This is a genomic window from Serratia sp. CY47280 (assembly GCF_052168655.1).
GTDB classification, from domain to species: Bacteria; Pseudomonadota; Gammaproteobacteria; order Enterobacterales; family Enterobacteriaceae; genus Serratia; species Serratia bockelmannii.
On the sequence record NZ_JBJNMG010000002.1, the window covers coordinates 501,122 to 554,343 of the forward strand.

Sequence of the window (53,222 nt, forward strand, 5' to 3'; positions counted from 1 at the left end):
TGGAAGGGGCGCGCTATGCCCACAAAGTCCGTATCGATGCGCCGACCCTGGCGCTGACTGCGCTGCCGATCGGCGTGTATACCTTGCGGTTGCCGACCGGTAAAGATCGCAAATACCGGCCGACGGCGGGTTACCTGACGGTGAAACAGGGGAAAAGCGCGGTGACGCTTCGCTTCGAGCGCAAAGCCGCTTCGCCGATCGTGTCGCAGGAGATCAACTTGTTGGGCCTGAGCGATGCGGTCTTCGCCACCGTGGTCGTCGATCGTGCCAAAGGGGCGGTGGTGGTTGACGTGACCAGCACCACGCCGCACGCCTACTTCCCGGGTGAAACCTATGCCCGGGTGACGCTGCGCGATCGGCAGGGTGCGGTGCGCTTCAGCAAAGAGGTTCAGGGCACTCAGGCTACGTTAAGTCATGACGAGCTGCCGTTTGCCGAGGGTGATGACATCGAGATTTATCATGTGGAGCCGAGCCGGGTGCGTTTGAATCCGGCGGCGGCCGGCGTCATCGATAACAAAAACAAAACCAACGTGCTGCGTATCGAAACCAGCGGGCTGAAAAACCCGGCGCTGTCCGGCGATCCCGAGCAAGCGCTGCTGACGCGCCTGGAGCAGGCGGCGCAGCGTTTACGCCGTCTGCTGCCGGCTTACTATGCGCCGTCGTCGTCGTTCAAGGATGATATCTATCTGGCGATCGGCGCCTTTGCCGAGCCGCAACGTGAGCCACTGTTGGCGACCTATCGGGATTGCCTGCCGGCCGACAATACGCCGCCGGGCGCTAACGTCGGCAATGCGTTTACCGTGGCGTGCAAAGGGATCGGCGATCGCCAGTTTCTGACCTGCGCCGTCGATCTGGTGAAGAAAACCGTGACCGTGACGCTGGCGGCGGGGATTGCTCACCACTACTTTACCGACAGCTACGCCTTCCTCAGCGTGACGGATGCGGACGGCAACACCTTGCTCAGCTACGACGTCATCGGCAGCCAGAATCAATCGGCTAAAACCTGGGTGCTGCCGCTGTCAGGCTACGGCGGTGAAGTGATTCATCTGCGGCATGAAGAGCCGGACAACCGCTTGGCGATCGTCAACGAAATGCAGCACCTGCGGCTGGCGGAGAAGGGCAAGCAACAGACCTACTGCATTACGCCGGTCGGTTTGAAACGCATCAAGGATTGATCCCCATCGGCCTCCGGGGCGGCGAGTGTCGTCGCCCCGTTTTTTCCTCTGCATCATCCCCTTATTGCACTCTTTTTGTTCTCCCGCTGCGCGCCGCTGGTGCAGGCCGTTCACCTTCGTCGTCATAAGTTTTAATTATAATTTATTGAAATCATGAGATTAAAAATTGGCACGCCGGTTGCTCTGTTGAATCCCATCTTGTGTACCAGATGGAATTCAGTCGATGAGCGAATCTGTTGTAGCGTGCGGTTTTACCCTCAGTGAATGGCAACACCATTACCAAACCCGCCCGGCGGGCGAGCGCCTTGCCTGCGTCAGTGCGACGATCGAAACGCTGGTCGCCGGGCTGAACCCAGACGATAACGCCTGGCTGTATCTCGCTACGCCGGCGCAGCGCGAGCAGCAGTATCGGCAGCTGGCACAGAGGCTCGAGGCGGTCGCTGGCGATCTCAGCCGCCTGCCGCTGTTCGGCGTGCCCTTCGCCATCAAAGACAATATCGACGTCGGCGGCTGGCCGACCAGCGCCGCCTGCCCGGCGTTCACCTATCAGGCCGCGGCGGACGCCACCGTGGTCGCCCGCCTGCGCGCCGCCGGGGCGATCGCCCTCGGTAAAACCAACCTCGACCAGTTCGCTACCGGGTTGGTAGGCACTCGCTCACCGTATGGCGCGGTGGTCAACAGCTTCGACAGCCGCTACGTCAGCGGCGGTTCCAGCTCCGGCTCCGCCTCGGTGGTGGCACGCGGCCTGGTACCGTTCGCGCTCGGCACCGACACCGCCGGTTCGGGGCGCGTGCCCGCCGGGTTCAACAACATCGTCGGGCTGAAGCCGACCAAGGGGCGGTTGTCCAACCGCGGCGTGGTGCCGGCCTGTCGGTTGAACGATACGGTGTCGGTCTTCGCGCTGACCGTGGCCGACGCCGCGCAGGTGGCGGAGTTGGCGAGCGGCTTTGACGCGGCAGACCCGTATTCCCGCCCCGATCCGCATACCGCGCCGGCGGATATCCCCGCCGCACCGCGTTTCGCCGTTCCCGCCCAGCTGGAGTTTTTCGGCGACGTTCAGGCCGAGCGGGCGTTTCACCGTGCGCTGGCGCAGCTGCAGGCGGGCGGCGCGACGCTGGAACCCCTCGATTTCGCGCCGTTTCGCACTCTGGCGGAACAGCTGTATTACGGCCCCTGGGTGGCGGAGCGCACGGTAGCCATTGAGCAGGTGCTGGAAGCGAGCCCGCAGGCCATCGATCCGGTGGTGCGCGGCATCGTCGGCAACGGCCTCGGCTACAGCGCCTGCGACGCCTACAAGGCGGAATACCTGCGCGCCGAGCTGGCGCGGCAAATCGCCCAGCGGCTGGCGCCGTTCGACGCGCTGGTGGTGCCGACCGCGCCCACTATCCGCACCCTGGCGGAGATGGCGCAGGAGCCGGTGCTGTTCAATTCGCAATTCGGCACTTACACCAATTTCACCAACCTGGCCGATCTGAGCGCGCTGGCGCTGCCGGGGCCGCAGCGCGAAGACGGTCTACCGGCGGGCATCACCCTGATTGCGCCCGCCTGGCATGACCGGGCGTTGGCGGCGTTTGGCCTGCGCTGGCAACGGCAAAGCGCCTTGCCGCTCGGCGCTATCGGCCGGGCATTGCCGCCGCAGCCTGTGCCTGCGCCGTCCACAGGGCACGTGCGTCTGGCGGTAGTGGGCGCTCACCTTAGCGGCATGCCGCTCAACGTCCAGCTGACACAGCGCGACGCGGTGCAGGTGGAGCAAACCGTTACCGCCCCCTGCTATCGCCTGTATGCGCTGGCCGATACCGAGCCGCCGAAGCCGGGGCTGGCGCGCGCGGCGCAGGGGGCGGCGATCCGCGTTGAGCTGTGGGACATCCCGCTGGCCCGTTTCGGCGAGTTTGTGGCGGAAATTCCGGCGCCATTGGGCATCGGCACGCTGCTGCTGGCGGACGGCCGGCGGGTGAAGGGGTTTATCTGCGAAGCCTGGGCGCTGGAAGACGCGACGGATATCACTGAGTTTGGCGGCTGGCGCGACTATCTCGCCAGCGTTAAGGGGGCATGAACATGTTTACTACCGTACTGATCGCTAACCGCGGCGAAATCGCCTGCCGCGCCATTCGCACCCTGAAACGCCTGGGCGTAACCAGCGTGGCGGTCTATTCCGACGCCGACCGCAATGCGCCGCACGTCGCCGAGGCCGACAGGGCGGTGGCGCTTGGCGGCGACAAGGCCGCCGACAGTTACCTGCGCATCGACAAGATCCTCGCGGCGGCCGCGGCCACCGGAGCGCAGGCGATCTACCCCGGCTACGGCTTTTTGTCCGAGAGCGCCGAGTTTGCCGACGCCTGCGAGGCGGCGGGCATCGCCTTTATCGGCCCGACGGCGGCGCAGATGCGCGAGTTCGGCCTCAAGCACCGGGCGCGCGAGCTGGCGGCGTTGGCCGGGGTGCCGATGACGCCGGGAACCGGCTTGCTGGAGAGCGTTGAGCAGGCGGTCGCCGCCGCTGCGCGCATCGGCTACCCGGTGATGCTGAAAAGCACCGCCGGCGGTGGCGGCATCGGTCTGACGCGCTGTGACGACGAGGCGGCGCTGCGCGACGCGTACGACAGCGTCAAACGGCTGGGAGAGCAGTTCTTCCGCGACGCCGGCGCCTTTATCGAACGCTTCGTCGATCGGGCGCGCCACGTCGAGGTGCAGATTTTCGGCGACGGCCAGGGGCGGGTGGCGGCGCTCGGCGAGCGCGACTGTTCGCTGCAGCGGCGCAACCAAAAGGTGGTGGAGGAAACCCCGGCGCCGCATCTGCCGGCGGCGACCCGCCAGGCGCTGCACCGGGCGGCGGTGGCGCTGGGCGAGTCGGTGAATTACCGCAGCGCCGGCACCGTAGAATTTATCTATGACGCCGCGCGCGACGAGTTTTATTTCCTGGAAGTGAACACCCGCTTACAGGTCGAGCACCCGGTCACCGAAATGGTCACCGGCCTGGATCTGATCGCATGCATGCTGCAGGTGGCGGCGGGCGACGCGCTGGATTGGGCGGCGCTGCAGCGCGCGCCGCAGGGCGCGGCGATCGAGGTGCGCCTCTACGCCGAAGATCCGCTGAAAAACTTCCAGCCCAGCCCCGGCGTGCTGACCGAGGTGCATTTCCCTGACGACGTGCGCCTCGACGGGTGGGTGGCGACCGGCAGCGAAGTGTCGGCGTTTTACGACCCGATGATCGCCAAGCTGATCGTGCACGGCGCCGATCGGGCGCAGGCGCTGGAAAAATTGCGCGTGGCGTTGGCGGCGACCCGTTTGCACGGCATCGCCACCAACCTCGACTATCTGCGGCAGGTGATCGCCACGCCGCAATTTCAGCGCGGCGACGTCTGGACGCGCCTGCTGGACGATGTGCGTTTCCAGCCGCACTGCCTCGAAGTGCTGCAACCCGGTACCTACAGCAGCGTGCAGGATTATCCCGGCCGCCTCGGCTATTGGGACATCGGCGTGCCGCCGTCCGGCCCGATGGACGACTTCGCGTTTCGGCTGGCCAACCGCATCGTCGGCAACCACCCGGCGGCCGCCGGGTTGGAGTTTACCCTGCAGGGGCCGACGCTGCGCTTTCACTGCGACGCCACCCTCGCACTGACGGGCGCGAGCTGCCCGGCCGATCTGGATGGCGAGGCGGTCGCCTACTGGCGGCCGATCGCGGTGCGGGCCGGGCAGGTATTGACGCTGGGGCGTGCTACGCAAGGCTGCCGCACCTATCTGGCGGTACGCAACGGCTTTGACGTGCCGGTGTATCTCGGCAGCCGCTCCACCTTCGCGCTGGGCCAGTTCGGCGGCCACGCCGGGCGCACCTTGCGGGTGGCGGACATGCTGGCGATCGCCCAACCGGCGCTGGCGGCCAGCACTACGCCGGCGCCGATCGCCGCGCCGCAGGCGATGGACGACAGCCTGATCCCGCACTACGGCGACCAGTGGCACATCGGCGTGCTGTACGGGCCGCACGGCGCGCCGGACTTTTTCACCGCTGAATCGATAGAGGCCTTTTTTGCCACCGACTGGCAGGTGCATTACAACTCCAACCGCCTCGGGGTGCGCCTGGCGGGGCCGAAGCCCGAGTGGGCGCGGGAGGACGGCGGCGAGGCCGGTTTGCATCCTTCCAACGTGCACGATTGCGAGTACGCCATCGGCGCCATCAACTTCACCGGCGACTTCCCGGTGATCCTAACCCGCGACGGGCCCAGCCTTGGCGGCTTCGTCTGCCCGGTGACCATCGCCAAGGCCGAGCTATGGAAAGTGGGGCAGGTGAAGCCGGGCGACCGCATCCGTTTCCATCCGATCGGCTTCCGGCAGGCGCAGTCGCTGGAGCAGGCGCAGCTCGGCAGCATCGAAGCGCTGGCGGCGGTGAAGGCCATCACCCTGCCGCCGCCGGATCTGGCCCCGGCGGAGACCGTTTCCGCCGCGGTGCTGGCGGCGCTGCCGGCGGCGGAAGGGCGCCCGGCGGTGGCGTATCGCCAGGCGGGGGACGGCTACATCCTGATGGAGTACGGCGACAACGTGCTCGATCTGGCGCTGCGGCTGCGCATTCATCTGCTGATGCAGTCGCTGCGGGAGGAGGTGATACCGGGCGTGGCGGAGCTGGCGCCGGGCGTGCGTTCACTGCAGATCCGCTACGACAGCCGGCAGATTAGCCAGGCCGACTTGCTGCAGCGCCTGCTGGCGCGTGAACGGGCGCTGGGGGACGTCAGCCGCCTGAAGGTGCCGACGCGCACCGTGTGGCTGCCGATGGCGTTCGAAGATTCGGCCACGCTGGGGGCGGTGGATCGCTATCAACAGACGGTGCGCGCCTCGGCGCCCTGGCTGCCGAACAACGTCGATTTCATTCAGCGCATCAATGGCCTGAGCCGACGCGAGCAGGTGCGCGACATTCTGTTCGACGCCAGCTACCTGATCCTCGGGCTGGGCGACGTCTACCTCGGCGCGCCCTGCGCGGTGCCGCTCGATCCGCGCCATCGCCTACTGAGCTCCAAATATAACCCGGCGCGCACCCACACCGCCGAAGGGACGGTCGGCATCGGCGGCATGTACATGTGCATCTACGGCATGGACTCGCCGGGCGGTTACCAGCTGGTGGGGCGCACGCTGCCGATCTGGAACAAATTCCTCAAAAACCCGCAGTTCACCGCCGGTGAGCCCTGGCTGCTGCGCTTCTTCGATCAGGTGCGCTTCTACCCGGTCAGCGAGCAAGAACTGGACGAGCAGCGCGAAGCGTTCCGTGAAGGGCGCATGCAGGTGCGCATCGAAGAGAGCGAGTTTGACTTCGCCGCCTACACCCGTTTCCTGGCCGACAACGCCGGGGCGATCGCCGACTTCCAGCATCGCCAGCAGCAGGCGTTCAGCGCCGAAGTGGCGCGCTGGCGCAGCGATGACGACGAGGCCGAGGCGCAGCTGTTGCCGCCGGAGGAAGAAGACGCCATCGACGGCGATCTGGTCAGCGCCGATCTGAACGGCAGCGTGTGGAAGATCCTGGTGGAACCGGGGCAGGCGGTGGCGGCCGGGCAGCCGCTGATCGTGGTCGAGGCGATGAAAATGGAGCTGGCGGTCACCGCACCGCGCGCCGGGATCGTTAAACGCATCAGCTGCCGGCAGGGGCGGCCGGTCGGGCCGGGCGACGCCCTGCTGTGGCTGGAAAAGGCGGTCTGAACGGAGGAGCGATGATGCAAATCACCAACGGAGAGCACAAGGCGCGCCCGGAGGGGCTGGCGGAGCGCATTTATCTGCAGCTCAAGGCCGACATCTTCGAGTTTCGCCTGCTGCCGGGCGATCGCTTCAGCGAAAGCGACGTGGCGCAGCGCATGGCGGCCAGCCGCACGCCGGTGCGTCAGGCGCTGTTTCGGCTGGAGCGCGAAGGCTATGTCGAGGTGCTGTTTCGCAGCGGCTGGCAGGTGCGGCCGTTCGACTTCGCCTACTTCGAAGAGCTGTACGACCTGCGCATCGTGCTGGAGCAAGAGGCGGTGAAACGGCTGTGCGAACGCCCGGCCGGGGAAACGCCGGACGCGCTGGCGGCACTGAGCCGTTTTTGGACCGAAGCGCCGCGCCTGGCGGACGGCAAGGCGGTGTCGCAGCACGATGAGCAGTTTCATCAGGCGTTGGTGGCCGCGGCGGGCAACGGCGAAATGGCGCGCATCCACCGCGAGCTGACCGAAAAGATCCGCATCATTCGCCGGCTGGATTTCACCCAGCAGGCGCGGGTGGACGCCACCTACCGCGAGCACGCCGCCATTTTGCAGGCGATCCTGCAGCGGCAAAGCGAGGAGGCGCAAACGCTGCTCGGCGAGCACATCGCCGTCAGCAAGGCAGAAGTGCGAAAAATAACGCTGCACATGTTGCACCAGGCGCGGGCTCAGCCGCCCGCGCGCTCGGCGTAACGATTTTGATTTCACACACATCAGGAGTTTGAACTATGCAACGTCGTCGTTTTATCAAAGCTTTTGCGCTGTCCGCCGCCGCTGTCGGCCTGGGCCTGGCCTGGAGCGCGCAGGCCGCCGACACCATCAAGGTCGGTATTCTGAGTTCGCTCTCTGGCACCATGGCGATTTCCGAGACGCCGCTCAAGGATGTGGCGCTGATGACCATCGACGAGATCAACGCCAAAGGTGGGGTGCTCGGCAAAAAGCTGGAGCCGGTGGTGGTGGATCCGGCCTCCAACTGGCCGCTGTTCGCCGAAAAGGCGCGCCAGCTGCTGAGCCAGGACAAGGTGGCGGCGGTGTTCGGCTGCTGGACTTCGGTGTCGCGCAAGTCGGTGCTGCCGGTGTTTGAGGAGCTGAACGGGCTGCTGTTCTATCCGGTGCAATACGAAGGCGAAGAGATGTCGCCGAACGTGTTCTACACCGGCGCGGCGCCGAACCAGCAGGCGATCCCGGCAGTGGAATACCTGCTGAGCGAGGACGGCGGCGGCGCCAAGCGCTTCTTCCTGTTGGGCACCGATTACGTCTATCCGCGCACCACCAACAAGATCCTGCGTGCCTTCCTGCACAGTAAAGGAGTGCAGGACAAGGATATCGAAGAGGTCTATACGCCGTTCGGCTACAGCGATTACCAGACCATCGTCGCCAACATCAAGAAGTTCGCCGCCGGCGGCAATACCGCGGTGATCTCCACCATCAACGGCGATTCCAACGTGCCGTTCTACAAAGAACTCGCCAACCAGGGCGTCAAGGCCACGGACGTGCCGGTGATCGCCTTCTCGGTCGGCGAGGAGGAGCTGCGCGGCATCGACACCAAACCGCTGGTGGGCAACCTGGCGGCCTGGAACTACTTCGAATCGCTGGATAACCCGACCAACAAACAGTTTGTCAGCCAGTGGAAAGCCTACGCCAAGGCGCACAATCTGCCGAATTACGCCACCGCGGTGACCAACGATCCGATGGAAGCCACCTACGTCGGCCTCCACATGTGGGCGCAGGCGGTGGAAAAAGCCGGCACTACCGACGTCGATAAGGTGCGCGCGGCGATGGCCGGGCAAACCTTCGCCGCGCCGTCGGGCTTCACGCTGACCATGGACAAGACCAATCACCACCTGCACAAACCGGTGATGATCGGCGAAATCGAGGGCAACGGGCAGTTCAACGTGGTGTGGCAGACCGAAGCGCCGGTGCGCGCGCAGCCGTGGAGTCCGTATATCGCCGGCAACGACAAAAAACCGGATTATCCGGTGAAAGGCGGCAAGTAACGTCACTCAGCGCCGGCGCGGCTCGACGCGCGCCGGCCCAACAGAAGAGGCAGCTGATGCAATCTCCGTTTTTATCCTCTCTGCGCGCCGGGCTGTGGCTGCTGTGCGCCTGGCCCCTGCTGGCGCAGGCCGGGCCGGCCGATGAGTTCGCGGCGGCCAATCGCGCGCAGCAGGCCAAACTGCTGCAGGCGTGGGCGGCCGAGCCGGACGCCGCGCGCCTGCCGCTGCTGCAGGGGCTGCAGCAGGAAACCGTGGCGATCGACGAGGCGAAGCGCGCCTTTATCCGCCAGGGCGACCGCTATCTGCCGCTTGAAGGTGAGGCGGCCCCGGTTGGCGAGCCGAAGAAAGTGTGGCTGAACAACCGGCTGCGCATTCTGATTGCCAACGCGTTGTCGGCGCAGCGGTTGGTCAGCGCGGACGCGGCGGTGCGGCTGCAGGCGGCGACCGCGCTGCAGCGCGAGGCGCAGGGCGAGCAGTTGCCGCTGTTGACCCGGCGGCTGGCGCAGGAGAAAGACCCGCAGGTACGCGACGCGCTGAGCATTGCGCTGGCGAACCTGCAATTGGCCGACGCCAGCCCGCAGGTGCGCTTCAATGCGGTGCGGCTGCTGGGGGAATCGGGCGAGCCGGAAACCCGCGCGCGGCTGCAGGCGTTGACCGACGCGGCCAATGAGCCGGACGCCGCGGTGCGCGCCGAGGCGCAGCGCAGCCTGCAGCGCGTGCAGCACCGCCTGATGATCGGCGATCTGCTCGGCCAGGCGTTCAGCGGCCTGTCGCTCGGCTCGATCCTGCTGTTGGCGGCGCTCGGCCTGGCGATCACCTACGGCCTGCTCGGCGTCATCAATATGGCGCACGGCGAAATGCTGATGCTCGGCGCCTATTCCGCCTATCTGGTGCAGGGGTTGTTTCAGCAATTTGCGCCGCAGTGGCTGGCGCTCTACCCGCTGGCGGCGCTGCCGGTGGCGTTCGCCATCACCGCCGGGATCGGCATGCTGCTGGAGCGTACGGTGATCCGCCACCTGTACGGCCGGCCGCTGGAAACCCTGCTGGCCACCTGGGGCATCAGCCTGGTGCTGATCCAGCTGGTGCGGGTGCTGTTCGGCGCGCAGAACGTCGAGGTTGCCAACCCGGCGTGGCTGTCGGGCGGCGTGCAGCTGTTGCCGAACCTGGTGTTGCCGTGGAACCGCATCGCGGTGATCGCGTTCGTGCTGCTGGTGCTGGCGTTGACCTGGCTGCTGCTGAACAAGACTCGGCTCGGCATGAACGTGCGCGCGGTGACGCAAAACCGCGCGATGGCGGCCTGCTGCGGCGTGCCCACCGGGCGGGTGGACATGCTGGCCTTCGGGTTGGGATCCGGCATCGCCGGGCTTGGCGGGGTGGCGCTGTCGCAGTTGGGCAACGTCGGGCCGGAGCTGGGGCAAGGTTACATTATCGACTCGTTCCTGGTGGTGGTGCTCGGCGGCGTCGGCCAGCTGGCGGGGACGGTGGCGGCGGCCTTCGGCCTCGGCATCGTCAACAAGATCCTCGAGCCGCAGATCGGCGCCGTGTTGGGCAAGATCCTGATCCTGGTGCTGATCGTTCTGTTTATTCAAAAGCGTCCGCAGGGGCTGTTCGCCCTCAAGGGCAGGGTGATTGACTGATGAGCCAACCATTGACCGTAACCGGCGTGCAGAAAGCGCCCCGGCTGGCGTTGAGCATCGGCGGGCTGGCGTTGCTGGCGCTGCTGGTCATGCCGTTCATGACGTTGTTGCCGGCGGATCATCCGCTGGCGGTGTCCACCTATACCCTGACGCTGGCGGGCAAGATCCTGTGCTACGCGGTGGTGGCGGTGGCGCTCGATCTGGTGTGGGGCTATGCCGGGCTGCTGTCGCTCGGCCACGGGCTGTTCTTCGCGCTCGGCGGCTACGCCATGGGCATGTACCTGATGCGGCAGGCGGCGGGCGACGGGCTGCCGGCGTTTATGGCGTTCCTCTCCTGGAACGAGCTGCCGTGGTTCTGGAGCGGCACCCAGCATTTCGCCTGGGCGCTGTGCCTGATCGTGCTGGTGCCGGGCCTGTTGGCTTTCCTGTTCGGCTACTTCGCCTTTCGCTCGAAAATCAAAGGGGTGTACTTCTCGATCATGACCCAGGCGCTGACCTATGCCGGCATGCTGCTGTTCTTTCGCAACGAGACCGGTTTCGGCGGCAATAACGGCTTTACCGGTTTCACCACGCTGCTCGGCTTTCCCATCACCGCCGCCGGCACGCGGGTGGCGCTGTTCCTGGCGACGGTGCTGCTGCTGGCCGCCAGCCTGGCCATCGGCTTTGCGCTGGCGCGCAGCAAGTTCGGCCGGGTGCTGACCGCGGTGCGCGATGCGGAAAACCGCCTGACCTTCTGCGGCTACGATCCGAAGGGCTTCAAGCTGTTCGTCTGGACGCTGTCGGCGGTGCTGTGCGGGCTGGCCGGCGCGCTCTATGTGCCGCAGGTCGGCATCATCAACCCCGGCGAAATGTCGCCGACCAACTCGATCGAGGCCGCCATTTGGGTCGCCCTCGGCGGGCGCGGCACCCTGGTGGGGCCGCTGCTCGGCGCCGGCATCGTCAACGGCGCCAAGAGCTGGTTCACCATGGCCATTCCCGAATACTGGCAGTTTTTTCTCGGCCTGATGTTTATCGTCGTCACGCTGTTTCTCCCGAAAGGAGTGATTGGCCTGCTGCGGCGGAGGAAATCCTCATGAAGGCGATGCAAGTGACCGACGAACTGTTTACTCATCCGCTGCCGGCGGACAAATACCGGCAGCAAACCGATCCGGTGCTGCAGCTCGACAACGTCAACGTCAGCTTCGACGGTTTTCGCGCGCTGACCGATCTGTCGTTGCGCATTGGCGTCGGCGAACTGCGCTGCGTGATCGGCCCCAACGGCGCCGGCAAGACCACGCTGATGGATGTGATCACCGGCAAAACCCGGCCGGACAGCGGCAGGGTGTTTTACGATCAGACCGTCGATCTGACCCGGCTGGCGCCGATGCAGATCGCCCACGCCGGCATCGGCCGCAAGTTTCAAAAACCGACGGTGTTCGAGGCGCTGACGGTGTTCGAAAATCTGGAGATCGCGCAGAAAACCCGTAAGTCGGTGTGGGCCTGCCTGCGCGCCCGCCTAAGCAGCGAACAGCGCGACCGCATCGACGAGATGCTGAAGACCCTGCGGCTGGGGCATGAGCGCCACCGGCCCGCCGGGCTGCTGTCCCACGGGCAGAAACAGTTTCTCGAGATCGGCATGCTGCTGGTGCAGGAGCCGCACCTGCTGCTGCTCGACGAGCCGGCGGCCGGCATGACCGACGCTGAAACCGACTACACCGCCGAACTGTTCCGCGAGCTGGCGGGCAAGCATTCGCTGATGGTGGTGGAGCACGACATGGGGTTTGTGGAAACCATTGCCGATCGCGTGACGGTGCTGCATCAGGGACAGGTGCTGGCGGAAGGATCGCTGGCGCAGGTGCAGGCCGATGAACGGGTGATTGAGGTATATCTGGGGCGCTGAGGAGGCGTAATCATGCTGCAGGTAGAGGAATTGAATCAGTATTACGGCGGCAGCCACATTCTGCGCGGCCTGTCGTTCGAGGCGCGCATCGGCGAGGTGACCTGCCTGCTGGGGCGCAATGGCGTGGGCAAGACCACGCTGCTGAAATGCCTGATGGGGCTGATCCCGGCGCGCAGCGGCAGCGTCCGTTGGCGGGGCGAAACCATCACCGGTAAAAAGCCGCATCAGCGGGTGCAGGCGGGTATCGCCTATGTGCCGCAGGGGCGGGAGATTTTTCCGCGCCTGACGGTGGAGGAAAATCTGCTGATGGGGCTGGCGCGTTTTTCCGGCGCCGACGCGCGCGCGGTGCCGGATCCGATCTATGAACTGTTTCCGGTGCTGCGGCAGATGAAGGATCGGCGCGGCGGCGATCTCTCCGGCGGGCAGCAACAGCAGCTGGCGATTGGCCGGGCGCTGGCCTGCCGGCCGCAGCTGTTGATCCTCGACGAACCGACGGAAGGGATCCAACCTTCGGTGATCAAGGAGATCGGCGCGGTGATCAAACAGCTGGCGGCGCGGGGCGATATGGCGATCCTGCTGGTGGAGCAGTTCTATGACTTCGCCGCCGACCTGGCGGATAGCTATCTGGTGATGTCGCGCGGCAGCATCGTGCAGCGCGGCGCCGGCAGCGCTATGGAACAGGACGGCGTCCGCGCGCTGGTGGCGATTTAACGTTGGGTCAGCTGAAAAAGGATTGGCTGAGCGGATCGCGGGAATGATGCAGCACTCTGATGATATTCACCTCCCGCCTGTGCTGTCGAAAATAAATCAGGTGGTTGGCGACGGGCAATACCCATAGGCCGGGGCCGATTGCATCGATGTTTCTGCCGAGTTGGTGGTGGCTAAGGTTATCGAAAGCCTGATGCAGGCGGCGCAGATAATCTTCGGCCACCTGCAAGCCAAAGTGCGCCAACCCGTAAAAATAGATCTCTTCCATATCGTCCAACGCTTTTGGACGAACGGTTACTCTCCTGCGCATCCTTTTGCTGTGCTCCGTATTCTTTCCATGAACACATCACGATCCCATTCGACGGCTTCGCCGCTGTTCTCTCCTTCGGCGATCAAGCGCCTAAGCTCTTCCAGTTTTGAGGCGGCGGTACGTTCGCGCAAAGTGCGCACGGATTCGCGGATGACTTCGCTGGGCGTTCGGTAATCGCCGCTGGCCACCAGGTCTTCGACGAAGCTACGCAGTTCGTCACCCAGATCTACCGTTAGTGTTCTGCCCATTGTTCCTCCTCACTTTCGGCTATGCTGCGTCATTGTAAGATTAGTTCTTACATTGTGCACGTCAAACTATCAGGATCTCAATAGCGGTCCCGTCATGAGGACGGGAGCCACCCGTTTATTCATTAAGGATAACCATGAACGAAATCACTGTGTCACGCCTCGGTTGCATCGTCCTGTCTCTGTTTCCGGCTCTGTGGGGGCTGTTCAGCCTGTTGAACAATACGGCGGATTTCGCCGGCACCGCGCGCAATGCGGTGGGGCCGCTGCTTGCCATGCAGGATACTTATCAAACGCCGGGGCTGATGTGGCGCGCGATCCGCGCCGACTGGGCCTGCATGTTGGGGTTGGCGGTCATCACCACGCTGGAAACGCTGGCCGGCCTATTCGCGGCCGCGGGCGTGGTGCTGATGATCGGGCGATTGAAAGGCCCTTACGCCGCCTTCGCCAAGGGCAAAGCCTGGGCGATGCTGGGGGCGCTTTGCGCAATTGCGGTGTGGGGCGTCGGTTTTATGGTGGTCGCCGGCGACTGGTTTATGGCCTGGCAGGCCAAGAAGGATCCGCTGGCGGTGCAGCTGGGGGCGCTGATCTACCTGGCGCCCAATGCGTTTGCCTTGCTGTTCCTGATGCTGCAGCGGGAGCCGCGCTAACGACGGCGGAGCGGGGCGCGGTTACAGCGCCTTGCTCATATACCAGATGCCTATCGAGCCCTGGGCGCTGGTGTAGCAGGTCTCGCCACAAATGCTCAATCCCTGGCGCTGATAAAAGCGTTGGGCGCCGGTGTTGCGTTGCAGCACCTCCAGCCACAGCGTCTTTTGCCGGCGCTCGATGGCCCGCTGTTGCACCTGTTCGAACAGGCGCTGGCCATAGCCATTGCCGGCATGGCCCGGCAGGAAATAGATTTTCTGCAGCTCTGCGCCACGGGTTTGCGTTGGCGCCAGCAGGCTGTCGACGTTGAGCCGCGCATAGCCGACGAGGGCGTCATTCTCATAGGCCAACAGCCAGCACACGTCGGGATCGCGCAGCGTCTGTTCCAGCGCGGAGACGGAAAAATCCTCGGCCAAAAAGGCCTCCAGCTCGTGCGGGTAGTGCCACAGCTCACCGAAGTGGGCGCGGTAGGTGCGGATGCCGATATCGCGCACTTGCGTTAAATCTTCCAGCAATGCCTGACGAACGGTGAACATCAGTGCCCCTTTGAGTAAGAAAAATTACAGCCGTTGTTCCAGATGCCGGTGAGGCACCATCGCCTGATGCAGAATGGCGAGAACGGTGATGCCGGCAGGGCGGTTGCGGTAGTAGATCCTATGGCTGGCGTAAGGAAAACTGCGTATCTCTTCGCCCAGATCGTGGAAGTGAGCTTTACCCGCTTCCGGCATATCTGCCAAATGATGCATGACCTCTCTCAACTGCTCAAGATAGCGGCGAGATTGCGCTTGGCCCCAGTGCTCGATGGTGAAATGACGAATAGCCAGCAGATCTTGTTGGGCCTGCGGGGTGAGGCGAAACGCGGGCATCTCAGTCTGTTTCATCGGTGAGCAGACGGTTGAAGAAGGCATCGCCGTCTACCGCTTTACCGGCGTCTTCCTCGGCGGTAGCCTGCGCGATTTTTTGCTGCAGTGCGCTTAATTTGAGATCTTCCAGCGCCTGGTAATCTTCTACAGACATGACGACGGCGACCGGTTTGCCGTTGCGATTGATTTGCACCGGTTCACGCTGCGCCTTGAGCAGCAAATCGCCGAATTGGGTTTTGGCCTCGTTCGCGGTGAGTGCGTACATTTAATCGCTCCAGTTAATTAAATCGTTCGATTTAACCATTATACGGCGCGATGAAAAAATCACCAATGCTATTCCGGCGGGCAGGTTTCGTTGGACAGATGCCGCGGTGTTTCACGGCGAAAACCCAGGCCGATGATGCGGCCGAACAGGCGCGGCAGCCAGCGGCTGTTGCCGACGCGGGCGATCAAGCGCGAGCCGCCCGCCGCGCGGCGTTCGCCCGGCTTGCGCTGGCTCATTTTGATCTGCAAAAACTGGATGGCGCGAGTGGGGAATTCGCGCCGGCGCTGCACGCTCAGCAGATGCTTCAGCTGCAGCCGATGCTGGCGCAGCGGCGGGATCAGGGCGTTGGCGGCGGCCACCGCGTCCTGAATCGCCAGGTTGACGCCCACACCGCCGATCGGCGACATGGCGTGCGCGGCGTCGCCGATGCACAGCACCCCCGGTTTGGCCCAGCGATCCAGACGATCGATGCGAATGCTCAGCAGTTTGACCTGATCCCACTCGACGATCTCCTGCAGGCGATCGTCCTGGAATGGCGCCACCTCGGCGAGGTGCAGTAAAAATTTCTCCAGCCCGCTGTGGCGGATCGCATCGAAGCTGCCTTTGTCGATCGAATAACCGCACTGCCAGTAGTCGCCGCGATCGATCATGATGAAGTTCTGTTTCGGCCCGGTGTGGCCCATCGACCAGGCCGGATCGCCCGGCTGCTTGCTGAGCTTCATCCACACTACGTCGCGCGGCGCGCCGAAGGATCGGCTGCTGAGCGCCGCCTGTTCGCGCACCACCGAGTTGCGGCCGTCGGTGCCGATCACCAACTGGCTGCGCACGCGGATCGGGCCTTCCGGCGTGTCGGCCAGCACGCCGCACACCTGGCCGCGGTCGTACAGCAGCTGGTGAACCTGCGTTGAGGTCAGCAGCCTGAAGTTGGGGAAGGCGGCGGCCTGCTGGGCCAAAAAGTTGAGGAACTCCCACTGCGGCATAAAGGCGATAAATTTGCAGCGCGTCGGCAGGCGGGTGAAATCCGCCAGCTTGATGTCGCGCCCGGCGACTTCGGCGTGCAGAGACTCCGCACGCTGGTGCGGCAACGTCAGCAGTTCGTCGAGCAGGCCCAGTTGGTGCATGACTTCCAGCGTCGATGGGTGAATGGTGTCACCGCGAAAATCGCGCAGGAAGTCGGCGTGCTTCTCCAGCACCGTCACGTCGATCCCCGCCCGCGCCAGCAGATAGCCGAGCATCAGCCCGGCGGGGCCGCCCCCCACGATGCAGCAGGTGGTGGCGTAAGGTGTGATCGGTGATGACGACATGGCGGTTGACCCCGGAGAGCGGCCCGCATCCCGCGAGCCGCAAGTGAATGTTTAATGTTGATAATGATTATCAATATCAAGTTTGACTGTCAACCCGCGGCGCAGTGTGGTCAAAGGGGGCGGACAGATGGCCGACGCGGAACAGTTGGCCGTTTTGCGGCCCTGCCTGCGGGGGTTCACGCCAGACATCCAGCCGCACTAACCGCCACTCGGCGGGATCGAACGCCACGATGGAGGCTAGCGCACCGGGCGCCACCTGCTGTTGGCGCCGCAGCGCAGGCAGATCGCTGTAGGGGGCGATAACCTGCTCCTGACAGGTCGCCCAGGCGGCCTCGGCCAAATGAGGGCGATCGAAATGCGTCAGCCAGTGATTGACGCGCGGCCAAACGTCGCCAGTACCTGAATCAACATGCACAGGGTAGACGGCAGCTCGCTTTTTAATCATTAAAGGCAGGGGGTGGCCAGCACCAGCAGATAATTCTTTATAGAATTTTGATAATTTCTGGCTCAGTGCGGAGGGGGGAATGTAAGAACATTTATAAAATATGTCAGATGACCGTATGTTGATTTATGTAGGTTATAAGGAGAACATTGAGATGCATCGAACTTATTAACGTACTACAATAAGATTGTAGCTTATTCTAACGCTAAGCCCCCACAAAAGGAGTTGATATGAAAAGATTTAAGACGAAGTCCTTATTGTTAAGCGTACCTGCATTGTTATTATTAGGCTGCTCAAGTTACAAAGAAAAAGATCAGCTAAAGTATGTAGTTGGGCAGGATAGTTTTACCCTAAGTCATAAATGTGTCGCCACAGCAAAGTTACAAGATAATAAAAAGACTAATCAAACCGGTGTGATTATAAATTTGAGTGACAATGACCAGTGTAAGAAAAAGTTAAACAATTTGATAAACAGCAACGAGGGTAAGGATGTTTCCGTTTATTTTAACGAAACACCAGTAACATCTCCTGTAAGAATTCATTCTAAAATAGATGTTGGCAACGGATATTATCAGTCTGTCACCAACAAAGAACTCGCTATCGACATACTCAGTGCTTACGACCAATAAGGTATAGAATAGCAACCTTATTTATAATAAGGTTGCTTTATGATATCAAGCTAAATTAGTATAAACGTGAACACCTTGTCCCGTCCCGCTAATGCTCTTAAATTTGATTTTATCTTGCCCAGCGCCTCGACAGGCAATTTGAAACGATGCAGGGCCAATAACCGTCACTGTTTTAGGGCCGTTTGGCGCATACCAAATAAATGCCACAAAGGGACCTTCAAGTTGAGAGATAGACTCAAAGTAAACAGTGTATGCTATATCACCAATATGACTTTCAAGATTAACCCAGGGTCCAAAGGCACCTGGCGGTGCCCAGACGTTTTGAGAAATCATAATACCTCCAATTAATTAATGTTCATGTGAGTGCTGTTGCCATTGTTTGTCATTAGATACATCTATAATTGAAACATCGGCACCTTCAAAAGCCTTGAAGAAATAGTCTAGTGCTTGTTCTTTTGTTGCAACAATATCTGACTGGCAACTAATTTCGGTGCCATTCTCATTTTTATAAGAAAAGAGAATGCGTTGTGTTAAAACTGAATTTTCGTTTTCCATAGTACCTCCTGCCTTTAATAGAGGAACTGAATTTAAGATAAATAACTATTGTTATCACCTTATATAGACCTTGTCAGAGATGGCACAACCTGAGCATTACAGGTCGACTCAGAAAGTGTAGTAAAACTTATAAATTAGGTCAGCATAGCATTCTTGATGATTAAGAAGGTCAATCGACTTTTTGGGGTTTCTAACCATGAAACGTAGCGTGACCTATCCGCGGCTGGCGTGAACTAACGATACATAATGTATGAAAATGCCAGTTTCGATGTGTTTTTTAACCTAAAAACCATTTTTCAGGCACATTTATCCAATGCTGACAGCTGCAGTCATCTTTTTTCTCCATCAGATGGCGCTTGTCTGACAACCGGTTGGTGGCATGCACGCCTCGCAGTGGCGCTGCCTTCGCTGCGCTGTGCGTACAGATACGCTTTGACGATCAGCTGCGGGCAGGCGTCGAGCCGATGGCCGACATCGGCGATGCGGCGGCGGACGATCGCCATGTCGTAATCGGCGGGCAGGGTGAAACGGTATTGCATCGCGAGCATAAGGATTCTCCGGAAAGACATTGACCCGGAGAGCGTGACACGCCATCTTTATCAGTAAAATCGGTATTATTTTGATTGATGGTTCAGAAAATCAGGATGGTCAGCATGGGGCGAATAACGTTCGATCTCGAGGATTTGCGCAGCTTCGTCACCGGCGTCGAGCTGGGCAGCTTCGCCAAGGCGGCTGAACGGCTGGGGCGTTCGACGTCGGCGGTCAGTGCCCACCTGAAAAAGCTGGAACAGCAGGTCGGCGCGCCGATCCTGCGCAAGGCTGGGCGCGGCATGGTGATGACCGAGGCGGGGGAAACCCTGCTCGGCTACGCGCGCCGTCTGCTGGAGCTCAATGACGAAGCCGCCGCCGCGGTGCGCGGGTTGGATCTGCAGGGCACGGTGCGGCTGGGGTTGCAGGAGGATTTCGGCGAGACGTTTCTGCCGCAGGTGTTGGGCAGCTTCGCGCGCGCCAATCCGAAGGTGCGCATCGAGGCGCGCATCGCCCGCAATGCCGAGCTGATCGACTGGGTGCTGAAAGGCCAGCTGGATCTGTCGCTGGCGTGGGATGGCGGTTTGAGCACGCCGTTTCATCAGGCGCTGGGGCAGCGGCAGCTGCACTGGATCGCCTCGCCCGGCTTCGCGCTGGCGCCGTGGCGAGAAGGGGATGAGCCCTTGCCGTTGGTGATGTTCGACGCGCCCTGTCTGATGCGCAGCGCGGCGACGCAGGCGCTGGATCGCGCCGGTATTCCCTGGCGCATCGCCTTTACCAGCCGCAGCCTGAATGGCGTTTGGGCGGCGGTGAGCGCCGGGTTGGGCGTAACGGTGCGCACGGCGGCGGGCTTACCGCCCGGCCTGTCACCGCTGGCCCCCGATCTGCTGCCCGCTCTTGGCCAACTCGGCGTGGTGCTGCACCGCGCCGAGGATCAGCCTTCGGCCGCCGTGCAGCGGCTGGCGCAGATCGTGGTCGAGCGGATCGAAACCTAATCTTGGGCGATTGGCTGCTTGCCGCTCCGCTGGCCCCATTCGCTCCAGGCACCGTCATACAGCTTGACCTGCGGCGCGCCGAGCGACAACAAGCCAAACGCCAGCACCGCCGCCGTCACGCCGGAGCCGCAGCTGGTGATGATCGGGCCGTTGATGTCCACCCCCTTGTCGCTGAAGGTTTGGCGCAGTGCCTCCAGCGATTTGAAACGGCCGTTCTCCAGCAGCTCGCCGTACGGAATGTTGATGCTGCCCGGAATGTGGCCGCGGTGCAGGCCGGGGCGCGGCTCTGGCGCTTCGGCATAAAAGCGCGGCGCGGCGCGCGCGTCGAGAATTTGCACCGGCGTGCCTAGTGCCTGTTCCACTTGCTGCATATCCACCACCGCGTCGGCGTTGAACTGGGCGTTGAACGTCTGCGGGGCAGGCTGCGCCGGGCCGGTTGCCAGCGCTTGCCCCAGCGCGGTCCAGCCGTTCAGCCCTTCGTCCAGTACGTAAACATGCTCGGCGCCGAAATTGCGGAAGGTCCACCAGCCGCGCGGTGCGGAGAACTGGTTGCCCTCGTCGTAAATCACCAGGGTATCGCGCTCGCTGATGCCCAGTTTGCCCACCGCCGCGCCAAACTCCGCCGCCGTCGGCAGCATGTGCGGCAGCGCGGTGTTTTTGTCCGCCACGTCGTCGATATCAAAATAGACCGCGCCGGGGATATGGCCGCGTTCGAACTCGGCAAGCATGTCCTTTTTCGGCGTTAGCCCCACCGGCGACATCCGAACGTCGATCACCACCAGATTTTCATCGTTGATATGTTGCGCAAGCCATTGGGGAGTCACCAGAAACGGAGAGTTCATCGTTATTGTTCGCCTGTTGTGAAAACGGATTTTCACTATACACCAGGCCGCGCGGGGATGAAGTATGATGTTCGGTCAAAGGCGATGGGCCGGGAGCGGAGAAATCATGACGGACGAGGCGTTTGGCGGGGCCAAGATCGCGCTGCTGTGCGACGATCGTTTGCTGGTTTACCAACGGGACGACAAGCCGGGCATTCCATGGCCCGGTCAATGGGATCTGCCTGGCGGCGGGCGGGAAAACGGCGAAACGCCGCTGCAGTGCGTGCAGCGGGAAACGCAGGAAGAGTTCGGCGTGACGATCGCGGAATGTCAGGTTGTCTGGCGGCGGCGCTACGATGGCGTTCTGCCCGGCTCCCCGCCGACCTGGTTTATGGCCGGCGAGATCGCCCCGGCGCAGATCGCCGCCATTCGCTTTGGCGACGAAGGCCAGCGCTGGCGGATGATGCCGGTGGCGCAGTTTATTGAGCATCCGCAGGGCATCGAGCATCTGCGCCGCCGGGTGGCGGCGTATTGGCGGCGGCGCGGTTGATGACGGTATTTAGCGCGTCGCCAGTTGATTGATCTGCGGCGGCTCCAGGATGCGCAAGGCGGTTTCCCGGCGCGCCACCGCCAGCATCGCCAGCCCGATTCGTTCGGTGCTGCTCACCTGCGAGGGAAACAGCCGCAATGCGCCGAGCCACAGCGGTTTGAACAGCCGATAAATCAGATCGTATGTACGGACTTTGGAGCGAATGCCGTGCAGCGGCACAATGGCGCCGGGGCGGAACATCACCGCGTGGAACGGCAGCGCCAGCAGCGCGTTTTCGGTGGCGCCCTTGACCCTGGCCCACATGCTGCGGCCGCGTTCGCTGCTGTCGGTGCCGACGCCGGAAACGTAGATGAAGACCATCGTCGGGTTCAGCGTCGCCAACGGGCGAGCCGCGGCCAGCGTCAGGTCGTAAGTTACCGAGCGATACTCGGCTTCGCTCAGGCCGGCGGACGAAATCCCCAGACAGAAGAAACAGGCGTCGTAGCCGGCGAGCTGCGGCTCCAGCGCCGACAGGTCACGCAGGTCGGGCAGGGAGAGCTGGCGCAGTTTGGCGTGGCTCTGCGCCAACGGGCGCCGGCCGATGCTGAGCACTTTGCTGACCCGCGGATCGCGCAGGCATTCTCGCAGCGCGCCCTGGCCCACCATGCCGCTGGCGCCGAAGATAATCACTTTCATGCTCTGTCCTCCCGATGGTCGGCTGCACGCTGAGTGCGCCAGCGGCTGGGCGTCAGCGCTTCCCACTGAATAAAGGCGCGGCTGAACGAGTTCAGCTCTTCGAATCCCAGCACAAAGGCGATTTCGCCCGGCTCGAGATCGGTATCCGCCAACAAGCGGCAGGCGGTACGATGGCGAGTTTTGTCCAGCAGCTGCTGGTAGCTGTAGCCGTGCCGTTGCAGACGGCGCTGCAGCGTGCGCGGGCTGAGATAGAGCTCCGCGGCCACGCTGTTGACGCTGGGGCGCTGGCCGCGCATGCTGCGGCCGAGGATCGTCATCACCTGTGTGGGCAAGTCTTGCTCGGCGCGCGCTTCGGCCAACTCGGCCTCCAGCTCCGGCAGCAGCAGCGCCAGCATGTCCTGGTCGTGGGTGATGAGCGGCTGCTGCATCAGCGCACGGTCAAATACCAGCACGTCCAGCGGCGCGTCGAATCGCACCGGGCAGCCGAAGTGGCGCAGCAGCGGTGAGTGGGGATCGCGACGGCGGGTCACCTCAAGCGCCTTGGGCTGCAGCGGCAAGCCGGTGCCACGGCGGCACAGGGCGGTGATAGAAGCGAACATTGTATCGATCAATAATTCCGGCGTAGGGTCCTCGATCATCGTCCAACGCGTATGCAGCCGAACGCTGTCGCCATCTTCCTCCAGCATCAGTTCTTCCGGGCACACCAACCGTTTGTAGCACGCGACTTTACGCAGGGCCTCGCCCATCGTGGCGGAGTGCAGTGCGGCGACTGACGCGATATCGTAATGCTCCGGCGCGACGTCGCCGCCCAGCCGCAGACCAAAGGCGGGATCGTCGCTCAGTTGGGCGAGGGCGCGCCAGACGGCGAAGAACTGGTGGGTGGTCAACCGCACTTTTACGCGCCGCTCGCTGAGCAGCCCGGCGGGCAAGCCGGCTAACTGACCGACCCGTTCGAGATCGACGCCTTGCGCCGCGAGGCGCACCGCCAACGCGTTGGAAACCGGAATTTGATCGCTGCTCATGGTTGTTGCCTGCCAGTGGTAAGAGAAGGCATTACTCTAAAACAGCCTGTCCGTGCGCCGATAATCCGATCGCGTCAAGATTTAATCCGATTGCGCCAAACTGTCGGTTGGCATCAGCGCCTGGATGGTGGCGCCGACCCGTTGTACCGCCTGTTCGATCTCCGTCGTCAGCGTCGGCGCATAGTTGATGCGCAGACAGTTGCGGTACTTGCCGGCGGCGGAAAAAATGCTGCCGACGGCGATTTGTACGCCTTGCTGCTCGAGATGGCGGTTCAGCCGCAGGGTATCGAACGCTTCGTCCAATTCGATCCACAGCATAAAACCGCCGCGCGGCCGGCTGACGCGGGTGCCGACCGGGAAGTGTTTCAGGATCAAATCGGTCATGCGATCGCGGTTCTGCTGGTAGCGGGCGCGCATGCGCCGCAGGTGCTGCAGATAGTGCCCGCTGCGGATAAATTCGGCGATCGCCAGCTGCGGCTGGGTGGCGGTGGCGCCGGAGCCGATGAACTTCATGTGTAGCACCCGCTCCAGATAGCGGCCGGGCGCGATCCAGCCCACGCGCAGCCCCGGCGCCAGCGTTTTGGAAAACGAGCTACACAGCAGCACGCGGCCGTCGTCGTCGAACGACTTGATGGTGCGCGGCCGCGGGTAGTGATAGGCGATGTCGCCGTAAACGTCATCCTCGATGATCGCCGCATCGTGGCGTTGCGCCAGCGTCAGCAGCCGCTGTTTATGGGCGTCGGGCATGATGTAGCCCAGCGGGTTGTTGCAGTTGGGCGTCAGCAGAATGGCCTTGATCGGCCACTGTTCAAGGGCCATCTCCAGCGCCGCCAGGCTGACGCCGGTCAGCGGATCGGTGGGGATTTCCAGCGCTTTGATGCCCAATCCCTTCAGCGTTTGCATGGTGCCGTGGAAGCAGGGGGAATCGACCGCCACGATGTCGCCGGGTTGGCAAACGGCGCGCAGCCCGGCGGAGATCGCTTCCTGGCAACCGGTGGTGATCAGCAACTGATCGGCACCGATATGGCAGCCGGAATCCAGCAGCAGACGAGCGACCTGTTCACGCAGCGCGGTCACGCCCTGAATGCTGTCGTAATAAAGGCTGCGCAGGTCGCCGTGGCGGGCGGCGTTGCGCAGGGCGACAATCAGCGGTTTCATCGTCGGCTCGGCGACGTCCGGCATGCCGCGCCCCAGTTGGATCAGGCCTTCGCGCGGCCGGCTGCGCACCAGCTCCAGCACCTGCTCCCATTGCGAAATGTCCACCGGCCGCTGCACCGGCGCCGTCATAGCGGGCAGCTCGGCCTGCGCGCGCCGCGTATGCACGAAGTAGCCCGACTTCGGCCGCGCTTCCACCAGGCGCTGTTCCTCGAGCAGCCGGTAGGCTTGCTGCACCGTGCTGATGCTGACGCCGTGCTCCTGGCTCAATGCGCGCACCGAAGGCAGGCGATGGCCGGCCGGATACAACCCTTGCTGAATGCGTTGGCTGAGAATGGCGGCCAGCGTGGCGTAGCGTGTCATACAGAGGCCTCTCATCGGCGGTAAGAATTAAAAAACCGGTACAGATGCTTTCAAAGTAAACCATTCAGTGGGTTTTTTGGTGCAGCTGTATGAAAAAAATAGCACCAGCGTGAATCTGTATTGTTTTTCTCTCGGCGAGCATGATGACTGCAACGCGAAAACATCAGGGAGAATAACAAGATGGCTCTGTTTACTGGCGCGCCGCGGCGGCGCTCATTCGGTGGGTCACGCTGGCGTCTGTATCTGCAACGCTACAGGACGCGAAAAGAATTATTATTGCTGGACGATGCGCGGCTGATCGATATTGGTTTGTCGCGTGCAGAAGCGCTGCGTGAAGGATGTAAACCTTTCTGGAAAGAATAGATAAGAGGAAAACCGATGCTGAGAGTCTTGGGCAAGGCTTCATCAATCAACGTGCGCAAAGTGTTATGGACCTGTCAGGAGCTGGGGCTGACGCTGGAACGGGAAGACTGGGGCAGCGGCTTTCGCTCCACGCAGGAGCCGGCGTTTCTGGCGCTGAATCCCAACGGCCTGGTGCCGGTGCTGATTGACGGCGAGCGGGCGCTGTGGGAGTCGAACACCATTTGCCGCTATCTGGTGGGGCGGGAAGGGCGCCGCGATCTGCTGCCGCAGGAACCCGGCGCGCGCGCGGCGGTGGAGATGTGGATGGACTGGCAGGCCACCGATCTGAACGGCGCCTGGCGCTATGTGTTCATGTCGCGCGTGCGCGGGCATGCGGATTACCAGGATGCCGCCAGCCTGGCCGCCGCCGAACGCGAGTGGAATCGGCTGATGGGGCTGCTGGACAGGCATTTGGCGCAGCACGGCCCTTATGCCGCCGGCGCCACCTTCACGGTGGCGGACGTGGTGCTGGGGCTGTCGCTGAACCGCTGGCTGATGACGCCGTTCGAGCGGCCGAATTATGCGGCGCTGGCGGCCTATCAGCAGCGCCTGCTGCAACGCCCTGGCTACGTGCAACACGGTGCCAACGGTTTACCGTAATATGAAATAAATGGTTCATTTTATCCCGTCCGGATACGACCAGCCGCGTCCGGGCTTTCCTCATTGCATCATCCCGTCAACGTTTCATGAACGGCATCACGAATATGAACTTTATTTTCCCGCGTGCTTGTTATTGAAATTTATATTCCATATAAACCCGTTATCAATCGGCGCGTTTCATTGAGCCGCGCCTGGTTCTACACAGAATTTCGGTCACGGGAGAAAATGATGAAACAGGTACGCGTTGGGTTAATCGGCACCGGTTATATCGGGCGTTGTCACGCTATCGCTTATGCGCAGGCCCCCACGGTATTTCCCCTTAAAGGGGAGCTGGTGCTGGAGATGCTGGCGGAGGTGACGCCCGAGCTGGCGGCGCAGCGCGCGGCCGAGTTCGGCTTTGCGCGTTCGACCGGCGACTGGCGGCAGCTGGTGGCCGATCCGGCGATCGACGTGGTAGACATCTGCGCCCCTAATTTCTTGCACAAAGAGATGGCGCTGGCGGCGATCCACCACGGCAAGCACGTATATTCGGAAAAACCGCTGGCGCTGGACGCCGCCGACGCGGCGGAGATGGTGCAGGCCGCCCGCGCCAAGGGCGTGAAAACGCTGGTCGGTTTCAACTACATGAAGAACCCGACCAGCCAGCTGGCGCGCGAGATCATCGCCAACGGCGAAATCGGCGAGGTGGTGCATTTTTACGGCACCCACAATGAGGATTACCTGGCCGACCCGCGCACGCCGATCGACTGGCACTGCCGCCGCGCCAGCGCCGGGCTGGGCGCGTTGGGGGATCTGGCGGCGCATATCGTCAATATGGCGCACTACCTGGTGGGCGATATCGTGGCGGTCTCTGGCGATATGCAGACCGTGATCAAGCAGCGCCCGGACCCGCAAGACCCGGCGCGCCTGCTGCCGGTGGAAAACGAAGATCAGGCCAGTGCACTGCTGCGTTTCGCCGGCGGGGCGATGGGCACGATCGAAACGTCGCGCATCGCCTGCGGGCGCAAGATGGGGCTGACCTATGTGGTCACCGGCACCAAAGGCACGCTGAGTTATACCCAGGAACGGATGGCCGAACTGAAGCTGTATCGGCATGATGAACCGGCGGAGCGGCAGGGGTTCAAGACGTTGCTGGTGGGGCCGAAGCACCCGGACTATGCGGCGTTTTGCATCAGCGCCGGGCACGGCATTGGTTTTAACGATCAGAAAACGGTGGAGATCCGCGATCTGGTCAACGGCATCGCCGCGGGCGATCGCATGTGGCCGGACTTTGAAGAAGGCTGGAAGGTGTCTTGCGTGCTGGATGCGATAGCCGCCTCCGCCGAGCAGCGGCGCTGGCTGGAGATCAACCGCGATTGACAATAAAATGGCGCTCTCCGCGGACAGCGCCATTAATTTGCTACTTTACTAACTTAGTATCTTATTAAGCTAGTTACGTAATAAGTTGCTGGGCTGGCAACTTAGAACGAGAAGCACGAACAGCCGAACGCGCCCCAGAAGGCATTCTCGTCCGACACCGGGATGCTGGAGCGGCGCGCGATGTCATGCTGATGCGCGTGTACGCCGCACGGGCCGCAGCATTGGTGCGCCTGGCTCACGACCCCGACGCGAGCTGCCGCCGACGGCGGCGCGGAGCGGTAGTGGCCCGGCACTTGGGTGACCGGTGACCACTCCGGCAGCACCGGCAGCGGCGGTGGCGCCAGCGGCGAGAAGCTGCCAGCGGCGTAGACCACTTTGCCATCCACCACCGTCATCACCGACTCGATGCCTTTGATCTGCTCTTCCGGCACGCTGAAATAGTCCTGCGACAGCACCGCCATATCCGCCAACTGACCGACCTTGATCTGGCCTTTCTTGCCCTGTTCGGTGGAGAACCAGGCGCTCCCTTGCGTCCACAGCATCAGCGCCGTTTCGCGATCCAGCCGGGCGCTGTCGTCGTACATCGCCATGCCGCCGACGGTGCGGCCGGAGACCAGCCAGTACAGCGCCGTCCACGGGTTGTAGCTGGCGACGCGGGTGGCGTCGGTGCCCAGCCCGACCGGCAGCTCAGCCGCCAGCATTTTCGCTACCGGCGGCGTATGTTTGGTGGCTTCGATGCCGTAGCGATCGGCGAAATATTCGCCCTGGAACGCCATGCGATGCTGCACCGCAATGCCGCCGCCCAGCGCCTTGACCCGTTCGATATTGCGTTCGGTAATGGTTTCGGCGTGGTCGAATAGCCAGTGCAGCCCGTTGAACGGAATGTCGCGGTTCACCTTCTCGAACACGTCCAGCATGCGGCTGATGGACTCGTCATAGGTGGCGTGCAGGCGGAACGGCCAGCGGTGCTCGACCAAATGGCGCACCACCCGCTCCAGCTCGTCTTCGGTGCCCGGCGGCAGATCCGGGCGCGGCTGCAGGAAGTCTTCGAAGTCGGCGGCGGAAAACACCAGCATCTCGCCGGCGCCGTTGTGGCGATAGAAATCGGTGCCCTGGCCTGGCTTGAGCATATCAGTCCACAGCTCGAAGTCTTCCAGTTCCTGCTTCGGCCGCTGGGTGAACAGGTTATAGGCGATACGGATGGTCAGCTGCTTTTTCTCGTGCAGCTCGGCGATCACCTGATAATCCTCCGGGTAGTTCTGGAAACCGCCGCCGGCGTCGATGGCGCTGGTGAGGCCGAGGCGGTTCAGCTCACGCATGAACTGGCGGGTGGAGTTGACCTGCTGTTCCAGCGGCAGCTTCGGCCCTTTCGCCAGCGTGGCGTACAGGATCATGGCGTTGGGTTTGGCGATCAGCATGCCGGTCGGGTTGCCGTTGGCGTCGCGCTGGATCTCGCCGCCCGGTGGGTTCGGCGTGTCTTTGGTGTAGCCGACTACCTTCAGCGCCGCGCGGTTGAGCAGCGCGCGATCGTAGAGATGCAGAATAAATACCGGCGTGTCCGGCGCCGCCTGGTTGATTTCGTCCAGCGTCGGCATGCGGCGTTCGGCAAACTGGAATTCGGTCCAGCCGCCGACCACCCGCACCCATTGCGGGCTCGGCGTGCGCAGCGCCTGCTCTTTCAACATGCGCAGCGCGTCGGCCAGCGAAGGCACGCCTTCCCAGCGCAGCTCCAGGTTGTAGTTCAGGCCGCCGCGGATCAGGTGCAGGTGCGAGTCGTTCAGGCCCGGAATGGCGGTGTGGCCGTGCAGATCGATCACCTGGGTTTCCGGCCCGGCGTGCTGCATGACTTCGGCTTCGCTGCCGACCGCCAGAAACTTGCCGTCGCGGATGGCGACCGCCTGTGCGGTAGGATTTTGGCGATCGACGGTGTGAAACTTGCCGTTGGTGATGATCAATGAAGCGTGGTGGTTCATAACATTCTCCCGGCGAACCGCCTAGCGGCGGATCAGCCATTGATGAAAGACGCGAGTCACGATGGGCATCCACAGGTACACCACCAGGGCGACCACGGTGGCGTCATTGAGAAAATGGCCGAGCAGCGTGCCGTTCAACTGCGGCAGCGCCAGCCCCCAAAACCAGGGCACCAGATTGGTGGAAGGGAAGATCACCAGCAGGGTGATGATGAACTGCTTCCACTGGGGCGGCTGGCGCACGTTGGGGTTGGGCGGGGTAAACCAGAACTCCGCGCCGGGGCGGATCTCGATATGGTCGTTCTCCAGCAACAGCGGAGTGACTTCTTCGATGTATTGCTTGCGCAGCGGCGAGTTGAGCCAGCGGTAGAGATTGTCGACATTGTCGAAGCGGACCAGCACCGTATAGGCCTGTTCGCTGTCGGATGGGCGGATGACGTTGACGCCCAGATGGCCGGTGAAGCCCGCGGCGTCCGGCATGATGCGGTTCAGCCAGGCCTCATAGGCCTGCTCGTTCCCCGGCGCCAAACGGTGGGTGATCACCAGCGTGACATGCTGCGGATGGGCCATAAAACCGACTCCTGAAAATACCCCGGCGCGGGGCCGGGGCAGGGGGAATTATTTCACCGTGCGGGCCGGTGCGTGGTGCACCATGGTGTAAGCGTAGTCGACGCCCATGCCGTACGCGCCGCTGTGTTCGCGCACCAGCGCCATCACCGCGTCGTAGGTGTCTTTGCGTGCCCAGTCGCGTTGGTACTCCAGCAGCACCTGTTGCCAGGTCACCGGTACGGCGCCGGCCTGCACCATGCGATCGATCGAGCGTTCGTGCGCATCGACGGAGGTGCCGCCGGAGGTGTCGGTCACCACGTACACTTCATAGCCGGCTTCCAGCGCCATCAGCGCCGGGAAGGTCAAACAAACTTCGGTCCATAGCGCGGAGATCACCAGCTTTTTGCGGCCGGTGGCTTCCACGGCTTTAACGAAGGCCGCGTCTTCCCAGGAGTTCATCGAGGTACGTTCAATCGGGGTGATTTCAGGGTGTACCGCCAGCAGTTCCGGCCAGATATAGCCGCTGAAGCTTTCGGTTTCGACCGAGGTGAAAAGGGTGGGGACGTTGAAAATCTTGCCTGCCTTCGCCAAACCAACAACGTTGTTTTTCAGTTGCTGACGATCAATATTAGCCACGCCGAAGGCCATTTGTGGTTGATGATCGATAAAAATCAGTGCGGAATTGTCTTTATCAAGCAGTTGAAACTTGGACATAATTTACCTTCCCAGTGATATTTCGGTTGAACATCTGATGAGTGTAACGCCGATAAAACCCATGGTAGGCAGAGGGCGATTTCAAAGATACCGCAGAATTTTTGCCGACTTGTTGAGTTTTTTTATACACGGGAGAAAGCATGAGATTAAACCTGGAAGCGCTGCTGATTTTGGACGCGCTGGACCGGCACGGATCTTTCGCCGCCGCGGCCGCCGCACTGTTTAAAACCCCTTCGGCACTGAGCTATATGGTGCAAAAGCTCGAGAACGATCTCGACATCACCCTGCTGGACCGCTCCGGCCATCGGGCGAAGTTCACCGATACCGGCAAGCTGATGCTGGAAAAAGGGCGGGTGCTGCTGCGCGCGGCGCAGGATCTGGAACAGCAGGCGCGCTACGTGGAGAACGGCTGGGAAAGCGAGATCACGCTCGGGATCGACGCCTCCTTCCCGTTTGCCCGCCTGTTGCCGCTGATCGACGAGTTCTATCGGCAGCATCACCATACCCGGCTGCGTTTCAGCCACGAGGTGCTGGCCGGTTCCTGGGAGTCGCTGGTTTACGGTTGCGCCGACATTATCATCGGCGCCATTTGCGAGCCGCCGTCGCGGGTGGGCTATGCGTTCAGCCGCCTGGGGCAGCTGGATTACGTGTTCGCCGTCGCGCCGCAGCATCCGCTGGCGGCGCTGCCGGAACCGTTGCCGAAGGATGAGATCCGTCAGCACCGGGCGGTGGTGGTGCGCGATACCTCGCGCGTCAACGCGCCGCAGAGCCTGAACCTGCTGGAAGAACAGGATACGCTGACGGTCTTCGGCTTTGACGCCAAACTGCAGGCGCAGTTGGCCGGGCTGGGCTGTGGCTATCTGCCGCGTTCTCTGGCAGAACCTTACCTGAACAGCGGCGAACTGGTGGCGAAACGCGTTGAATCTGAGCGCTGCAGCGACGCTGCCTATTTCGGCTGGCGTGAAAGCGCCAGCGGCTTGGCGGCCAAGTGGTGGCGCGAGCGCCTGCAGCGTTACGCGGATGACGGCGAGGCTTATCCGGCGGCGCAGTGAGGGCCGCACGATAAGGATGAATCCCCCCAATAAGGACATCGGGAATGAAAAAGACACTAGGCCTGTTGGCGCTGTTGTTGTTGAGCGGCTGCGGCGCGGGTGCCGGCCATCAGGCTGGCACCCCCTTGCCGTCGCCGCAGGCCGAGGCGCAGACTGCGATGCCGCTCAGCTATCCGGTGCGGGTGCATAACGCGGTGAGCCGCGAGCTGCGTTTGCCGGAGCACGCGCGCGGCCAACGCTGCACCATCAGCATACGGCTGCGGCCGGACGGGAAACTGGCGAGCAGCAAGATCGTAAGAGGCGATGCGCCGCTGTGCGCGGCGGCCAACGCGGCGGTGCAGCGCGCGCAGTTTCCGCCGATGGCCAGCGCCACTGAATACGCGTTGTTCAACGCCGTGGTGCTCGATTTCGTTCCCTGAAGGGATGTGACCGACGGGCCGCCTGCGCGGCCCGTTTTTTCTCGTTTCGCCGTTTGCGTATTCACGCTTTTCCGCCAATAGTGTTCTCCGGGCATGCACCCAGACAATTTTTCATTGGCCGGCCAACGGAAGCAAAAGACATGAAAGGCGAGCATCATTATCAGGTCTCGGTGACCTGGCAGGGGAATGTGGGCGCAGGCACGGAAGATTATCGCGCTTATGGACGCGATCACAGGATCGGCGCCGTGGGCAAGGCAGATATCGCCGGCTCAGCCGATCCGGCCTTCCGCGGTGACGCGACGCGCTGGAATCCGGAGGATTTGCTGGTGGCATCGCTCAGCGCTTGCCACAAATTATGGTACCTGCATCTGTGCGCCACCTCGGGGATTTCGGTGCTGGCCTATCAGGACGATGCCGTGGGCGTGATGCGCGAAGACGCCGCGCGCGGCGGCTTTTTCACCTCGGTGACGCTGCGGCCGCAGGTCACGGTGCGCGATGGCGACGATCTGCAGCTGGCGCAACAGCTTCACGAGAAGGCGCATCACCTGTGCTTTATCGCCAACTCGGTGAATTTCCCGGTGGCGTGTGAGCCGCATGCCGCGTACGCAACCCGCTGAATTTTCACTTAGCTTTGCCATTTTCGTTATTTTGAACGCCGCAACGGCTCACGGATACTGAGAGAAAATCTCTTACCGCGAGCCGCAGCATGTCCCACGCCCACTATTTGCACCCCGAACAGCGCGAACGAATCAGGCAGCTTTATCGGCGCCGGCATTGGCGGCTGGAGCTGCCCACCTGGGGGATCATGGCGGCGGTGTACGGCGGCTGGTTCGGCGTGGCGTATTCTTGGCAGGCGCTGGGCCCGTGGCTTGGCGCACCGCTGCTGATCCTCCTGACCACCTGGTACCTGTCGTTGCAACACGAGCTGATCCACGGCCACCCGACGCGCTGGCCGCGCGTCAATCAGCTGTTCGGCCTGTTGCCGCTGGCGGTGTGGTATCCCTATGGGCTGTATCGCGATTCGCATCTGCGCCACCACCGCAACGACCACCTGACCGATCCGCACGAAGATCCCGAAAGCTATTACTTCAGCGCCGCGCAGTGGCGGCGTTATCCCCGCCTGTTGCCGCTGTTGGCCGCGGTGCGCAATACGCTGATCGGCCGGGTGCTCCTCGGCCCGGCGCTGGATATCGCCGCGACCCTGGCCGGGGCGGTGAAAGCGCTCGCCGGAGGGGAGCGGCGCGCCTGGGCGAGGTGGTTGGTGCACCTGTCGCTGTTGGCGGTGCTGCTGCACTGGCTGCAGACGCAGGGTATCGGTACGGCGTTTTATCTGTTGGCCATCAGCTACCCGGCGCTGGCGCTGACCAAGGTGAGATCGTTTTTTGAGCATCGCGCCGTGGACGCACCGCAGGCACGTTCTATTATTAATGAGGCGGGCTGGCCGTGGCGGCTGTTGTTTCTCAATTTGAACTACCATTTAGTGCATCACGATCTGCCCGGCCTGCCCTGGTATGGTTTGCGCGAAGTCTATCTGGCGGAGCGCGAGGCGTATCAGCGGCGCAGTCAGGGATTTGTCGCGCAAGGCTACGGCGAGTGGCTGCGCGATTACGCCCTGACGCCGATCGACGTCGGCGTACATCCGTTGCGCGCCGGTGAACCGCAGGGGGGAGGCGATGCCCTGCCGACGGAAAAATTTATTGCGCGCTGGAAGCGCGTTTCTCAGGATTTTCCAACCTAACTGGCCCATGAGCCGGAAAACGTATAACCAGAGGAAAAATATGGCAATCACCTTATCACGCGGACGTTCCTTTGCCGTCGCGCTGGCTCTGCTGGCCACCGGCGGCCTGGCGCAGGCGGCCGACTCGGTGCGCGTCGGCTCCAAGATCGATACCGAAGGTTCGCTGCTCGGCAACATCATCGTGCAGGTGCTGGAAGCCAACGGCATCAAGACCACCAACAAGCTGCAGCTCGGCACCACCAAGGTGCTGCGCGGCGCCATCACCTCCGGTGAGATCGACATCTACCCGGAGTACACCGGCAACGGCGCGTTTTTCTTCTCCGATGAGAAAGATCCGGCGTGGAAGAACGCCCAGGCCGGCTTCGAGAAAGTGAAACAGCTCGACTACGACAAAAACAAAATCGTCTGGCTGGACGCGGCGCCGGCCAACAACACCTGGACCATCGCTATTCGCCAGGACGTGGCGGAGGCCAATCATCTGAAAACGCTGTCGGATCTCGGCAAGTGGATCAACGGTGGCGGCAAGTTCAAGCTGGCGGCCTCGGCGGAATTTATCGAACGGCCGGATGCGCTGCCGGCGTTCCAGAGTGCCTACGGTTTCAAACTGAATCAGGATCAGCTGCTGTCCCTGGCCGGCGGTGATACGGCGGTGACCATCAAGGCGGCGGCGGAGCAGACCTCCGGCGTCAACGCGGCGATGGCCTACGGCACCGATGGCCCGGTAGCGGCGCTGGGGTTGCAGACCTTGGCGGACCCGAAAGGGGTACAGCCGATCTACGCGCCGGCGCCGATCGTGCGCGAAGCGGCGCTGAAAGCGCACGCCAATCTGCCTGAGCTGCTGAAGCCGGTGTTCGCCTCACTGGACGGGCCGACGCTGCAAAAGCTCAACGCGCAGATCGCCGTGGAAGGCCAGGACGCCAAACAGGTGGCGGCCGCTTACCTGAAAGAGAAAGGGTTTGTTAAGGGATAATGCCGAGGTGCCCCCTCTGCCGTCGGGAGAGGGGGTTAACCGAGGGAGCCGGAGCGTTTCTTTGACTATCGCCGTAAAACATCGCGTCTTGTTGACGCTGTTCATGCTGTTGCTGCTGGCCGCGTTCGGCCTGCCGTTCCTCAGTTATGCCCCCAATCGCCTGTTGTCGGGCAAAAGCCTCTCCTTGTTCTCCCTGCTGCACGGCCCGGCGCTGTGGCTGCTGTTGCCGCTGGCGGCATTGGCGATCCTCAGCCTGTTGCCGCCGACGCGGGGGCGGGCGCTGCTGGCGGCGCTGGCCGCCTGCGGGGTGTTGACGCTGGCCTTCTGGATCAGTGGGCAGGCCGCCGAACGCCTGGCGCAGGAGGGGTCGCGCCTGGCGCGCACCTCTTGGGGCAGCGGCTGCTGGCTGACGATGGCGCTGAGCCTGCTGATCGCGGCCGACGCCATGGCGCGCCTCACCGCGTCGCACCTGTGGCGCATGCTGGGCAACGCGCTGGTGCTGGTGCCGCCGGCGCTGCTGCTGTTCGGGCATCAGCTCGATCAGCTGTCGCTGCTGAAGGAGTACCACAATCGCCAGGAGGTGTTTGACGCCGCGCTGTTGCAGCACCTGACCATTCTGCTGGCGACGATGGCCCCGGCGCTGGCGATCGGCGTGCCGCTCGGGGTGCTGTGTTTTCGCTCCGAGCGCTGGCAGAGGCCGATTTTTTCCGCGCTGAACATTATCCAGACCGTGCCTTCCATCGCGCTGTTCGGCCTGCTGATTGCGCCGCTGGCGGGGCTGGCGGCGGCGGTGCCCTGGCTGGCGGAGCACGGCGTCAGCGGCATCGGCATGGCGCCGGCGATTGTGGCGCTGGTGCTGTACGCGCTGTTGCCGCTGGTGCGCAGCGTGGTGGCGGGGCTGCAGAGCGTGCCGGCCGGGGTGATTGAGTCCGCCACCGGCATGGGGTTGACGCGCGGGCAGATTTTCCTGCGCGTGCAGCTGCCGTTGGCGTTGCCGCTGTTCCTGACCGGCGTGCGCATCCTGGCGGTGCAAACCGTCGGCATGGCGGTGGTGGCGGCGCTGATCGGCGCCGGCGGCTTTGGCGCCATCGTGTTCCAGGGGCTGCTCAGCAGCGCGCTGGATCTGGTTCTGCTGGGGGTGATCCCGGTGGTCATGATGGCGGTCATCGTCGATTCGCTGTTTAAATTTTGGGTTTCAATCCTGGACGTATCGCGCCGATGATTCACTTTGAGCAAGTCAGCAAAATTTTTCAGGGCAAGCCGGCGGTCGACGATCTCACGCTGCACATCGCCGAGGGTGAATTCACCGTGTTGATCGGCACCTCGGGTTCTGGCAAGTCCACGACGTTAAAAATGATCAATCGCCTGATCGAACACGATCGGGGCAAGATCCTCTTTGCCGGCGAAGAGATCCAGTCGTTTAAACCGCAGGATCTGCGGCGGCGCATGGGCTATGCGATCCAATCGATCGGCCTGTTTCCACATTGGACGGTGGAGGAGAACATCGCCACCGTGCCGCAGCTGCTGAAATGGCCGCGCGCGCGCATCCGCGATCGGGTTACCGAGTTGCTGGAGCTGCTGCACCTGGAACCGGATCTGTTTCGCCGTCGCTACCCGCACCAGCTTTCCGGCGGGCAGCAGCAGCGGGTCGGAGTGGCGCGCGCGCTCGCCGCCGATCCCGAGGTGTTGTTGATGGACGAACCGTTCGGCGCGTTGGATCCGGTCACCCGCGCGGCGCTGCAGGCGGAGATCGCCCGTATTCATCAGATCTCGGGCCGCACCATTGTGCTGGTGACGCACGACATCGACGAGGCGTTGAGCCTGGCGGATCGCCTGGTGCTGCTCGATCAGGGGCGGGTGGTGCAACAGGGCACGCCGCTGACGCTGTTGACCGCCCCGGCCAACGATTTCGTGCGCGATTTCTTCGGGCGCAGCGATCGCGGCATCAAGCTGCTGTCGCTGGGTACGGTGGCGGAGCGGGTGCGGCCCGGCGTCGCTGGGGGCGAGCCGATCGCCGCCGCCATGAGCCTACGCGAGGCGCTGTCGGTGTTCGTGGCGCGCGGCAGCGACTGCCTGCCGGTGGTGGATGAACGGGGCGAAGCGTTGGGGGTGTTGCATTTCAACGATCTGATCGCCGGGCAGGCGCTGTCATGAGCGGGCGCATCGGGCGCCTGCTGCGCGATCCGCTGCCCTGGACGCTGGCGCTGCTGTTGGCACTGGTGTTCGACATGGATCATCTGCGCGGCCTGTTCGCCGCCTGGTTCCCTGATTTGGAGCGGCCCATTTATCAGCAGGACAGCTTTATCGCGCTGGTGGGGGCGCACCTGTCGCTGGTGGCGATCTCCAGCCTGATCGCGGTGGTAATCGGCGTGGCGGCGGGCGTCGCTGTGACCCGACGCAGCGGCCGGGAGTTTCGTTCGCTGGTGGAAACGGTAGTGGCGGTGGGGCAGACCTTCCCGCCGGTGGCGGTGCTGGCGGTAGCGGTGCCGGTGATGGGCTTCAGCGAGCAGCCGGCGATCATTGCGTTGGTGCTGTACGGCCTGCTGCCGATCCTGCAGGGCACGCTGGCGGGCATCGAATCGGTACCGCCCGCCACGCGCGAGATCGCCCGCGGCGTGGGGATGAGCGCCTGGCAAATTCTGTGGCGGGTTGAACTGCCGCTGGCGGCGCCGGTGATTGTCGCCGGGATCCGCACGTCGGTGATCATTAACATCGGCACGGCGGCCATCGCTTCCACCGTCGGTACCAAAACGCTCGGTTCGCCGATCATCATCGGCCTGAGCGGGTTTAACACCGCCTATGTGATCCAGGGCGCGGCGGTCGTGGCGTTGTTGGCTATTATCACCGATATGCTGTTCGAACGTTGGGTGCGTTATCTCACCGCCTGGCGCCAGCAGACGCTGGCGACCACTCCGGCGGGGTAAGGGGGAAATGATGCAGGTGTCTCTACCGATGTACGGCGTTGGCCGGGAGCAGGCCGAATCCTTCTGGCAGGTCTTGCGCGGCAAGCTGCTGCGGCTGGGGTTGCCAGCGGCGCCGGAACGGCTTAGCTGGCCGGACGATCTGGCGCAGCATTGGCGGCGCGAGGATCTCTTGCTCAGCCAAACCTGCGGTTATCCGTTGGTCAGCAGCCTGCCGCAGGTGCAGCTGATCGGCACCTATCATTATCGGGTGGAAGGGTGCGACGGGCCAAATTACCGCAGCTGGCTGGTGGTGCGCGCGGGCGACTCCGGCGAACGGCTGGCGGATTTTCGCGGCCGGACGGTGGCGTATAACAGCACCGATTCCCAGTCTGGCTACAACGGCTTGCGCGCGCTGATCGCGCCGCTGGCGCAGGACGGGAAATTCTTCGGTGCGGCTATCGCCTCCGGGGCGCATTACCAGTCGCTGAAGCTGATCCGCAGCGGGCAGGCGGATATCGCCGCCATCGATTCCATCAGCATGGAACTGCTGCGCCGCGCGCAGCCACAGGCGCTGGAGGGACTGAAAATCATCGGCCGCACGGCGGCGGTGCCCGGTTTGCCGCTGATCACCGCAGCCGGCACGCCGCCGGAACAGGTGGACATCCTGCGCGCCGGCGCCCGAGCGATGCTGGATGAGGCGGTCAGCGACCGCCTGCTGATCGGCGATTTCAGCCTGGTGCCGCGCTCGGCCTACCAGATTATCACCGTGCTGGAGCAGCAGGCCGCCGCACAGGGCGTGACGGCGCTCTAGCCGCCGTTACAGCAGGCCGCCGCCGTCGATGTCGATCACGCTGCCGGTGACGAAACCGTTCTCCATCGCCAGCAGGTAACCCGCCGCGACGTCGGCCGCCTGGCCGATCCGGCCGACCGGCAGGCTGCCGCTTACGCGCTCGAACAGCGCCTGACGCTGCGCGGCGCTCATGCCGTCGTAGGCTTCGGTGGCGGTGATGCCGGGGCTGACCACGTTCACCCGCCGCGGCGCCAGCTCCTTCGCCAACTGTTTGCCGACCGCTTCCAGCGCGGCGTTGATGCCGGTTTTGATCAACTGACCGCCAAGGTATTTACGCGACAGCTGGCCGGAGGTCAGGGTGATCGAGCCCTGCGGCGCCAGCGTCGGCAGCGCCGCCTGCACCGCGCGCAAGCTGCCCCAGAATTTGACGTTGAAGTCGGCCTGCGCCTGCTCAAAGGCCGTCTCCGCCAGCGGTTTCGCGTCCACCAACGGCCCGGCGGTGATCACCAGATGGTCGAAAGCGCCGACGGCGGCAAACAGCGCATGCAGTGATGCTTCATCGGTCAGGTCGGCCTGCATCAGATGCAGCGCGTCGTTTTTCTCCCCGGCGTGGGGAAGGCGACGTGAAGCCAGCACCACTTCAGCGCCGCGCGCCGCCGCCGCGTAGGCCACCGCGGCGCCAATGCCGCTGGTGCCGCCCAGGATCACCAGCTTTTGTCGTTTCAGGGGGGAGTCGGGAATCGTCATGTTAAGGCCTCTTTTTAGGTAAGTTTCAACGGGATCTATCTTTCCTGATTGAAAATGAGGAAAAAAGCCCGCCTAATAGCAAACACTTGTAAATTAATATTAATAATTGATTGGGCTAAAAAGAGGGGAAATACATGACCTCATTTGTCGATCTCGAGGTGTTTGTCCGCACGGTGGATGGCGGCAGTTTTTCCGCCGCGGCGCGCGCGCTGGACATGACGCCGGCGGCGGCCAGCATTGCGGTGAAAAGGCTGGAGCAGCAGCTGGGCGCGCGGCTGCTGGTGCGTTCTACCCGCAGCCTGAGGTTGACGGAGGAGGGGGCTCGCTATCTCGACAGCGCGCGCCTGGCGCTGGGCGCGTTGGCCGAAGGAGAGCAGGCGATCCGCGAGAAGCATCAGGGGCTATCCGGGGTGCTGCAGATTTCCGCGCCGTCGGATTTTGGCCGCAATTTGCTGCTCTGCTGGCTGGATGAGTTCCGCCTGCAGCACCCGCATATTCAGCTGCAGCTCCTGATCAACGATCGGCAGGCCGATCTGTTTCGCGAACCGGTGGACGTGGCGTTGCGTTTCGGGCCGTTGGCCGACTCTTCGCTGGTGGCGCTGCCCATTTTGCCGCAGCACCGGCGGCTGATCTGCGCCAGCCCGGATTACCTGCGGCGGCATGGCGCGCCGCAAACGCCAGCCGATCTGGCCCGGCACAGCATTCTGGTGTATCAGCCCAGCGGCAAACGACAGGTGGAATGGCGGCTATGGCGCGGTGAGGAACTGATCGAAGTGCCGTTGAACGGCAGCTATTTTACCGATGACGGCGAGGTGGCGCGGCGCTGGGCGCTGGCTGGCCATGGGGTGGTGCGCAAGTCGGCGATCGACGTGGTGGCCGACATTCGCGCCGGGCGGCTGGTGCAGCTGTTACCGGAATGGCGCAGCGACGCGGTGCCGATCAATCTGGTCTGCCCGCATCGCTCGCAGGTGTCGGAACGCGTCAGGCAGCTGCAGCGCTTTTTACAGCAGCGCTGTCAGCGTTGGATGGACGATCACTTGGCCTGAAGGGTTTCGGTTTGCGCCGGCGTGGCGGCGGTATCCCCGGCAGGCGCGCTTTCTTCGTGCGGGGTGGTGGAACGGGTGTAGATGTTCAGCCCGGCGAGGAATACGCCGCCCAGAGAACCGAAGGCGCACAGGGCGATGACGATGAGGAACGCTTTTTTCAGCATAGGAATAATTTCGCAGGTTGCTTGGAACAGCGGGAATTATAGCCCCTTCGCCGGGTGAAACAAGAATCGTTTTTAACGGCGGCCCGCAGACCGCCCTTTGTGATCACCGCCGTTCGCAGTCGATGGCCTGTACGTTGGCCGGGCGGGCGAACAGGTATTTTCCCAGCGTCACCAGCACCACCGCCGCCACGATGATCACCAGCGCCAGCCACTCGCGCGGCGCCAGCGATTCGCCGGCAAAGCCGATGCCGAGCAGCACCGCCACCACCGGGTTGACGTAGGCATAGCTGGTGGCGACCGCCGGGCGCACATTCTTCAACAAGAACATATAGGCGCTGATCGCCAGCATCGAGCCGAAGACAATCAAGTACCCGAGCGCCAGAAAGCCGCCGGTGCTCGGCATCTGAGCCAGGTGCTCGCCGCTCAGCCGGCTGGCGACCAATAACACCACGCCGGCGACCAGCATCTCCGCCGCGCCGGCCATCGGCCCGGCCGGCAGCGAGATGCGCGATCCCAATACCGAGCCAAAGGCCCAACTGGCCGACGCCAGCAAGATCAACAGCGCGCCGGTCGGGTTGCCCACCAGGTTGTTGCCGGTGTTGAGCAGCACGATGCCCACTAACCCGAGCGCAATACCGGCCCATTCCAGTTTGGTGTTGCGCATGCCCCACAGCAGGCTGAAGCAGAGGGTGAACAGCGGCACCGTCGCCACCATCACCGCGGCGATGCCGGACGGCACATGTTGGTGTTCCGCCACCGTCACCAGGCCGTTGCCTACCGCCAGCAACAGAATGCCAATGGCGCCGGCGGCCAGCCACTGCTTCGGCGTCGGCAGCGCGTGGCCGCGCCAGGCCAGGAAACTGAACAGCACGATGCCGGCAATCAGAAAGCGAATCCCGGCCATCATCAGCGGCGGCCACTGCGCGACGCCGAGGCGAATGACGAAATAGGTGGAACCCCAAACGATATATAACGTGAACAACGCCCCGATCAACGGCAGGACGCTACGGCTTTGTTGGCTAAGCATAGGGATGTGTTTTTGCAGGGATGATTATTATTAGAACGCTCAGTAAACCCGATTGGGCAACCGATAAGCAATGGCTTTCGGCATTATTTTTCCCGACTGCCGCAAGCCGTTCAGCTGTTCCGCCGCTTCCACTGCAGCCAACTGACGGCCGGCAGGTAAATCGACCAGCCGACGGCCAGCAACAGCAGCATGAACTCCGGCGGCACGCCGGGCAGTAACACGCCCAGCTTCCAGGAGACGGCGTAGGCGAAAGGACCGACGGCGGCGCCCAGCACCGCCAGCGGCCAGGGCGCCGCTCTGACCACGTCCAGCAGCCAATACCACCAGCAGCCGAAGCCGATCCACAGCGCGAGGGTCCAGAGCGGCAGGCCGTGTTGCCCGCTGTAGTGCAGCACGCCGCTGTAGCTCCATAGCCCATCCATGCCGATACCGCCCAGGGCAGCCAGAGCCGCGCCCTTACGGCGGGTGGCAGGGGTAAAGATCAGCGCCAGCGCCGCGCCGGCCAGCAGTAGGCCGTTGAGCCGATCGCGAGTCAGCAGCGCCAGCAGCCAGCAAACGCCCAGTCCCAGCGTCGCCAGCCAGAATCCGGCATGCGGCTTCTTCATCGTTCAACTCCCGTGGGGTTACTCTGCCGCTGCGCGCTTAGCGCCGACGGATTTGCCAAGCGGGCGCGAAGCCCGCTGTTTGCCTGAATGTTCGTTAATTCAACCTTAGAAGGGAAGGTGTGGGGTGCACAAGCAGAATAATCTGTACCGGTTGAAAACGTGGGCAAAAACCGGTGTTACAGGAGCGAAATCCGGTAGGCGCAGCGGCGCGAGCCGGCCAGAATGTGTTCGGCGCGCTCCACCTGCGCCTGCAGCACTTCGGTGAAGATACTCAGCTCCGCCCGGCAGAAGCCCTGGCAGACGGTGGCAGCGGCGCAAATCGGGCAGTGGTTTTCCACCAGCAGATAGGCACCGTCCTCCTCCTGGCGCCATTCGGCCATATACCCTTCGCGACAGCGGATCTCGGTCAGGCGCGCCACGCGCTCCTGCAGATCGGCGGCGCCAATCATCGCCTGCTTGTAGTTGATGCGGTTTTCCTGCTCGCGGGTTTCGATCAGCACGTCGAGCGCCTGTTCGCCCAGCTTGTCGCGCACGGTGCGCAGCAGCTGAACCGTCAGGTCCGCATGGGTATCGGGAAAGCGCGCATTGCCGGCCGAGGTCAAATGCCACAGCTGTACCGGGCGGCCTACGCCGCGCGTTTCCGCCACCGCTTCGACCAGCCCCTCTTTCGCCAGCTTGACGAACTGCTGGCGGGCCGCCTCACCGGTGGTGCCGAGCACCTTTCCTGCGTCAGAAGCTTGCTGCGGGCCGCGGGTTTTCAATAGCGTCAGCAAGCGGTCACTGACCGATTGTGCGGTCTTTCCGCTATTTTCCAAGTTTATTCTTGACATATTTCTCCGCCTCGCCCTAACTTATTCCAAGATAACTCTTGTTAAATTTAACGCAATCTTATGATCAACTCAATGCCATTCCTCTGAAAACAGGACGACAACCGTGATAACCCATGACGATAGCCGCTGGAGCGACCTTTTCTCTGGCAAAAATGCGGCCAGTGCGATCGCGCTCTCGCTCGGCGTGGCGCTGCATGCCATCAATATTCTGGTCGCCACCACCATCTTGCCCTCGGTGGTGCAGGATATCGGCGGGCTGGATCTCTATGCCTGGAACACCACGCTGTTCGTGGTGGCGTCTATCCTCGGCTCCGCGCTGTCGGCCCGCTTGCTCAGCGGCTACGGTGCGCGCAGCGCCTATCTGGTGGCTTCGCTGTTCTTCATCGCCGGGGCGGCGCTGTGCGCGCTGGCGCCGAGCATGCCGGTGATGCTGATCGGCCGCACGGTGCAGGGCTTTGGTGGCGGGCTGATCTTTGCGCTCTCCTACGCGATGATCAATCTGGTATTCGAGCAGCGGCTGTGGCCGCGCGCCATGGCGCTCATCTCGGCGATGTGGGGCATCGCCACCCTGGTGGGGCCGGCGGTAGGCGGTATTTTCGCCGAACTGAACGCCTGGCGCTGGGCCTTCGGCATTCTGCTGCCGATCATGGCGCTGTACGCCGCGTTTACCTTCCTGATCCTGCCCAAGGGCAAAGCGCAGCAGGCGGCCGCACCGTTGCCGACCGCACAGCTGCTGTTGCTGACCGTGGCGGTGCTGGTGGTGTCCGCCGGCAGCCTGGCGCACAGTGCCTGGATCAACCTGGCGGGCATCGCGCTCTCGCTGGTGCTGATGGCCTGGTTGCTGAAGCGCGAAGCGCACTCGCGCGCCCGCCTGTTGCCGCACGGCGCACTGAGGCGCGGCTCATCGCTGGCGGCGTTGTACATCACGACCGCGTTGCTGGTGATCGGCATGACCAGCGAAATCTTCGTGCCTTATTTCCTGCAGCTGCTGCACGGCCAGTCGCCGCTGATCTCCGGCTATATCGCCGCCGCTATGGCCGCCGGTTGGACGTTGTCCGAGATCCTCAGCTCCGGCTGGCGCGGAGCGGGCATTCGCCGGGCGATCGTCAGCGGGCCGCTGTTCGTGCTGGTGGGCTTGCTGGCGCTGGCGATCCTGATGCCGATGCCGTCCGGCGGCCACTGGCAGGCGTTGGCGCCGATCGTCATTGCGCTGTTGCTGGTGGGATTCGGCATCGGCTTCGGTTGGCCGCACCTGCTGACGCGCATTTTGCAGGTGGCACCTGAAGCGGACAAAGATATCGCCGGCGCTTCAATTACCACGGTGCAGCTGTTCGCCACCGCATTCGGTGCGGCGCTGGCCGGGATGATCGCCAACCTGGCGGGGCTGAACGATCCGGGTGGCGCGACGGGCGCGGCATCGGCGGCGCGTTGGCTGTTCCTGGCGTTCGCGCTGGCGCCGCTGCTGGCGGTATTCAGCGCCTGGCGCTGCGCGGCGATCGCGCCGCCGGGGGCCGAGACGGGCAATTTTGTACAAAACCCGCCCTCGCGCGAGTGCTAGAATGCCTCTCATTCAGCGGAGGTAGGCAAGATGAAGGCGGAAGGCATAGCGCGCAAAGCATCCCGGGAGCAGGCTCATTTTATGCACGTCGACGATCTTGGCGGGCTGGAAGTGCTGCAGGCCACCTACCGCCGCCAAACCTTCTCGCGCCACAGCCATGAAGGCTTCTGCGTGGGCGTCATCGACGATGGCGCCCAGCGCTTCTACCGCACCGGCGGCGAACACGTGGCGCCGCTGGGCAGCATCATTCTGGTCAACGCCGACGATATTCATACTGGCAGTTCCGCCACCGAAGAGGGCTGGTCGTATCAGGCGATGTACCCGACGCCGGAGCTACTGGCCTTTTTATCGCGCGATCTGAAAACCGGCGCCGGCGCGACGCCTTATTTTCCCAACCCGGTGGTGCACGACGTCGGCCTGGCTGGCCAGTTGCGCATGGCGTTCAGCCTGCTGCGCAGCGATGAGAACCGGCTGATGAAGGAGACCATGGTGTTCTCGGCGCTGACCTGGCTGATGCTGCGGCACGGCAAAAGCCGTATCGATCCTGCGCCGCAGAGCCGGGCGCAAAGCCAAGTGGCGCGGGTGAAAGCCTTTCTCGACGATTTCCCCGAGGCGGACATTTCGCTGCTGGAGCTGGCGGATCGCGTGGCGCTCAGTCCTTATTACCTGCTGCGGCAGTTTCAGCAGGCCACCGGCCTGCCGCCGCACGCCTATCAAATTCAGGCGCGGCTGCGCAAGGCGCGCGGCATGCTGAAGGCCGGCAACAGCGTGCTGGACAGTGCGTTGAGCTGCGGCTTTCACGATCAAAGCCATTTCCACCGCCATTTTCGCAAGTCGATGGGCGTCACGCCGGGCGACTACGTCAAATCGCTGAAATAGCCGGGCAATCGGGTGCAATACCCGTGTACGCCTGCGCCGTAAGCTGGCTTCTTCAACTCAAGGAGAAGCCCATGACTGATTCAATCCCCCTCATCACGCCGCCCTCCGCCCGCCTGCGCCCCGCGCTGCAGGGCGGGGTGGCTATCTTGCCGCTGTGCCTGGCGGTGGTGCCGTGGGGAGTACTGGCGGGCTCGATGGCCCTGCAAAGTGGCCTGACGCCGGCGCAGGGGCTGGGCATGTCGGCCATCGTGTTCGCCGGAGCGTCGCAGCTGGTGGCGATGGGCATGATCAAGGGCAGCGCCGGGCTGCTGGCGATCCTGCTGTCGACCTTTTTCGTCACCGCCCAGCATTTTCTTTACGCGCTGCGGCTGCGGGAGCGTATCGCGCCGCTGCCGTTGCGCTGGCGGCTGGCGCTGGGATTCTTGCTCACCGATGAACTGTTCGCGCTGACCGGCGAACAGACGCCGGCGCGTTTCAACCGCTGGTATGCGCTGGGCGCCGGGCTGACCTTTTACCTGTGCTGGTTTCTCTCCACGCTGCTTGGCATCGTGGCCGACGGCAGCGCCGGCGATCTGGACGGTTACGGGTTGGATTTCTCCATCGCCGCCACCTTTATCGCCATCGTGGTGCCGCTGGTGCGCAGCCTGCCGGTGTTGGCCTGCGTGCTGACCGCGCTGCTGCTTTCCATCGTGTTGCACCATTTCCAGACGCCGGGCGCATTGGTGATCGCCACCGTGGCGGCGATGCTGGTCGGGCTGCTGTGCAGCGGGGGACGCCGATGATCTGGCTGACGATCGTTTTGATGGGGCTGGTGGTGTTTTTCAACCGCTACTGTTTTCTGGCGCCCGGGTTGCCGCTGCGTCTGTCGCCGCGCGTTAAAACCCTGCTGAGCTTTTCCGTGCCGGCGGTGCTGACGGCGATCTGCGGGCCGATTGTCGCCTTCAGCGGCGACCAGCTGCGTGCCGCGCCGGATAACCCTTACCTGTGGGGGGCGGTGTTTGCGGTGATACTGGCGTTCTTTCTACGCAATATGCTGGCGGTGGTGTTGCTGAGCATGCTGATTTTCATCGCGCTGCGCGGCATTTTTTAAAATTCGCTTGCCATATCTCTAATTTGAGATTATTTCTCTTATATGGGATTTTTAAGCGGAGTATGAACGATGGATAACGGTTTGGAGATGGCCGACCTGAGGTTGGCGCAGCGGCTGGCGGATTTGCGCCAGCAGCGGGCGTGGTCGCTGGAGGAGTTGGCGCAGCGCACCGGCCTTAGCCGGGCGACGCTCTCGCGGGTGGAGCGCGCCGAGACCAGCCCGACGGCATCGTTGCTGAACCGGCTGTGCGCCGCCTACGGGTTAACCATGTCGCGCCTGTTGAGCGAAATCGAAGACGAACCGCCGGAGCTGCTGCGGCCGCCGCAACAGCCGGTGTGGGTCGATCGGGCCAGCGGTTTTCACCGTCGCTCCGTTTCCCCGCCCGCCGCATTGTATAAGGCCGAGTTTATCGAAGCCCGGCTGGATGCCGGCGCGCAGATCGATTACGACCTGCCGTCGATTCCAGCGCTGGAGCATCACCTCTGGCTATTGTCCGGGCAGCTGGAATTGACGCTGGAAGGGCGCGTTTTCCGGCTGTCGCCCGGCGACTGCCTGCGCTACCGCCTGTTCGGCGCCTCCCGTTTCCATGTCCCCGGCGATGAGCCGGCCCATTACACGCTCGTTATCTGCAGGCCATAGCCATGATTGAATTGCAACAGTGGGACGCCGATGCGGCGCAAAGTGCCATGGCCGAGTTGGCCGAGATGCTGCACGCCAGCGTGGCGCACGGCGCCAGCATCGGTTTTGTCATGCCCTTTACGCAGGAACAGGCTCAGGCATTTTGGCAGGGGTTGCTGCCGGCCATCGCGCGGGGAGAGCGTGCGATGCTGGTGGCGCTCGAGAACGGTCGGCCGGTCGGCACCGTGCAACTGCTGTTGGCGATGCCGGACAACGGCCGTCACCGGGCGGAAGTGGTCAAGCTGATGGTGCATCCGCAGGCGCGGCGGCAGGGCATCGCCCGGCTGTTGATGCAGGAAGTGCAGGCGCTGGCGGCGCGTCATCGGCGCAGCCTGTTGGTGCTGGACACCCTGAGCGGCAGCGCGGCGCAGGGATTGTACCGTCAATTGGGGTTCGAGGCGGCGGGCGATATCCCGCAATACGCCCGCGCCAGCGACGGCGGGGCGTTGGAGGCCACCTGCTATATGTACAAACTGCTGTGAGGCTTAGCGCCCGCGCCAGGCTTTGATCGCCTGTTGGCGCACCTGCAGCTTCTGCTGTGGCGTCAGCTTGTTGTAGTCGCGGGCCAGGCCGCTTTCCCAATCGCCGTACAGCGGGTTGGGCAGCACGATGAATTCGGTGCCGAACTTGTTCTGGTTCTCGCTGACGAACGCCCGGCGCTGCGCATTATCCTGGTGGTAAGTCGCGGCGCCGAAGTCGTTCAGGTTGTCGCCCGCGTACACCACGATGTCATAGCCGGCTTGTTTGATGGCGTCGAAGCGCGCCTGCTTATTGGAAGTGTCGGTACTGAGCAAGACGGTCTTTTCCGACATGCCGGTGAAGCCGAGCTTCTGCATGTTGGCCACCGTGGCAGCGTATTCGTTCTGCTTGCGGTTCGAGACGTAGAACATTGTTCCCTGATGAGCGTTAACGTAGCGGGCGAACGACACGGCACCCGGCACCGCGCCGGCCTGTTCGGCCTGCGTCCACTGGGCCCAGGTGGTGCCGTCGTACGGCTGGCCCTGCTGCGCCTGCCAGCCGGAGTAGGCGCTGTTGTCCAGCAGGGTTTCATCCAGATCGACCACCACCGCCTTTTTGCGGCCCGGTGCGGCCTTGGCCTGATCGAAGGCGCGCTGCGCGCTGTTGAACGCCTGATGCGCCAGCGCCTGGTATTCACCGGACTGTTGGAACCAGTTCACCGCCAGCACCGACTGATCCGCCAGCCGCTGCTGGGCCTGAGCGTCGGTATGCGGCGGCTGCGCGCAACCGGCCAGCGTCAGCAGCGCGACGCCAACTGCCGCGCCAAGGGTGAGTTTCCTTGCCTGTTTTCCTGCCATCGTTCTCTCTCTCGGTTTTAGTCTTGTGGGCTGTCCAGCAGCATATCCATCTCGAACTGGCGCAGGGGCTCCTGACGCCAGCCAAGATGCGTAAAGAAGGGGGCGGCCACCTCGGGCACAAAGACGTTGGCGGTCAGCGGCAAAGGGGCGAACTGCGCTTGCAGGGCGGCTAGCAAGGCGCGGGCATGCCCCTGACCGCGGTGCTGCGGGGGCACGTAGATCAGGCGCAGCCAGCAGTGCTCTGCGCCGGGTATCACCACGGCGTAGGCCTGACGATTGAGCGTATAGGCACGCGGTGTGCCCGGCAGCTTGAACAGCGATTCGGGGGCAATCAGCCAGGGCAGGTCGGTGGCGCCTTCCGCCGTCAGGCGATGGCTGACGGTCAACGGATCGACCGCCTGCAGCATCGCCGTGCCTGGCGGCACTTCCGCCGGCGCCTGGTGGCCGGTCAGGGTGCGCACGATGCGCAGCCCGGCGCGATGGTACAGCGCCAGCGCGGCTTCGTTGCCTTCGATCACTTCCAGCGACAGCCGATGGTCGCCGCGCTGACGGGCATCCGCCACCACCCGCTGCATCAGCGCCTTACCCAGCCCCTGACCGCGCATCTCGGGGCGTATGGAAAAGGCCGCGACCCGGCTGTGTCGGCCGCGACGGGCGATCAGCGCCACCGCCACCGGTTCCTGGCGATGGGTGACGATCAGGCTGTCGTTCAGGCTGAGGTCTTCGGCGCCGAAGCGGGCGGCGAAGGCCGGCCCGTCGAGCACGAAGCGTACAATGTAGTTTTCAAAACAGTGGGTGAGGATATTGGCCAGCTCGTCGCTGCTGTAGCGCACGGCGTTGTGGAAGTCGAAGCGTCCGTCGTTGTGCATGGCTGATTCCGCTCGGGGGAAAGCTATACATGTAGACCCGTTTGTTTTGCAAGGCAAGCGGGGGGATTCGTTGGCGGGGAAAATAAAAACAAAAAAGCCGGACGCAGCCGCCCGGCGAAATAAAACTCTGGGTATCAAGTGACGCTAAAGTTTGCAGTGGTGGTTATTCATTCATCACATCAGAACTGGTAGGTCAGGGCGAGAACAACGACGTCGTCGTTTTTCAGGCCCAGCTTGTTGTCGTCATCGAGCTGGTTGATTTTATATTCGACATAAGTGGACATGTTTTTGTTGAAGTAATAGGTCGCCGCCACGTCGAAATATTTCACCAGATCGACATCGCCGATGCCTTCAATATCTTTGCCTTTCTGCTGAACGTAACCCAGCGATGGGCGCAGACCGAAGTCGAACTGATATTGCGCGACCAATTCAATCCCTTCCGCTTTATTGGCGAAGCCGCTAACGGAGGTCGAATTGTTATTGATGGTGGCGGTGCCGGAAATAGGCGCAATATTGCGGCTCTGCGAATAAGTCGCGGCCAGGTAGACGTTGTTGTTGTCGTATTTCAGACCACCGGCCCAGATATCGGCCTTGTCGCCTTTACCGAAGGTGCCCGCTTTTTGCGTGGCGGTGCGGTTGGAAGAGGCATAGGCGGCACCCACGCTCAGGCCGTCGATGATTTCGTAGCTGGAGGAGAGGCCCCAACCGTCGCCGTTCGCCTTGCTGGCGGAGCGGCCGTCGTTTTCGTTCTTGCCCTGGTACTGCACGGCAAATTTCAGGCCGTCAACCAGACCGAAGAAGTTGTTATTACGGTAGGTGGCGACGCCGTTGGTGCGGCCGTTCATGAAGTTGTCGGTCTTGATATAAGCATCGTCGCCGAATTCAGGGATCATATCCGTCCAGGCGCCGACGTCGTAAATGATGCCGTAGTTGCGGCCGTAGTCGAAGGAGCCGAGATCCTTATATTTCAGACCGGCGAAACCCAGACGCGTTTTAGTGTCTTTAGTGCCGTCGGATTCAGTATGGTTGGCGGCGATCTGATATTCCCACTGGCCGTAGCCGGTCAGCATATCGTTAATCTGAGTCGCGCCTTTAAAGCCGATGCGGACGTAAGTTTTATCACCGTCGTTGCCGGCATCATCGGAGAAATAATGCAGGGCTTTTACACGGCCGTAAAAATCGAGCTTGTTGCCGTCTTTATTGTAGATTTCTGCTGCCTGTGCCGCTTGCGCAAGTAAAAGTGCCGGAATAATAACGGCCAGAAGATTACGTTTCATGGGTTACCCTGCTTTATTCGATTGAAAGACGCTTATCATCAGTTGCATTGCTGTTTCACTGTGCCGCCTGATTGTTGGCGGCGGAGAATTTTTACCGTAGTAATGTGATCTATTTATGACAAAAAATTCATTTTCATGTCGAACGATTAAAAAAGTCGCGCAAAGGGTGAATTTTTTCTTCAGCCGGCGGTCGGCGGCTGGTCTACAGTTATCGATACCTTGTTCCGCTGCGGGAGGAATCATGCACGATACTTATACTTTGTTCGGCACGCAGGGTTGCGGTTCGACGATCGTGGCCGCCGCGTTGGCGTTGACCGCGTTCCCCTGGGGCTATGAGGAGGTGGACTACACGCAGGACGGCCCGGAGCGCGATCGCCTGCTGGCGCTAAACCCGCTGGGCCAGGTGCCTACCTTGGTGTTGCCCAATGACGAAGTGATGACGGAGAGCGCGGCGATTATCCTGCTGCTGCACGATCGCGCACCGCATGCTGAACTGGCGCCGCCCGGCGGCTCGCCGCTGTTGCCGCGTTTTCTGCGCTGGCTGCTGTTCATTAACGCGGAGATTTACCCCACCTTCACCTATGCCGACCATCCGCAGCGCTGGCAGCCGCAGGCGGCGGGGGCGGAGCAGCTGAAAAATGCGGTGATGGATTATCGCGAGCGTTTATTGCAGCAGCTGAACGCCGCCGCCGGCGCAGCGGGCCCGTGGTTTCTCGGCAAGAGCTTCAGCGCGTTGGATCTGTACGTGGCGGTGATGTGCAACTGGCGGCCGGGCCGCGCGTGGTTCCGGCAGCACTGCCCGCGGCTGTACGCCATCGCCGAACGGGTGGAGCAGCGGCCGGAGCTGAATGCGCTGCTGAGCGCCCATTTCGACGGCGTTGCCCCACTGGAATCGTGAAACCTCCCCGCTGCCCGGCGGGGAACCCTCCCGTTTTTCTGAATCGAGACTGCCGAAAATCCCGATTTTCACTCGCTGCGGCGGCGGGTAGCGTAAGGCTATCCGCAACTGACAGGAGAGTGTGATGCCATCAGAATCCCAGGCCGGGCAACAGGCGTTCGGCGATATTGCCCCCAAGCTGGCGCAGCTCAGCGACAACATATTGTTTGACGATGTCTGGCAGCGGCCAGAGCTGAGCCCGCGCGAGCGCAGCCTGATCACCGTCGCCGCGCTGGTGGCGCTCAACCGCGTGGAACAGCTGCCGTTTCACCTGCAGCTGGCGCAGCGCAACGGCGTGGCGCGTCAGCAACTGGCCGAGCTCATCACCCATCTGGCGTTCTACGCCGGCTGGCCTGCAGCGGCATCGGCCGTGGCGCGCCTGCGCGAGCTGGAACCGGAGGCGCCCCATGCCGTTTAGCCGCATCGCCCTGCATCAGGGCAAATCCGCTGACTACCTGCAAACCTTGTCCGACAGCCTGCATCAGGCGCTGGTAGAGGCGTTCGAGGTGCCGCCGACGGACAAATTTCAGGTGATCGATCAATACCGCCCCGGTGAGCTTATCTACGATCGCGACTATCTCGGCGGGCCGCGCAGCGCGGATTTCGTGCTGTTTTACATCACCGCCGGGCGGCCGCGCGACAGCGACACCAAGCGGCGTTTCTACCGACGGCTGGCGGCGTTGCTGATGGAAAAGCTGCGGCTGAACCCCGAGGATGTGATGGTGGTGATCGCCACCACCCAGTTGGACGAGTGGTCGTTCGGCGGTGGTCGCGTCTCGATGATCGAGCCGCAGGCGTAACTCGGGCTGACGTCGCCGGCGGTCTGTGGGACAATAGCGCTATCATTTCGTTTAGATAAGAGTTGAATGGCGCTCTCCTCCGCAGTTAAAGATCAGATTGGCCAGTGGTACAAAGCCCTGCAGCAGCAAATACCGGATTTCATTTCCCGCGCGCCCCAGCGTCAGATGATCGCCGAGGTGGCGAAGACGTTGGCCGGTGACTACCCGCGCCATCTGGCGATCGAGGCGCCGACCGGCGTCGGTAAAACGCTGTCTTATCTGATCCCGGGCATCGCCGTCGGGCGGGCGGAGAGCAAGCCGCTGGTGGTGAGCACCGCCAACGTGGCGCTACAGGACCAGATCTACAGCAAAGATTTGCCGCTGCTGAAGAAGATTATCCCCGATCTGAAATTTACCGGTGCCTTTGGCCGCGGGCGTTACGTCTGCCCGCGTAACCTGGCGGCGATGAGCACCGACGTCAGTCAACAGGGCGATCTGACGCTGTTCCTCGACGACGAACTGGCGCCGTCCAGCGGCGAAGAGCAGGCGCTGTGCCAGAAACTGACCAAGGCGTTGGCTCGCTTCGAGTGGGACGGGCTGCGCGATCACTATCAGCAGAGCATCGACGATCCGCTGTGGGCCAAGCTGAGCACCGACAAGGCCAACTGCCTGGGGCGCAACTGCCACTACATTCGCGAATGCCCGTTCTATATTGCCCGCAAAGAGATCGAGAGCGCCGACGTGGTGGTGGCCAATCACGCGCTGGTGATGGCGGCGCTGGAGACGGAATCGGTGCTGCCGAACCCGAAAGAGCTGCTGCTGGTGCTGGACGAAGGCCATCATTTGCCTGAGGTGGCGCGCGACGCGCTGGAGATCGACGGGGAAATCACCGCGCTGTCGACCAACCTGCAGTTGGACATGATCGTGCGCCAGGTCGAGCAGTGCATGACGCAGTACCGGCCGAAGAATCCGCCGGGGCTGGCCAACAGCGAACGGCTGAAAAACCATTGCGAGGAGCTGCGCGAGCTGGTGCAGATCTTCGAGCATCAGGTCAGCGCCTACCTGCCCGGCGATAGCGTGGCGGCCGAGCACCGTTTTGAAATGGGCGAGCTGCCTGCGGAGATGGTGGAGAGCTGCGCACGGCTGTTTAAACTGACCGATGCATTACGCGGGCTGGCGGAGTTCGTGCTTAACGATCTTACCGAGCAGACCGGCAAGCACGACATCGTGCGTCTGCATCGCGCGATCATTCAGATGAGCCGCACGCTGGGCTATCTGGAGGCGATGAGCAAGCTGTGGCGGCTGGCGGCGCTCGACAAGTCGTCCAACGCGCCGATCTCCAAATGGGTCACGCGCGAGCTGCGCGATAACGTTACCCATCTGTATTTGCACTGCGTCGGCATCCGCGTCAGCGACCAGCTGGAGAAGCTGCTGTGGCGCAAGGTGCCGCACGTGGTGGTCACCTCGGCCACGCTGCGTT

At 62.8% G+C, this 53,222-nt stretch carries 59 protein-coding genes and 2 pseudogenes (2 of these 61 running past the window's edge); 36 read left to right on the forward strand and 25 right to left on the reverse strand.

Features of this window, described 5'->3' with window-relative positions; all coding sequences use genetic code 11:
• The 9 genes from ACJ8J4_RS11860 to urtE form a co-directional block, all read left to right on the forward strand.
• A protein-coding gene (locus tag ACJ8J4_RS11860; protein ID WP_197835268.1) for a putative mucin/carbohydrate-binding domain-containing protein crosses the window boundary here: on the forward strand, window positions 1-1,175 show its end. Its footprint begins 1,393 nt before the window's first position; the window shows 1,175 of its 2,568 coding nt (coding positions 1,394-2,568); its start codon lies beyond the left edge, outside the window; it ends in the stop codon at window positions 1,173-1,175.
• Between the two features lie 223 nt (window positions 1,176-1,398).
• Window positions 1,399-3,228, forward strand: a complete 1,830-nt coding sequence (gene atzF, locus ACJ8J4_RS11865; RefSeq protein WP_197835270.1) for an allophanate hydrolase — start codon at window positions 1,399-1,401, stop codon at window positions 3,226-3,228.
• A 2-nt stretch (window positions 3,229-3,230) separates the two neighbouring features.
• The gene (gene uca, locus ACJ8J4_RS11870; RefSeq protein ID WP_197835272.1) at window positions 3,231-6,851 is read left to right on the forward strand and encodes an urea carboxylase; all 3,621 of its coding nucleotides are present in this window, start codon (window positions 3,231-3,233) and stop codon (window positions 6,849-6,851) included.
• A gap of 14 nt (window positions 6,852-6,865) precedes the next feature.
• Window positions 6,866-7,576: a GntR family transcriptional regulator gene (locus ACJ8J4_RS11875; RefSeq protein ID WP_043137204.1), complete on the forward strand. Its 711-nt coding sequence runs from the start codon at window positions 6,866-6,868 to the stop codon at window positions 7,574-7,576.
• Window positions 7,577-7,611: 35 nt separating this feature from the next.
• Complete coding sequence (gene urtA, locus ACJ8J4_RS11880) at window positions 7,612-8,880, forward strand: urea ABC transporter substrate-binding protein (protein ID WP_025302020.1); 1,269 nt, start codon at window positions 7,612-7,614, stop codon at window positions 8,878-8,880.
• 56 nt (window positions 8,881-8,936) lie between these two features.
• Entirely contained in the window at window positions 8,937-10,517 is a 1,581-nt protein-coding gene (gene urtB, locus ACJ8J4_RS11885) for an urea ABC transporter permease subunit UrtB (protein WP_038629048.1), read from the forward strand.
• A complete protein-coding gene (gene urtC, locus ACJ8J4_RS11890) occupies window positions 10,517-11,593 on the forward strand; it encodes an urea ABC transporter permease subunit UrtC (protein ID WP_025302022.1) in 1,077 nt (358 codons plus the stop codon). Before urtB ends, urtC begins: the two co-directional genes overlap by 1 nt.
• Window positions 11,590-12,396 (forward strand): urea ABC transporter ATP-binding protein UrtD, encoded by an 807-nt coding sequence (gene urtD / locus ACJ8J4_RS11895; protein ID WP_015377102.1) that lies wholly within the window; start codon window positions 11,590-11,592, stop codon window positions 12,394-12,396. Before urtC ends, urtD begins: the two co-directional genes overlap by 4 nt.
• Before the next feature lie 12 nt (window positions 12,397-12,408).
• Complete coding sequence (gene urtE, locus ACJ8J4_RS11900) at window positions 12,409-13,107, forward strand: urea ABC transporter ATP-binding subunit UrtE (RefSeq protein WP_046686646.1); 699 nt, start codon at window positions 12,409-12,411, stop codon at window positions 13,105-13,107.
• Window positions 13,108-13,114: 7 nt separating this feature from the next.
• Here urtE and ACJ8J4_RS11905 read toward each other — a convergent pair whose 3' ends face one another.
• Window positions 13,115-13,414: a type II toxin-antitoxin system RelE/ParE family toxin gene (locus ACJ8J4_RS11905; RefSeq protein WP_049295232.1), complete on the reverse strand. Its 300-nt coding sequence runs from the start codon at window positions 13,412-13,414 to the stop codon at window positions 13,115-13,117.
• Window positions 13,399-13,662, reverse strand: a complete 264-nt coding sequence (locus ACJ8J4_RS11910) for a type II toxin-antitoxin system ParD family antitoxin (RefSeq protein ID WP_043136944.1) — start codon at window positions 13,660-13,662, stop codon at window positions 13,399-13,401. The genes ACJ8J4_RS11905 and ACJ8J4_RS11910 overlap by 16 nt, the downstream gene beginning before the upstream one ends.
• 134 nt (window positions 13,663-13,796) lie before the next feature.
• On the opposite strand from ACJ8J4_RS11910, the gene ACJ8J4_RS11915 reads away from it, so the two are divergent.
• Complete coding sequence (locus tag ACJ8J4_RS11915) at window positions 13,797-14,309, forward strand: DUF2165 family protein (protein WP_004939438.1); 513 nt, start codon at window positions 13,797-13,799, stop codon at window positions 14,307-14,309.
• A gap of 21 nt (window positions 14,310-14,330) precedes the next feature.
• On the opposite strand, the gene ACJ8J4_RS11920 is transcribed toward ACJ8J4_RS11915, so the two are convergent.
• The 5 genes and pseudogenes from ACJ8J4_RS11920 to ACJ8J4_RS11940 all read right to left on the reverse strand — a co-directional run.
• Window positions 14,331-14,843 (reverse strand): GNAT family N-acetyltransferase, encoded by a 513-nt coding sequence (locus tag ACJ8J4_RS11920; protein ID WP_049208922.1) that lies wholly within the window; start codon window positions 14,841-14,843, stop codon window positions 14,331-14,333.
• A gap of 24 nt (window positions 14,844-14,867) precedes the next feature.
• Complete coding sequence (locus ACJ8J4_RS11925) at window positions 14,868-15,173, reverse strand: type II toxin-antitoxin system RelE/ParE family toxin (RefSeq protein WP_028127915.1); 306 nt, start codon at window positions 15,171-15,173, stop codon at window positions 14,868-14,870.
• A 1-nt stretch (window position 15,174) separates the two neighbouring features.
• The gene (locus tag ACJ8J4_RS11930) at window positions 15,175-15,435 is read right to left on the reverse strand and encodes a type II toxin-antitoxin system Phd/YefM family antitoxin (protein ID WP_016928576.1); all 261 of its coding nucleotides are present in this window, start codon (window positions 15,433-15,435) and stop codon (window positions 15,175-15,177) included.
• A gap of 68 nt (window positions 15,436-15,503) precedes the next feature.
• On the reverse strand, window positions 15,504-16,739 hold the full coding sequence (locus ACJ8J4_RS11935) for an FAD-dependent oxidoreductase (protein ID WP_142590643.1): 1,236 nt from the start codon (window positions 16,737-16,739) through the stop codon (window positions 15,504-15,506).
• Window positions 16,740-16,815: 76 nt separating this feature from the next.
• A pseudogene (locus tag ACJ8J4_RS11940) lies at window positions 16,816-17,124 on the reverse strand (DUF4865 family protein); the annotation flags it as partial.
• 287 nt (window positions 17,125-17,411) lie between these two features.
• Here ACJ8J4_RS11940 and ACJ8J4_RS11945 point away from each other — a divergent pair.
• Window positions 17,412-17,810, forward strand: a complete 399-nt coding sequence (locus tag ACJ8J4_RS11945) for a hypothetical protein (protein WP_049203899.1) — start codon at window positions 17,412-17,414, stop codon at window positions 17,808-17,810.
• 45 nt (window positions 17,811-17,855) lie between these two features.
• Here ACJ8J4_RS11945 and ACJ8J4_RS11950 read toward each other — a convergent pair whose 3' ends face one another.
• From ACJ8J4_RS11950 to ACJ8J4_RS11960, 3 genes and pseudogenes are all read right to left on the reverse strand, one after another.
• Window positions 17,856-18,143, reverse strand: coding sequence for a colicin Z C-terminal domain-related protein (locus ACJ8J4_RS11950; protein WP_072269807.1), 288 nt, complete (start codon window positions 18,141-18,143; stop codon window positions 17,856-17,858).
• Between the two features lie 15 nt (window positions 18,144-18,158).
• Complete coding sequence (locus ACJ8J4_RS11955) at window positions 18,159-18,365, reverse strand: hypothetical protein (protein ID WP_072269808.1); 207 nt, start codon at window positions 18,363-18,365, stop codon at window positions 18,159-18,161.
• Window positions 18,366-18,760: 395 nt separating this feature from the next.
• A pseudogene (locus tag ACJ8J4_RS11960) lies at window positions 18,761-18,913 on the reverse strand (DUF4865 family protein); the annotation flags it as partial.
• A gap of 105 nt (window positions 18,914-19,018) precedes the next feature.
• Here ACJ8J4_RS11960 and ACJ8J4_RS11965 point away from each other — a divergent pair.
• Window positions 19,019-19,888, forward strand: coding sequence for a LysR substrate-binding domain-containing protein (locus ACJ8J4_RS11965; RefSeq protein ID WP_025302028.1), 870 nt, complete (start codon window positions 19,019-19,021; stop codon window positions 19,886-19,888).
• On the opposite strand, the gene sseA is transcribed toward ACJ8J4_RS11965, so the two are convergent.
• Window positions 19,885-20,730, reverse strand: a complete 846-nt coding sequence (gene sseA / locus ACJ8J4_RS11970) for a 3-mercaptopyruvate sulfurtransferase (protein ID WP_197835274.1) — start codon at window positions 20,728-20,730, stop codon at window positions 19,885-19,887. The two genes, ACJ8J4_RS11965 and sseA, sit on opposite strands and share 4 nt — an antisense overlap.
• A 106-nt stretch (window positions 20,731-20,836) precedes the next feature.
• On the opposite strand from sseA, the gene ACJ8J4_RS11975 reads away from it, so the two are divergent.
• A complete protein-coding gene (locus ACJ8J4_RS11975) occupies window positions 20,837-21,259 on the forward strand; it encodes an NUDIX hydrolase (protein WP_049203903.1) in 423 nt (140 codons plus the stop codon).
• 9 nt (window positions 21,260-21,268) lie between these two features.
• Here the strand turns inward: ACJ8J4_RS11975 and ACJ8J4_RS11980 are convergent, their stop codons facing one another.
• From ACJ8J4_RS11980 to ACJ8J4_RS11990, 3 genes are all read right to left on the reverse strand, one after another.
• Window positions 21,269-21,934 carry an epimerase gene (locus ACJ8J4_RS11980; protein WP_060447572.1) on the reverse strand — a complete coding sequence of 222 codons (666 nt, stop codon included), beginning with the start codon at window positions 21,932-21,934 and terminating at the stop codon, window positions 21,269-21,271.
• The gene (locus tag ACJ8J4_RS11985) at window positions 21,931-22,956 is read right to left on the reverse strand and encodes an AraC family transcriptional regulator (protein ID WP_197835276.1); all 1,026 of its coding nucleotides are present in this window, start codon (window positions 22,954-22,956) and stop codon (window positions 21,931-21,933) included. Before ACJ8J4_RS11985 ends, ACJ8J4_RS11980 begins: the two co-directional genes overlap by 4 nt.
• 81 nt (window positions 22,957-23,037) lie before the next feature.
• Window positions 23,038-24,474: an aminotransferase-like domain-containing protein gene (locus tag ACJ8J4_RS11990; RefSeq protein ID WP_049203904.1), complete on the reverse strand. Its 1,437-nt coding sequence runs from the start codon at window positions 24,472-24,474 to the stop codon at window positions 23,038-23,040.
• 180 nt (window positions 24,475-24,654) lie between these two features.
• Between ACJ8J4_RS11990 and ACJ8J4_RS11995 the strand changes: the two genes are divergently transcribed.
• From ACJ8J4_RS11995 to ACJ8J4_RS12005, 3 genes are all read left to right on the forward strand, one after another.
• On the forward strand, window positions 24,655-24,837 hold the full coding sequence (locus ACJ8J4_RS11995) for a DUF1127 domain-containing protein (protein WP_016928567.1): 183 nt from the start codon (window positions 24,655-24,657) through the stop codon (window positions 24,835-24,837).
• Between the two features lie 15 nt (window positions 24,838-24,852).
• Window positions 24,853-25,476, forward strand: coding sequence for a glutathione S-transferase family protein (locus tag ACJ8J4_RS12000; protein ID WP_197835278.1), 624 nt, complete (start codon window positions 24,853-24,855; stop codon window positions 25,474-25,476).
• A 228-nt stretch (window positions 25,477-25,704) separates the two neighbouring features.
• A complete protein-coding gene (locus ACJ8J4_RS12005; RefSeq protein WP_197835280.1) occupies window positions 25,705-26,835 on the forward strand; it encodes a Gfo/Idh/MocA family protein in 1,131 nt (376 codons plus the stop codon).
• Between the two features lie 101 nt (window positions 26,836-26,936).
• Here ACJ8J4_RS12005 and ACJ8J4_RS12010 read toward each other — a convergent pair whose 3' ends face one another.
• Genes ACJ8J4_RS12010 through ACJ8J4_RS12020 form a run of 3 tightly spaced genes read right to left on the reverse strand, consistent with a single transcriptional unit; the run spans window position 26,937 to window position 30,068 of the window.
• A complete protein-coding gene (locus ACJ8J4_RS12010) occupies window positions 26,937-28,808 on the reverse strand; it encodes an amidohydrolase (RefSeq protein ID WP_025302036.1) in 1,872 nt (623 codons plus the stop codon).
• A gap of 21 nt (window positions 28,809-28,829) precedes the next feature.
• Complete coding sequence (locus ACJ8J4_RS12015; RefSeq protein WP_049295237.1) at window positions 28,830-29,375, reverse strand: antibiotic biosynthesis monooxygenase; 546 nt, start codon at window positions 29,373-29,375, stop codon at window positions 28,830-28,832.
• Window positions 29,376-29,423: 48 nt separating this feature from the next.
• Window positions 29,424-30,068: a hydrolase gene (locus tag ACJ8J4_RS12020; RefSeq protein WP_004939390.1), complete on the reverse strand. Its 645-nt coding sequence runs from the start codon at window positions 30,066-30,068 to the stop codon at window positions 29,424-29,426.
• Window positions 30,069-30,208: 140 nt separating this feature from the next.
• On the opposite strand from ACJ8J4_RS12020, the gene ACJ8J4_RS12025 reads away from it, so the two are divergent.
• The 9 genes from ACJ8J4_RS12025 to ACJ8J4_RS12065 all read left to right on the forward strand — a co-directional run bounded on the left by ACJ8J4_RS12025 (window position 30,209) and on the right by ACJ8J4_RS12065 (window position 37,961).
• Window positions 30,209-31,120 (forward strand): LysR substrate-binding domain-containing protein, encoded by a 912-nt coding sequence (locus ACJ8J4_RS12025; protein ID WP_025302038.1) that lies wholly within the window; start codon window positions 30,209-30,211, stop codon window positions 31,118-31,120.
• A 44-nt stretch (window positions 31,121-31,164) separates the two neighbouring features.
• Window positions 31,165-31,539, forward strand: coding sequence for a cell envelope integrity TolA C-terminal domain-containing protein (locus ACJ8J4_RS12030; RefSeq protein WP_197835283.1), 375 nt, complete (start codon window positions 31,165-31,167; stop codon window positions 31,537-31,539).
• Window positions 31,540-31,679: 140 nt separating this feature from the next.
• Complete coding sequence (locus ACJ8J4_RS12035; protein WP_043136993.1) at window positions 31,680-32,156, forward strand: OsmC family protein; 477 nt, start codon at window positions 31,680-31,682, stop codon at window positions 32,154-32,156.
• Between the two features lie 89 nt (window positions 32,157-32,245).
• Window positions 32,246-33,277, forward strand: coding sequence for a fatty acid desaturase (locus ACJ8J4_RS12040; RefSeq protein WP_141997557.1), 1,032 nt, complete (start codon window positions 32,246-32,248; stop codon window positions 33,275-33,277).
• A 40-nt stretch (window positions 33,278-33,317) separates the two neighbouring features.
• Window positions 33,318-34,247 carry a glycine betaine ABC transporter substrate-binding protein OsmF gene (gene osmF, locus ACJ8J4_RS12045; protein ID WP_025302041.1) on the forward strand — a complete coding sequence of 310 codons (930 nt, stop codon included), beginning with the start codon at window positions 33,318-33,320 and terminating at the stop codon, window positions 34,245-34,247.
• 61 nt (window positions 34,248-34,308) lie between these two features.
• Complete coding sequence (locus ACJ8J4_RS12050; RefSeq protein ID WP_089195656.1) at window positions 34,309-35,469, forward strand: ABC transporter permease; 1,161 nt, start codon at window positions 34,309-34,311, stop codon at window positions 35,467-35,469.
• The gene (locus tag ACJ8J4_RS12055; protein ID WP_049208912.1) at window positions 35,466-36,401 is read left to right on the forward strand and encodes an ABC transporter ATP-binding protein; all 936 of its coding nucleotides are present in this window, start codon (window positions 35,466-35,468) and stop codon (window positions 36,399-36,401) included. The genes ACJ8J4_RS12050 and ACJ8J4_RS12055 overlap by 4 nt, the downstream gene beginning before the upstream one ends.
• A complete protein-coding gene (locus tag ACJ8J4_RS12060; RefSeq protein ID WP_043137004.1) occupies window positions 36,398-37,171 on the forward strand; it encodes an ABC transporter permease in 774 nt (257 codons plus the stop codon). Before ACJ8J4_RS12055 ends, ACJ8J4_RS12060 begins: the two co-directional genes overlap by 4 nt.
• A 28-nt stretch (window positions 37,172-37,199) precedes the next feature.
• Entirely contained in the window at window positions 37,200-37,961 is a 762-nt protein-coding gene (locus ACJ8J4_RS12065) for a phosphate/phosphite/phosphonate ABC transporter substrate-binding protein (RefSeq protein WP_080271245.1), read from the forward strand.
• A gap of 6 nt (window positions 37,962-37,967) precedes the next feature.
• On the opposite strand, the gene ACJ8J4_RS12070 is transcribed toward ACJ8J4_RS12065, so the two are convergent.
• Window positions 37,968-38,687 (reverse strand): SDR family oxidoreductase, encoded by a 720-nt coding sequence (locus ACJ8J4_RS12070; RefSeq protein ID WP_025302046.1) that lies wholly within the window; start codon window positions 38,685-38,687, stop codon window positions 37,968-37,970.
• Between the two features lie 134 nt (window positions 38,688-38,821).
• Between ACJ8J4_RS12070 and ACJ8J4_RS12075 the strand changes: the two genes are divergently transcribed.
• On the forward strand, window positions 38,822-39,733 hold the full coding sequence (locus ACJ8J4_RS12075; RefSeq protein ID WP_197835287.1) for a LysR family transcriptional regulator: 912 nt from the start codon (window positions 38,822-38,824) through the stop codon (window positions 39,731-39,733).
• Here ACJ8J4_RS12075 and ACJ8J4_RS12080 read toward each other — a convergent pair.
• The 4 genes from ACJ8J4_RS12080 to ACJ8J4_RS12095 form a co-directional block, all read right to left on the reverse strand.
• Window positions 39,721-39,897, reverse strand: coding sequence for a hypothetical protein (locus tag ACJ8J4_RS12080; RefSeq protein ID WP_162837922.1), 177 nt, complete (start codon window positions 39,895-39,897; stop codon window positions 39,721-39,723). The genes ACJ8J4_RS12075 and ACJ8J4_RS12080 overlap by 13 nt on opposite strands.
• Window positions 39,898-40,000: 103 nt before the next feature.
• Entirely contained in the window at window positions 40,001-40,924 is a 924-nt protein-coding gene (yedA, locus tag ACJ8J4_RS12085; RefSeq protein ID WP_025302048.1) for a drug/metabolite exporter YedA, read from the reverse strand.
• A 110-nt stretch (window positions 40,925-41,034) separates the two neighbouring features.
• Complete coding sequence (locus ACJ8J4_RS12090; protein ID WP_025302049.1) at window positions 41,035-41,529, reverse strand: DUF2878 domain-containing protein; 495 nt, start codon at window positions 41,527-41,529, stop codon at window positions 41,035-41,037.
• 176 nt (window positions 41,530-41,705) lie between these two features.
• Window positions 41,706-42,359: a helix-turn-helix transcriptional regulator gene (locus ACJ8J4_RS12095; protein WP_025302050.1), complete on the reverse strand. Its 654-nt coding sequence runs from the start codon at window positions 42,357-42,359 to the stop codon at window positions 41,706-41,708.
• A gap of 103 nt (window positions 42,360-42,462) precedes the next feature.
• Between ACJ8J4_RS12095 and ACJ8J4_RS12100 the strand changes: the two genes are divergently transcribed.
• From ACJ8J4_RS12100 to ACJ8J4_RS12125, 6 genes are all read left to right on the forward strand, one after another.
• Window positions 42,463-43,917: an MFS transporter gene (locus ACJ8J4_RS12100; protein WP_025302051.1), complete on the forward strand. Its 1,455-nt coding sequence runs from the start codon at window positions 42,463-42,465 to the stop codon at window positions 43,915-43,917.
• A gap of 30 nt (window positions 43,918-43,947) precedes the next feature.
• On the forward strand, window positions 43,948-44,796 hold the full coding sequence (locus ACJ8J4_RS12105; RefSeq protein ID WP_089180675.1) for a helix-turn-helix transcriptional regulator: 849 nt from the start codon (window positions 43,948-43,950) through the stop codon (window positions 44,794-44,796).
• A gap of 71 nt (window positions 44,797-44,867) precedes the next feature.
• Window positions 44,868-45,578 (forward strand): AzlC family ABC transporter permease, encoded by a 711-nt coding sequence (locus tag ACJ8J4_RS12110; RefSeq protein ID WP_442516071.1) that lies wholly within the window; start codon window positions 44,868-44,870, stop codon window positions 45,576-45,578.
• Complete coding sequence (locus tag ACJ8J4_RS12115; protein WP_043137027.1) at window positions 45,575-45,886, forward strand: AzlD domain-containing protein; 312 nt, start codon at window positions 45,575-45,577, stop codon at window positions 45,884-45,886. Before ACJ8J4_RS12110 ends, ACJ8J4_RS12115 begins: the two co-directional genes overlap by 4 nt.
• A 69-nt stretch (window positions 45,887-45,955) precedes the next feature.
• Complete coding sequence (locus ACJ8J4_RS12120) at window positions 45,956-46,525, forward strand: helix-turn-helix domain-containing protein (RefSeq protein WP_043137029.1); 570 nt, start codon at window positions 45,956-45,958, stop codon at window positions 46,523-46,525.
• A gap of 2 nt (window positions 46,526-46,527) precedes the next feature.
• Window positions 46,528-47,046, forward strand: coding sequence for a GNAT family N-acetyltransferase (locus ACJ8J4_RS12125; protein ID WP_197835289.1), 519 nt, complete (start codon window positions 46,528-46,530; stop codon window positions 47,044-47,046).
• A 3-nt stretch (window positions 47,047-47,049) separates the two neighbouring features.
• On the opposite strand, the gene ACJ8J4_RS12130 is transcribed toward ACJ8J4_RS12125, so the two are convergent.
• The 3 genes from ACJ8J4_RS12130 to ompC all read right to left on the reverse strand — a co-directional run bounded on the left by ACJ8J4_RS12130 (window position 47,050) and on the right by ompC (window position 50,026).
• Window positions 47,050-47,880: a 5'-nucleotidase, lipoprotein e(P4) family gene (locus ACJ8J4_RS12130; RefSeq protein ID WP_164099770.1), complete on the reverse strand. Its 831-nt coding sequence runs from the start codon at window positions 47,878-47,880 to the stop codon at window positions 47,050-47,052.
• 17 nt (window positions 47,881-47,897) lie between these two features.
• Window positions 47,898-48,749, reverse strand: coding sequence for a GNAT family N-acetyltransferase (locus tag ACJ8J4_RS12135; RefSeq protein WP_025302058.1), 852 nt, complete (start codon window positions 48,747-48,749; stop codon window positions 47,898-47,900).
• A gap of 179 nt (window positions 48,750-48,928) precedes the next feature.
• On the reverse strand, window positions 48,929-50,026 hold the full coding sequence (ompC, locus tag ACJ8J4_RS12140) for a porin OmpC (RefSeq protein ID WP_025302059.1): 1,098 nt from the start codon (window positions 50,024-50,026) through the stop codon (window positions 48,929-48,931).
• A 241-nt stretch (window positions 50,027-50,267) separates the two neighbouring features.
• Between ompC and ACJ8J4_RS12145 the strand changes: the two genes are divergently transcribed.
• The 4 genes from ACJ8J4_RS12145 to dinG all read left to right on the forward strand — a co-directional run.
• Complete coding sequence (locus ACJ8J4_RS12145) at window positions 50,268-50,924, forward strand: glutathione S-transferase family protein (protein WP_025302060.1); 657 nt, start codon at window positions 50,268-50,270, stop codon at window positions 50,922-50,924.
• Between the two features lie 124 nt (window positions 50,925-51,048).
• Window positions 51,049-51,381: a carboxymuconolactone decarboxylase family protein gene (locus ACJ8J4_RS12150; protein WP_025302061.1), complete on the forward strand. Its 333-nt coding sequence runs from the start codon at window positions 51,049-51,051 to the stop codon at window positions 51,379-51,381.
• Window positions 51,371-51,763, forward strand: a complete 393-nt coding sequence (locus ACJ8J4_RS12155; RefSeq protein ID WP_089195663.1) for a tautomerase family protein — start codon at window positions 51,371-51,373, stop codon at window positions 51,761-51,763. Before ACJ8J4_RS12150 ends, ACJ8J4_RS12155 begins: the two co-directional genes overlap by 11 nt.
• Window positions 51,764-51,829: 66 nt before the next feature.
• On the forward strand, window positions 51,830-53,222 hold the 5' portion of the coding sequence (gene dinG, locus ACJ8J4_RS12160; protein ID WP_197835291.1) for an ATP-dependent DNA helicase DinG. The gene runs 806 nt beyond the window's last position; the window shows 1,393 of its 2,199 coding nt (coding positions 1-1,393); the start codon lies at window positions 51,830-51,832; its stop codon lies beyond the right edge, outside the window.

What these genes read in the sequence shown, in the direction of transcription:
- atzF (WP_197835270.1), top strand. Translation starts at nt 1,399, where the DNA reads ATGAGCGAATCTGTTGTAGCGTGCGGTTTTACCCTCAGTGAATGGCAA.
- uca (WP_197835272.1), top strand. Translation starts at nt 3,231, where the DNA reads ATGTTTACTACCGTACTGATCGCTAACCGCGGCGAAATCGCCTGCCGC.
- ACJ8J4_RS11875 (WP_043137204.1), top strand. Translation starts at nt 6,866, where the DNA reads ATGCAAATCACCAACGGAGAGCACAAGGCGCGCCCGGAGGGGCTGGCG.
- urtA (WP_025302020.1), top strand. Translation starts at nt 7,612, where the DNA reads ATGCAACGTCGTCGTTTTATCAAAGCTTTTGCGCTGTCCGCCGCCGCT.
- urtB (WP_038629048.1), top strand. Translation starts at nt 8,937, where the DNA reads ATGCAATCTCCGTTTTTATCCTCTCTGCGCGCCGGGCTGTGGCTGCTG.
- urtC (WP_025302022.1), top strand. Translation starts at nt 10,517, where the DNA reads ATGAGCCAACCATTGACCGTAACCGGCGTGCAGAAAGCGCCCCGGCTG.
- urtD (WP_015377102.1), top strand. Translation starts at nt 11,590, where the DNA reads ATGAAGGCGATGCAAGTGACCGACGAACTGTTTACTCATCCGCTGCCG.
- urtE (WP_046686646.1), top strand. Translation starts at nt 12,409, where the DNA reads ATGCTGCAGGTAGAGGAATTGAATCAGTATTACGGCGGCAGCCACATT.
- ACJ8J4_RS11905 (WP_049295232.1), bottom strand. Translation starts at nt 13,414, where the DNA reads ATGCGCAGGAGAGTAACCGTTCGTCCAAAAGCGTTGGACGATATGGAA.
- ACJ8J4_RS11910 (WP_043136944.1), bottom strand. Translation starts at nt 13,662, where the DNA reads ATGGGCAGAACACTAACGGTAGATCTGGGTGACGAACTGCGTAGCTTC.
- ACJ8J4_RS11915 (WP_004939438.1), top strand. Translation starts at nt 13,797, where the DNA reads ATGAACGAAATCACTGTGTCACGCCTCGGTTGCATCGTCCTGTCTCTG.
- ACJ8J4_RS11920 (WP_049208922.1), bottom strand. Translation starts at nt 14,843, where the DNA reads ATGTTCACCGTTCGTCAGGCATTGCTGGAAGATTTAACGCAAGTGCGC.
- ACJ8J4_RS11925 (WP_028127915.1), bottom strand. Translation starts at nt 15,173, where the DNA reads ATGCCCGCGTTTCGCCTCACCCCGCAGGCCCAACAAGATCTGCTGGCT.
- ACJ8J4_RS11930 (WP_016928576.1), bottom strand. Translation starts at nt 15,435, where the DNA reads ATGTACGCACTCACCGCGAACGAGGCCAAAACCCAATTCGGCGATTTG.
- ACJ8J4_RS11935 (WP_142590643.1), bottom strand. Translation starts at nt 16,739, where the DNA reads ATGTCGTCATCACCGATCACACCTTACGCCACCACCTGCTGCATCGTG.
- ACJ8J4_RS11945 (WP_049203899.1), top strand. Translation starts at nt 17,412, where the DNA reads ATGAAAAGATTTAAGACGAAGTCCTTATTGTTAAGCGTACCTGCATTG.
- ACJ8J4_RS11950 (WP_072269807.1), bottom strand. Translation starts at nt 18,143, where the DNA reads ATGATTTCTCAAAACGTCTGGGCACCGCCAGGTGCCTTTGGACCCTGG.
- ACJ8J4_RS11955 (WP_072269808.1), bottom strand. Translation starts at nt 18,365, where the DNA reads ATGGAAAACGAAAATTCAGTTTTAACACAACGCATTCTCTTTTCTTAT.
- ACJ8J4_RS11965 (WP_025302028.1), top strand. Translation starts at nt 19,019, where the DNA reads ATGGGGCGAATAACGTTCGATCTCGAGGATTTGCGCAGCTTCGTCACC.
- sseA (WP_197835274.1), bottom strand. Translation starts at nt 20,730, where the DNA reads ATGAACTCTCCGTTTCTGGTGACTCCCCAATGGCTTGCGCAACATATC.
- ACJ8J4_RS11975 (WP_049203903.1), top strand. Translation starts at nt 20,837, where the DNA reads ATGACGGACGAGGCGTTTGGCGGGGCCAAGATCGCGCTGCTGTGCGAC.
- ACJ8J4_RS11980 (WP_060447572.1), bottom strand. Translation starts at nt 21,934, where the DNA reads ATGAAAGTGATTATCTTCGGCGCCAGCGGCATGGTGGGCCAGGGCGCG.
- ACJ8J4_RS11985 (WP_197835276.1), bottom strand. Translation starts at nt 22,956, where the DNA reads ATGAGCAGCGATCAAATTCCGGTTTCCAACGCGTTGGCGGTGCGCCTC.
- ACJ8J4_RS11990 (WP_049203904.1), bottom strand. Translation starts at nt 24,474, where the DNA reads ATGACACGCTACGCCACGCTGGCCGCCATTCTCAGCCAACGCATTCAG.
- ACJ8J4_RS11995 (WP_016928567.1), top strand. Translation starts at nt 24,655, where the DNA reads ATGGCTCTGTTTACTGGCGCGCCGCGGCGGCGCTCATTCGGTGGGTCA.
- ACJ8J4_RS12000 (WP_197835278.1), top strand. Translation starts at nt 24,853, where the DNA reads ATGCTGAGAGTCTTGGGCAAGGCTTCATCAATCAACGTGCGCAAAGTG.
- ACJ8J4_RS12005 (WP_197835280.1), top strand. Translation starts at nt 25,705, where the DNA reads ATGAAACAGGTACGCGTTGGGTTAATCGGCACCGGTTATATCGGGCGT.
- ACJ8J4_RS12010 (WP_025302036.1), bottom strand. Translation starts at nt 28,808, where the DNA reads ATGAACCACCACGCTTCATTGATCATCACCAACGGCAAGTTTCACACC.
- ACJ8J4_RS12015 (WP_049295237.1), bottom strand. Translation starts at nt 29,375, where the DNA reads ATGGCCCATCCGCAGCATGTCACGCTGGTGATCACCCACCGTTTGGCG.
- ACJ8J4_RS12020 (WP_004939390.1), bottom strand. Translation starts at nt 30,068, where the DNA reads ATGTCCAAGTTTCAACTGCTTGATAAAGACAATTCCGCACTGATTTTT.
- ACJ8J4_RS12025 (WP_025302038.1), top strand. Translation starts at nt 30,209, where the DNA reads ATGAGATTAAACCTGGAAGCGCTGCTGATTTTGGACGCGCTGGACCGG.
- ACJ8J4_RS12030 (WP_197835283.1), top strand. Translation starts at nt 31,165, where the DNA reads ATGAAAAAGACACTAGGCCTGTTGGCGCTGTTGTTGTTGAGCGGCTGC.
- ACJ8J4_RS12035 (WP_043136993.1), top strand. Translation starts at nt 31,680, where the DNA reads ATGAAAGGCGAGCATCATTATCAGGTCTCGGTGACCTGGCAGGGGAAT.
- ACJ8J4_RS12040 (WP_141997557.1), top strand. Translation starts at nt 32,246, where the DNA reads ATGTCCCACGCCCACTATTTGCACCCCGAACAGCGCGAACGAATCAGG.
- osmF (WP_025302041.1), top strand. Translation starts at nt 33,318, where the DNA reads ATGGCAATCACCTTATCACGCGGACGTTCCTTTGCCGTCGCGCTGGCT.
- ACJ8J4_RS12055 (WP_049208912.1), top strand. Translation starts at nt 35,466, where the DNA reads ATGATTCACTTTGAGCAAGTCAGCAAAATTTTTCAGGGCAAGCCGGCG.
- ACJ8J4_RS12060 (WP_043137004.1), top strand. Translation starts at nt 36,398, where the DNA reads ATGAGCGGGCGCATCGGGCGCCTGCTGCGCGATCCGCTGCCCTGGACG.
- ACJ8J4_RS12065 (WP_080271245.1), top strand. Translation starts at nt 37,200, where the DNA reads ATGTACGGCGTTGGCCGGGAGCAGGCCGAATCCTTCTGGCAGGTCTTG.
- ACJ8J4_RS12070 (WP_025302046.1), bottom strand. Translation starts at nt 38,687, where the DNA reads ATGACGATTCCCGACTCCCCCCTGAAACGACAAAAGCTGGTGATCCTG.
- ACJ8J4_RS12075 (WP_197835287.1), top strand. Translation starts at nt 38,822, where the DNA reads ATGACCTCATTTGTCGATCTCGAGGTGTTTGTCCGCACGGTGGATGGC.
- ACJ8J4_RS12080 (WP_162837922.1), bottom strand. Translation starts at nt 39,897, where the DNA reads ATGCTGAAAAAAGCGTTCCTCATCGTCATCGCCCTGTGCGCCTTCGGT.
- yedA (WP_025302048.1), bottom strand. Translation starts at nt 40,924, where the DNA reads ATGCTTAGCCAACAAAGCCGTAGCGTCCTGCCGTTGATCGGGGCGTTG.
- ACJ8J4_RS12090 (WP_025302049.1), bottom strand. Translation starts at nt 41,529, where the DNA reads ATGAAGAAGCCGCATGCCGGATTCTGGCTGGCGACGCTGGGACTGGGC.
- ACJ8J4_RS12095 (WP_025302050.1), bottom strand. Translation starts at nt 42,359, where the DNA reads ATGTCAAGAATAAACTTGGAAAATAGCGGAAAGACCGCACAATCGGTC.
- ACJ8J4_RS12105 (WP_089180675.1), top strand. Translation starts at nt 43,948, where the DNA reads ATGAAGGCGGAAGGCATAGCGCGCAAAGCATCCCGGGAGCAGGCTCAT.
- ACJ8J4_RS12110 (WP_442516071.1), top strand. Translation starts at nt 44,868, where the DNA reads ATGACTGATTCAATCCCCCTCATCACGCCGCCCTCCGCCCGCCTGCGC.
- ACJ8J4_RS12115 (WP_043137027.1), top strand. Translation starts at nt 45,575, where the DNA reads ATGATCTGGCTGACGATCGTTTTGATGGGGCTGGTGGTGTTTTTCAAC.
- ACJ8J4_RS12120 (WP_043137029.1), top strand. Translation starts at nt 45,956, where the DNA reads ATGGATAACGGTTTGGAGATGGCCGACCTGAGGTTGGCGCAGCGGCTG.
- ACJ8J4_RS12125 (WP_197835289.1), top strand. Translation starts at nt 46,528, where the DNA reads ATGATTGAATTGCAACAGTGGGACGCCGATGCGGCGCAAAGTGCCATG.
- ACJ8J4_RS12130 (WP_164099770.1), bottom strand. Translation starts at nt 47,880, where the DNA reads ATGGCAGGAAAACAGGCAAGGAAACTCACCCTTGGCGCGGCAGTTGGC.
- ACJ8J4_RS12135 (WP_025302058.1), bottom strand. Translation starts at nt 48,749, where the DNA reads ATGCACAACGACGGACGCTTCGACTTCCACAACGCCGTGCGCTACAGC.
- ompC (WP_025302059.1), bottom strand. Translation starts at nt 50,026, where the DNA reads ATGAAACGTAATCTTCTGGCCGTTATTATTCCGGCACTTTTACTTGCG.
- ACJ8J4_RS12145 (WP_025302060.1), top strand. Translation starts at nt 50,268, where the DNA reads ATGCACGATACTTATACTTTGTTCGGCACGCAGGGTTGCGGTTCGACG.
- ACJ8J4_RS12150 (WP_025302061.1), top strand. Translation starts at nt 51,049, where the DNA reads ATGCCATCAGAATCCCAGGCCGGGCAACAGGCGTTCGGCGATATTGCC.
- ACJ8J4_RS12155 (WP_089195663.1), top strand. Translation starts at nt 51,371, where the DNA reads ATGCCGTTTAGCCGCATCGCCCTGCATCAGGGCAAATCCGCTGACTAC.